Annotated in this window: 39 protein-coding genes (1 of these 39 running past the window's edge); 19 read left to right on the top strand and 20 right to left on the bottom strand. The window is 60.4% G+C overall.

The window, feature by feature from the left end; genetic code table 11:
• The 3 genes from AAGW23_RS20020 to AAGW23_RS20010 form a co-directional block, all read right to left on the bottom strand.
• Positions 1-1,599 carry the 5' portion of a methyl-accepting chemotaxis protein gene (locus AAGW23_RS20020; protein ID WP_342408036.1) on the bottom strand. It extends 369 nt beyond the left edge of the window, so 1,599 of the gene's 1,968 nt are visible here — the first part of the coding sequence; its start codon is at positions 1,597-1,599; its stop codon lies off the left edge, out of view.
• Between the two features lie 407 nt (positions 1,600-2,006).
• A complete protein-coding gene (locus AAGW23_RS20015) occupies positions 2,007-2,888 on the bottom strand; it encodes a DMT family transporter (protein ID WP_342408035.1) in 882 nt (293 codons plus the stop codon).
• Between the two features lie 187 nt (positions 2,889-3,075).
• Positions 3,076-3,792: an FMN-dependent NADH-azoreductase gene (locus AAGW23_RS20010; protein WP_342408034.1), complete on the bottom strand. Its 717-nt coding sequence runs from the start codon at positions 3,790-3,792 to the stop codon at positions 3,076-3,078.
• A gap of 117 nt (positions 3,793-3,909) precedes the next feature.
• Here AAGW23_RS20010 and AAGW23_RS20005 point away from each other — a divergent pair, with 117 nt between their 5' ends.
• Positions 3,910-4,815 (top strand): LysR substrate-binding domain-containing protein, encoded by a 906-nt coding sequence (locus tag AAGW23_RS20005; RefSeq protein ID WP_342408033.1) that lies wholly within the window; start codon positions 3,910-3,912, stop codon positions 4,813-4,815.
• A gap of 151 nt (positions 4,816-4,966) precedes the next feature.
• Here AAGW23_RS20005 and AAGW23_RS20000 read toward each other — a convergent pair whose 3' ends face one another.
• From AAGW23_RS20000 to AAGW23_RS19985, 4 genes are all read right to left on the bottom strand, one after another.
• The gene (locus tag AAGW23_RS20000) at positions 4,967-6,607 is read right to left on the bottom strand and encodes a BCCT family transporter (protein ID WP_342408032.1); all 1,641 of its coding nucleotides are present in this window, start codon (positions 6,605-6,607) and stop codon (positions 4,967-4,969) included.
• Between the two features lie 885 nt (positions 6,608-7,492).
• Positions 7,493-7,882: a hypothetical protein gene (locus tag AAGW23_RS19995; protein ID WP_342408031.1), complete on the bottom strand. Its 390-nt coding sequence runs from the start codon at positions 7,880-7,882 to the stop codon at positions 7,493-7,495.
• Positions 7,879-9,141 carry a hypothetical protein gene (locus AAGW23_RS19990; RefSeq protein WP_342408030.1) on the bottom strand — a complete coding sequence of 421 codons (1,263 nt, stop codon included), beginning with the start codon at positions 9,139-9,141 and terminating at the stop codon, positions 7,879-7,881. Before AAGW23_RS19990 ends, AAGW23_RS19995 begins: the two co-directional genes overlap by 4 nt.
• Positions 9,142-9,382: 241 nt before the next feature.
• A protein-coding gene (locus tag AAGW23_RS19985; RefSeq protein ID WP_342408029.1) for an IS3 family transposase occupies positions 9,383-10,608 on the bottom strand; the annotation gives its coding sequence in 2 pieces (ribosomal slippage) (positions 9,383-10,257 and positions 10,257-10,608; 1,227 coding nt in all).
• A gap of 753 nt (positions 10,609-11,361) precedes the next feature.
• On the opposite strand from AAGW23_RS19985, the gene AAGW23_RS19980 reads away from it, so the two are divergent.
• The 3 genes from AAGW23_RS19980 to AAGW23_RS19970 are packed head-to-tail and all read left to right on the top strand — an operon-like array spanning position 11,362 to position 17,361.
• The gene (locus AAGW23_RS19980) at positions 11,362-12,507 is read left to right on the top strand and encodes a DNA cytosine methyltransferase (protein WP_342408028.1); all 1,146 of its coding nucleotides are present in this window, start codon (positions 11,362-11,364) and stop codon (positions 12,505-12,507) included.
• The gene (locus AAGW23_RS19975) at positions 12,504-15,482 is read left to right on the top strand and encodes an ATP-binding protein (RefSeq protein WP_342408027.1); all 2,979 of its coding nucleotides are present in this window, start codon (positions 12,504-12,506) and stop codon (positions 15,480-15,482) included. The genes AAGW23_RS19980 and AAGW23_RS19975 overlap by 4 nt, the downstream gene beginning before the upstream one ends.
• Positions 15,469-17,361, top strand: a complete 1,893-nt coding sequence (locus AAGW23_RS19970; protein WP_342408026.1) for a response regulator receiver domain — start codon at positions 15,469-15,471, stop codon at positions 17,359-17,361. The genes AAGW23_RS19975 and AAGW23_RS19970 overlap by 14 nt, the downstream gene beginning before the upstream one ends.
• Positions 17,362-17,519: 158 nt before the next feature.
• Here the strand turns inward: AAGW23_RS19970 and AAGW23_RS19965 are convergent, their stop codons facing one another.
• Positions 17,520-18,773 (bottom strand): ribonucleotide-diphosphate reductase subunit beta, encoded by a 1,254-nt coding sequence (locus AAGW23_RS19965; RefSeq protein ID WP_342408025.1) that lies wholly within the window; start codon positions 18,771-18,773, stop codon positions 17,520-17,522.
• A gap of 326 nt (positions 18,774-19,099) precedes the next feature.
• Complete coding sequence (locus AAGW23_RS19960) at positions 19,100-21,994, bottom strand: ribonucleoside-diphosphate reductase subunit alpha (protein ID WP_342408024.1); 2,895 nt, start codon at positions 21,992-21,994, stop codon at positions 19,100-19,102.
• An 870-nt stretch (positions 21,995-22,864) separates the two neighbouring features.
• Between AAGW23_RS19960 and AAGW23_RS19955 the strand changes: the two genes are divergently transcribed.
• On the top strand, positions 22,865-23,587 hold the full coding sequence (locus tag AAGW23_RS19955) for a winged helix-turn-helix domain-containing protein (RefSeq protein WP_342408023.1): 723 nt from the start codon (positions 22,865-22,867) through the stop codon (positions 23,585-23,587).
• Complete coding sequence (locus AAGW23_RS19950; RefSeq protein WP_342408022.1) at positions 23,584-25,185, top strand: ATP-binding protein; 1,602 nt, start codon at positions 23,584-23,586, stop codon at positions 25,183-25,185. The genes AAGW23_RS19955 and AAGW23_RS19950 overlap by 4 nt, the downstream gene beginning before the upstream one ends.
• An 87-nt stretch (positions 25,186-25,272) precedes the next feature.
• Here the strand turns inward: AAGW23_RS19950 and AAGW23_RS19945 are convergent, their stop codons facing one another.
• Positions 25,273-25,986 (bottom strand): 4'-phosphopantetheinyl transferase family protein, encoded by a 714-nt coding sequence (locus tag AAGW23_RS19945; RefSeq protein WP_342408021.1) that lies wholly within the window; start codon positions 25,984-25,986, stop codon positions 25,273-25,275.
• Positions 25,987-26,158: 172 nt separating this feature from the next.
• Positions 26,159-27,061, bottom strand: a complete 903-nt coding sequence (locus tag AAGW23_RS19940; protein WP_342408020.1) for an HTH-type transcriptional regulator ArgP — start codon at positions 27,059-27,061, stop codon at positions 26,159-26,161.
• A gap of 122 nt (positions 27,062-27,183) precedes the next feature.
• Between AAGW23_RS19940 and AAGW23_RS19935 the strand changes: the two genes are divergently transcribed.
• Positions 27,184-27,810, top strand: a complete 627-nt coding sequence (locus tag AAGW23_RS19935; RefSeq protein WP_342408019.1) for a trimeric intracellular cation channel family protein — start codon at positions 27,184-27,186, stop codon at positions 27,808-27,810.
• A 126-nt stretch (positions 27,811-27,936) separates the two neighbouring features.
• Positions 27,937-30,690 (top strand): response regulator, encoded by a 2,754-nt coding sequence (locus tag AAGW23_RS19930; protein WP_342408018.1) that lies wholly within the window; start codon positions 27,937-27,939, stop codon positions 30,688-30,690.
• Between the two features lie 137 nt (positions 30,691-30,827).
• Here the strand turns inward: AAGW23_RS19930 and AAGW23_RS19925 are convergent, their stop codons facing one another.
• Positions 30,828-32,624, bottom strand: a complete 1,797-nt coding sequence (locus AAGW23_RS19925; protein WP_342408017.1) for a gamma-glutamyltransferase family protein — start codon at positions 32,622-32,624, stop codon at positions 30,828-30,830.
• Between the two features lie 427 nt (positions 32,625-33,051).
• Here AAGW23_RS19925 and cysM point away from each other — a divergent pair, with 427 nt between their 5' ends.
• The 6 genes from cysM (at position 33,052) to AAGW23_RS19895 (ending at position 40,109) form a co-directional block, all read left to right on the top strand.
• Complete coding sequence (gene cysM, locus AAGW23_RS19920) at positions 33,052-33,951, top strand: cysteine synthase CysM (protein ID WP_148926381.1); 900 nt, start codon at positions 33,052-33,054, stop codon at positions 33,949-33,951.
• Between the two features lie 33 nt (positions 33,952-33,984).
• Positions 33,985-35,340, top strand: coding sequence for a 23S rRNA (uracil(1939)-C(5))-methyltransferase RlmD (rlmD, locus tag AAGW23_RS19915; protein ID WP_342408016.1), 1,356 nt, complete (start codon positions 33,985-33,987; stop codon positions 35,338-35,340).
• 100 nt (positions 35,341-35,440) lie between these two features.
• Positions 35,441-37,684 carry a GTP diphosphokinase gene (gene relA / locus AAGW23_RS19910; protein WP_342408015.1) on the top strand — a complete coding sequence of 748 codons (2,244 nt, stop codon included), beginning with the start codon at positions 35,441-35,443 and terminating at the stop codon, positions 37,682-37,684.
• A 481-nt stretch (positions 37,685-38,165) separates the two neighbouring features.
• On the top strand, positions 38,166-38,996 hold the full coding sequence (mazG, locus tag AAGW23_RS19905; RefSeq protein WP_342408014.1) for a nucleoside triphosphate pyrophosphohydrolase: 831 nt from the start codon (positions 38,166-38,168) through the stop codon (positions 38,994-38,996).
• 108 nt (positions 38,997-39,104) lie between these two features.
• Entirely contained in the window at positions 39,105-39,644 is a 540-nt protein-coding gene (locus tag AAGW23_RS19900; protein ID WP_102836007.1) for a DUF2058 domain-containing protein, read from the top strand.
• Positions 39,645-39,953: 309 nt separating this feature from the next.
• Positions 39,954-40,109: a hypothetical protein gene (locus AAGW23_RS19895; RefSeq protein WP_167369788.1), complete on the top strand. Its 156-nt coding sequence runs from the start codon at positions 39,954-39,956 to the stop codon at positions 40,107-40,109.
• A 6-nt stretch (positions 40,110-40,115) separates the two neighbouring features.
• Here AAGW23_RS19895 and AAGW23_RS19890 read toward each other — a convergent pair whose 3' ends face one another.
• Positions 40,116-40,793: a phosphoribosyltransferase gene (locus AAGW23_RS19890; protein ID WP_342408013.1), complete on the bottom strand. Its 678-nt coding sequence runs from the start codon at positions 40,791-40,793 to the stop codon at positions 40,116-40,118.
• A 3-nt stretch (positions 40,794-40,796) separates the two neighbouring features.
• The gene (locus AAGW23_RS19885) at positions 40,797-42,128 is read right to left on the bottom strand and encodes an erythromycin esterase family protein (RefSeq protein WP_342408012.1); all 1,332 of its coding nucleotides are present in this window, start codon (positions 42,126-42,128) and stop codon (positions 40,797-40,799) included.
• A 184-nt stretch (positions 42,129-42,312) separates the two neighbouring features.
• Here AAGW23_RS19885 and AAGW23_RS19880 point away from each other — a divergent pair, with 184 nt between their 5' ends.
• Positions 42,313-42,546: a hypothetical protein gene (locus tag AAGW23_RS19880; RefSeq protein ID WP_342408011.1), complete on the top strand. Its 234-nt coding sequence runs from the start codon at positions 42,313-42,315 to the stop codon at positions 42,544-42,546.
• A gap of 6 nt (positions 42,547-42,552) precedes the next feature.
• Here the strand turns inward: AAGW23_RS19880 and pdeM are convergent, their stop codons facing one another.
• From pdeM to AAGW23_RS19850, 6 genes are all read right to left on the bottom strand, one after another.
• A complete protein-coding gene (pdeM, locus tag AAGW23_RS19875; protein WP_425540843.1) occupies positions 42,553-43,209 on the bottom strand; it encodes a ligase-associated DNA damage response endonuclease PdeM in 657 nt (218 codons plus the stop codon).
• 250 nt (positions 43,210-43,459) lie between these two features.
• Complete coding sequence (locus tag AAGW23_RS19870; RefSeq protein ID WP_342408010.1) at positions 43,460-46,078, bottom strand: ligase-associated DNA damage response DEXH box helicase; 2,619 nt, start codon at positions 46,076-46,078, stop codon at positions 43,460-43,462.
• Positions 46,075-46,236: a hypothetical protein gene (locus AAGW23_RS19865; protein WP_342408009.1), complete on the bottom strand. Its 162-nt coding sequence runs from the start codon at positions 46,234-46,236 to the stop codon at positions 46,075-46,077. The genes AAGW23_RS19870 and AAGW23_RS19865 overlap by 4 nt, the downstream gene beginning before the upstream one ends.
• A complete protein-coding gene (locus AAGW23_RS19860) occupies positions 46,233-47,942 on the bottom strand; it encodes an ATP-dependent DNA ligase (RefSeq protein ID WP_342408008.1) in 1,710 nt (569 codons plus the stop codon). The genes AAGW23_RS19865 and AAGW23_RS19860 overlap by 4 nt, the downstream gene beginning before the upstream one ends.
• A 184-nt stretch (positions 47,943-48,126) precedes the next feature.
• Positions 48,127-49,143, bottom strand: a complete 1,017-nt coding sequence (locus AAGW23_RS19855) for a ligase-associated DNA damage response exonuclease (RefSeq protein WP_342408007.1) — start codon at positions 49,141-49,143, stop codon at positions 48,127-48,129.
• Between the two features lie 158 nt (positions 49,144-49,301).
• Positions 49,302-49,856 (bottom strand): hypothetical protein, encoded by a 555-nt coding sequence (locus tag AAGW23_RS19850; protein WP_342408006.1) that lies wholly within the window; start codon positions 49,854-49,856, stop codon positions 49,302-49,304.
• A 249-nt stretch (positions 49,857-50,105) separates the two neighbouring features.
• On the opposite strand from AAGW23_RS19850, the gene AAGW23_RS19845 reads away from it, so the two are divergent.
• The 4 genes from AAGW23_RS19845 (at position 50,106) to mdoH (ending at position 57,636) form a co-directional block, all read left to right on the top strand.
• The gene (locus AAGW23_RS19845) at positions 50,106-50,645 is read left to right on the top strand and encodes a DUF3087 family protein (protein WP_342408005.1); all 540 of its coding nucleotides are present in this window, start codon (positions 50,106-50,108) and stop codon (positions 50,643-50,645) included.
• Positions 50,646-50,959: 314 nt separating this feature from the next.
• Positions 50,960-53,251 (top strand): beta-glucosidase BglX, encoded by a 2,292-nt coding sequence (bglX, locus tag AAGW23_RS19840; protein WP_342408004.1) that lies wholly within the window; start codon positions 50,960-50,962, stop codon positions 53,249-53,251.
• A gap of 289 nt (positions 53,252-53,540) precedes the next feature.
• Positions 53,541-55,058 carry a glucan biosynthesis protein G gene (locus tag AAGW23_RS19835; RefSeq protein ID WP_342408037.1) on the top strand — a complete coding sequence of 506 codons (1,518 nt, stop codon included), beginning with the start codon at positions 53,541-53,543 and terminating at the stop codon, positions 55,056-55,058.
• Positions 55,051-57,636: a glucans biosynthesis glucosyltransferase MdoH gene (gene mdoH / locus AAGW23_RS19830; RefSeq protein WP_342408003.1), complete on the top strand. Its 2,586-nt coding sequence runs from the start codon at positions 55,051-55,053 to the stop codon at positions 57,634-57,636. The genes AAGW23_RS19835 and mdoH overlap by 8 nt, the downstream gene beginning before the upstream one ends.
• Positions 57,637-57,671: the final 35 nt, after the last annotated feature.

Below are 57,671 nucleotides of genomic sequence, written 5' to 3'. Positions count from 1 at the left end.
TGTGCGCCTGGCCAGATTGCGCACCTCATCGGCCACCACGGCGAAGCCGCGTCCCTGTTCGCCGGCGCGCGCCGCTTCGATGGCCGCATTGAGCGCCAGCAGGTTGGTCTGTTCGGCGATCTGCTGGATGCTCGACAGGATGGTGTTGATGCTCACCGTTTCGCGTTCGAGCTCTCGGATTACCTTGCTCGAACCCAGAATGCTGGCGCCAAGATCGTTCACCCCTGCGGTACTGCGGGCGATCACCTCCTTGCCATTGCGCGTCGCGTCCAGACCCTGCGTGGAGACTTCCGCCGTCCTGACGCAGTTGTGCGCCACCTCGTTGGCCGCCGAGGCCATTTCGGTGACGGCGGTGACGATCTGCTCCACCGCACTCGACTGGCGCTGCAAACTGTCCGACATGGCGGTGGTGCGCTCGTTAGTCTGGCTCGAGACGCTGTCGATGCTGACGGCGTTGTCCTTGATGACGGTGATCATCGCCTGCGTCGACTCGATGAACTGGTTGAACCACTTGGCCAGTTCGCCGGTTTCGTCGCGGGCCAGTACAGGGAGGCGGTAGGTCAGGTCCCCTTCGCCTTGAGCGATCGTACGCAGCCCGTCCTTGACCAGGTTGATCGGGGTGACGATGCGGTTGGCGAATATCATCCCGGCAATACCGAACAGCACTACCAGCACCGCGCACACCGCCAGCGTTAACCAGGCCAGCCGGTGCGCGCCTGCCAGGATTTCGTCGACCTGCATGAAGCCGATGAACTTCCAGCCCAGGGTTGGTGACGTAAAGACGTTGGCCAGGTAGTCGACACCATCGATGGTGACTTTAATCAGGCCGTTCTCGGTACTCGCGATGCTCGCGGCGTAGTCCCCCGGCAGCTCGCTTAGCTTTTTGAAGTTGTTCTCGGGATGATGGCCGTCGACCAGCAATGTGCCGCTGTTCTCCACCAGCATGAAAAATCCGGTTTCACCGAAACGGGTTTTCTGAACCATGTCGGTCAACGCCTTGAGCGAGACGTCTGTCGCCACGACCCCGGCGAATTTGCCGGCCTGGTCCTTGAAGGCTTTGATCACCGAGACGTAAACAGCGTCGTCCGGTTCCCAGTAATAACCATCCAGACGCGTCAGTTGGAAATCGGCGTCCTTGCCCAGGGTGAACCAGGGGCGCCCACGTGGATCCCAGTCGCCGTAGTCTGCGGTGCCCGGCCACTCCACATAGCCACCCTGGACATCGCCCATGTAGACGTAGGCAAAGTTCGGGTTGTTGTTACCGATCCCGGAGAAATAATCGAAGATCTGTTTCTCGCGGCCCCCGTTGTCTGTGGCGGTGGCGCCAGGCTTACGGGGCGACCCGAAGTAGGTGGTCAGCTCGCCAGCGTCAGTGTCCCTGACGGCGGCAAAATCGGCCATGGCCGATACGGTATGGTTGACCGAATCGAATAGGGTCACAAAGGTGTTGTTTACCAGTTGGACGTCCAGGCTGCTGCTTTCCTGAAACTGGACCTTGGCCTCCTCGGTTACGTTACGGATGGTGAACAGGGCCACGACAAGAACAGGAACAAGCGTCGCGACCAGAAAACTTGCTATCAGTTTGTGTTTGATTTTCATCGTTCGACGGCCTCTGGCCAGTTCATCAAGACGTCCACGCCGACCTGCGTTTCGTTCTTCGGGAAGGCCCTTGCGCAATCCGGTGCGCTTCGCGGCCGCGCACGCCCGATTCCTTATCGAATCGATCGCTGGCGAGTCGCGGCCGGCAAGACGTTATCGGCACGGGTCTGTCAAGCCTTGAGGTGGCCCCCGAAATTTTCCGACCAATGCGCTCGATAGCGCAGGAATGCGGAGTACAGGGCTACCGGGTGTTTCGATGCGCGTCAGCCGTAGTGAGCCGACGCGCCGGGCTGTTCTTCCGGGGCGATGTCGGTCTGTGAAGGCTTCGTTCGCCACTGTTGCTCTCGAGCGATGGGCGACAACCGTCTAAACAGGACTCCCGTCGCACATAGCGTGTTGCTTCCTGTTCACTTGTCCGCCACCAGACAGGGTGGGCCATGCGGTGTGGGGCGCCGCCGCAGGCTCAGTGCGGCGTGAACCGTCAGTGTTGCGATGACCAGCGCGCCGCCATACAGCGTTGCGCTCGCCGGTTTCTCATTCAGGAAATGCCAGGCCCACAACGATCCCAGCACGCTTTCCAGTAAATAAAACAGTGCGACTTCGGCAGAGGGCAGGTATCGGGTGGCGTTATTGATCAGCAGCGTGGCCAGTGGCATCTGGACCACCCCCATGACCGCCAAGGCCCAGTAGCTCTTCGCATTCAGGTCGAACGGTTGAGCGTTGGGCCAGGCGATCAGCGCAGCCGCCAGGCCGCCAAGCGCGATAAGCGGCATCCGTTGAATAGCTGGGTGGCGGCGTAGCAGGGTGAGGTTGGCGCCCACCGCTGCCGAGGACAGCAGCGCATAACCGTTGCCGGCCAGGTCGGTCGGATTGAAGCCCCCGGCGAACACCACCACGATCCCCAACGCCGTCACCCCGATGGCCAGCCAGGTATGCAACGCCACCGCCTCGCCCAGGAAAAAACGTGTGAACAGCGCGGCGAACAGGGGCGCCGTGCTGAGCACGACCACCACATTGGCAACCGTGGTATGAAGAACCGCCAGTACGAAAAAAATCGAAATCAGCGCCAGTAGCAATGCCGAAATGCCGCAAACCACCGGTTGCGCCCTGAGGCTGGCTCGGCGAATGGCGGTCAACGAGAACGCTCCCAGCGCCAAAAACATCAACACGCCGCGCCAGAACACGATGCTCCAGCCATCAGCCTGCGCGAGGCGCACCAACAGGCCATCGAAGCTCAGGATCACGATGCCGCTGGTGACCAGAAGCAGGCCGCGCGCTGAATCGTTCAATCCTGGGTCCTCCGGTTAGGGCTGGCGGGCGCCTGACGTTGTCCGTGCGCCGCTTCACTTAAGCCGCGACCGGACGCTGCGGACATGATGACTCTGCCGTTCGCCAGGCACCTGTCCAGAAGCGTCCCGTGGCACGCCAGTTCGCGACTTCGCAGGTCGTGATGCGTCGCTACAGCCGCCCCGGACCTCAGGCCATCAGCCTTGGCTGGCTCTGGCCCGCAGGCGCGAGGGGAAATTCCGTTTGCAGATCGGCTACCAGAGCATCCACTTCACGGTGCGCCTGCTCAACCGAGGCCGCCAGCACCTCGCCCCCGGTTTCCTGTCCTTCAATCGCGATCTGATGGATGCGGGTGATGCCAATGAAATTGAGCACCGTCACAAGGTTCGGCTCCAGGTGGTTCATGTGCGCCATCTCGCCACCGGGGCCGAAGCCAATGCCGCCCCGTGCAGTGAGGATCACCGCATGCCGTGGGCGGTCCGCCAGCAGCGGGACGTACGGATCGGGTAGCTTGGTCTCGTCCAGCGCAATGGTTCGCCCGGGACGTATGATCTGGTCGACCCACGCCTTGAGCGCGGCGGGCATGCCGAAGTTGTAAAACGGCGTCCCGATGATCAGCACATCCGCCGCGATCAGCTCCTCGACAAGCCGGTCGCTCTCGGCCAATGTCTTCTTCATCCATGCTTCACGACGATCTTCAGACGTGAAGGAGGAGGCGATCCAGTCATGGCTGATGAAAGAGGGCGGGTTCTGGCCGATGTCCCGGTAGGTCACGCGGTCCTGCGAGCGATGGGCGCGCCATTGGCTGACGAAGCGGTGGCTGAGATGACGGCTGTGGGAACCGTGCTCATCCGTGCCGGCAAAACCGGGGCGGGCGCTGGCGTCGAGGTGCAGAAGGTGTGTCATGGTGGGTCTCCTGTGTGACTGAATTCATCTGTCATTCGCGGTAGACCCAGACTAGGTTGAGCCTTTGTGGGCGACAAACGACCATTTCTTCCAGTTACAGATGAGGAATACTCAGCCATGGCGCATCGCTGGTTACCTTCGCTTTCCGCCTTGCGTGCCTTCGAAGCGGCTGCCCGCCATGAGAGCGCCAAGCAGGCGGCCGAGGAGTTGAACGTCACCGCCACGGCCATCAGCCACCAGGTTCGCTCTTTGGAAGAAGCCCTCGGCGTGGCGCTGTTCCTGCGCAAACCCAGGCAGCTGGAACTCACCGCCCAAGGGCGCGAACTGCAACAGACGCTGGAGACCGCGTTCGACAGCATCAGCGCCACGGTCGACCGCCTCAGCGCCGGGCCCTGCCGACAGGCGATCACCCTCAGCACCACACCGGCCATCGCCGTGCGCTGGCTGGTGCCCTGGGTCTGCCTGCTGCGCGAATCCCATCCGGATATCGACCTGCGTTTCCATACCTCACACGAGCCCGTGGCGCTGGACGGCATCACGGCGGATATGGCCATCCGCTACGGCGACGGTCGCTGGCCCGGGCTGGTGGCCGAGAAACTGATCGACAACACATTCGTCCCGGTCTGCAGCCCATTGCTCGGCCTGCGTGATCCCGCCGACCTGCCCAACCACCCGCTGATCCACTTCCACGCGCGCGGCGCTAGCTCCGCTCCGATTCACTGGGCGGCATGGCAGAAGCTCGCCAAGGTGCCGGGGCTGGATGTCAGCGCCGGGCTGGTCTTCTCCGACGAAACCCACGCCATCTCCGCCGCCATCGGTGCCCAAGGCGTGGCGCTGATGAGTCGGCAGTTGGTTGAGGATGAAGTGAGGGCAGGGCGGTTGATGCAGCCGTTTGGGCCGGAGATAGCGGGCAAGCCGTTTCATCTGGTTTATCCGGAGAGCCGCCGGGATGATCCAACCGTTCTTGCGGTGAGGGAGTGGGTGATGAAGGTGCCGGGTGGGTTGTGTGAGGTTGGGCGCTGATACCGGCAAAGCCGAGCCACGCTACCCGAGGCTCGACCGTAGGGTGGAATACGGCGAAGCCTTTTCCACGCGTATCTTCCAGGCTACGTGCTAGTTGCCCACCTTCCACCTCGCTGACGGGCAACGAGGTGGAGGAAGACGCGGCGCGGTGTTATCGCGCCTTCACAACCGTTGGGCGCGGTACCCTGAGCTCGCTCCGCAGGCCGATGACAATGCTGACGCACATCAGCAGCAGCACTAAGGTGAATGGGAAGCCGGTTGTCACCACCATGGACTGCAAGGCCTTGAGACCGCCGCCCAACAGCAGGGCGATGGCAACAAGGCCTTCGAAAATGCACCAGAACACGCGCTGAGGGATGGGGCCGTCGTCCTTGCCTCCGGATGTGATGGTGTCGATGACCAGCGAGCCGCTGTCCGATGAGGTGATGAAGAACACCGCCACCAGAACGATGCCCAACAGGGACATCGCCTGAGTGAATGGCATCACGTCGAACATGGCGAACAGTTTGACCTCCAGCGCCGCATCCGCCACGGCGCGATAGCCGTCATTGATGTACTGGTCGAACGCGACGCCGGAAAAGATCGACATCCAGAGAATGCAGACGGCTGACGGGACGATCAGCACGCAAATCATGAACTCGCGCACCGTACGGCCGCGGCTGACCCGGGCAATGAACATCCCCACGAAGGGCGACCACGATACCCACCATGCCCAGTAGAACGAGGACCAGCCTTGTGCGTAGTTCTCGTCTTCACGGCCGAAGGGCTGCGACAGCGCCGGCAGATAGGCGAAATAGCTGACCACCGAGTCCGCGACCCGCTCCACGATAGCGCCAGTTGGGCCAAATACGCACACGGCGATCAGCAGTACGAACGCCATGATCATATTGATCTCAGAAGCCTTCTTGACGCCCCCTTCGAGCCCACGCAGGACAGAAACGGTCGCGATGCCCGTAATCAGCGTGATCAACACAATCTTTGTCGTGGCAGACACAGGTACGCCGTAAAGGAAGAACAGCCCAGCATTGATTTGTTCGGCGCCAAGCCCAAGCGAGGTCGCAAGCCCGAACAGGGTCGCAAGCACCGCCAGTATGTCGATGGTATGGCCGACCCAGCCCCATACCCGCTCTTTGAAGATGGGATAGAACGTGGACCTAATCGCCAGCGGCAGGCCTTTGTTGAAGGCAAAGAGCGCCAGCGCTAGCCCGACGACAGCATAGATCGCCCACGCCTGGAGCCCCCAGTGATAAAGCGTGGCGGCCAGCCCGAGCCTGGCTGAACCCTCGACATCACCGGGCAACCCCCCGAGCGGTGCCCAGCTGTCAGGGCTCCCGGCATCCGGCGCGACGGAGCTTACAAAGTGCGTCATCGGCTCACCGACGCTCCAGAACAGCAGCCCGATGCCCATTCCCGCCGCAAACAGCATGCAGAGCCATGCCAACAGCGAAAAGTCCGGTTTCGAATCAGGCCCACCGAGCCTGACCTTGCCATAGGGCGAGAGCGCAATAGCGACGGCGAATACCAGAAAGACGTTGGAGGCCAGGATGAAAAGCCAGTCGAAGCGGACCGTTACCCAGCTCATCGCGGCGGTGAATATGCTGGTCGCGAATTCCGGGAACGCCAGCGTGAAGATGACGAATACAATCGTCATCAGCCCTGAGATAGCGAAAACAGGGTTATGGATGTCGACCTCTATGGGGCCGATGGTCGTGACCAAATTGTCTTGACCAATCTGGTAGTCGGTATCAATCAGGTTCCCGCCTGCCGCCGGGCTTTCACTGCTATCGGCCATGCTTTACCTCCACTGATGATCACAGCTGTCCATGCGCGCTTCCTATCCCTCGGGTTGCCTCTTACTGCTGCGGCCCGGATTGACGAGGCGGCGACTGTCGAGACCAAAGGATAGTCACGATTCTGGCGATTCGTGGTTTCGCCTGCTTCGCCAAGCGTTCAGTAGTGCTTCTGGTCATGTCACGCTGCAAGCAAATTTAACAGTGCGGCAAGCAACGGCGCCGTGCTAGCACGACCACGATATTGGCGGTCGTGGTATGTATGACTGCCATCACGAAGAAGATCGAAGTAAATGCCAACAGCAGCGCCGAGCCCGCGCGCGTTGCGCCTTGACGCTCGCGCGGCTTTTGGCGGACAGCGAAAACACCCCTAGCGCTAGGGAGATGAATAGACCCCGCCAGAGCAGGATGCTCCAGCCACCCGTCTGTGCCAGACGCACCAACAGACCATCGAAGCTGAGTACGACGATGCCGCTCGTTACGAGCAACAAACCGCGCGCTGAATCTCAAATCCTCGGCGGGTCTTGAGAGGCATGTCATGTAGGCTAGGCTCAGCATAATAAAAGCCCGCGCCAGACGCTTTCCCGATGATGGCCTTCGAACTATCCCGGAGCCTGCCCAGAAATGGCCGGGGTGCTGCGGTTCGCGACGTTAATGGCTGCGTCTCTGGTCGGTGTGGCACGGGCAGCAATGGAGGGCTAGGAAAATAGATCTGTCCCGCTTTCTTTCTTGGATTACATTCATAAGCAAGCGGCGCAGTGTGGGGTACTGGGGGCACCTTGAAAAATAAGTCGTCAGAGGTGAAGTGAGGGAGCTATTCGACGCCTTGGTTCCGCCCTATTGGGCGGGTCCCTTTTGGCCTATCGCCCGGATGGCCGGCCCCGCCATCAATTTCCAGTGAGCTTTAGCAGGCCAACCGCCAGACACAGCCATGCCATGCCGACACATGCCAGCTTGGTCGATAGGGTCATAAGGCGGCGCAGCGATGGGGGGAAGTTGCTAACGTCACCGGCATCAAGCACTCCTTTTTGAATATTGAAATCAGAAAGCAATAAGGCCCCGCTTAGTGACCCGACCAGATAGAAACGGGAAGTAAAGTTCCTTGTTCCCAAAATGTGCTGCTGCTTAGCCCACGTACTGTTTGGAAGAGCTGACAGCATGATGTTGAAGTGGCGACTACAGGCGATGTAGACACCAATCGCTACGCCAGATAAGCCAATAACGAAGGGTGTCAGCATAAAAGCGAATCCCCACCACGAATTCCAAAAGTCAGTCATGGTTTAGTTTGCTCATACAGAAACTCTCCCATCCACTCCCCACCATCGCCACCAATTGATCCCCCAGCAACCGAAGTGCCGCCAACCATAACCAAGCCACAAATCACCCCGCCGATACCTGCGGAACCCAGGCCGATTGCTGCACAGATGGCCGGTGCGGCGGCGCTTCCAACCCAGACGCCGACAGAGCCACCACCCAGCGCCCCAGCAAAATTACCCGTCTCGGTAAATCGAATCTTCTGACAAGCCTGGGTTTCGCCAGCTTGACAAACCTCTTGAACTTTCAAGACGGAGGCCGTGCCGCCCAGGGCAATACCTATGTAGGTGCCGTTCTTGAGGTACTTCGCCGCCTTGGCAATTTCATTCATGTGGGTCGCGTATCCGGGAATCTGGCCCGGTGCACCACCCTTGCTCCAATGGTGCACCACGCTACGGGTGGAAATACCGAGATCCTGGCGCAGGGTTGGGTAGTTGCCCAGTCCCAGTTGCTTGCCAAGAAAGGTCGCCTTCAGCTGATTGTCGAGTTGGCGGTACAGCTGTTGGCGGGACGTGAAGAATTGCTGGCTGCGTAGATGACCATGCGCTGCGAACTCGCGCTGATGAAGGTATTCGATATCGCGCAGCGTGTTCTCGATTTGCTTCAAGCCGTTCCCGAGCACGTCAGTGCCGAGCCCCAGCGACGCGCTTGCGCCACCGACCATCAAAGCGATTTCGGCTTGATGGTCAGCCATGAAATTGGCTTCGCTCTCGCTCAATGGTTCCAGAGCTATGCGCACCTTCGCTGCTGCTGCCATCAGGTCAGCTTCTTCGCGTGAGCAAGCGGCTGGATTGATCAGGTTGCCGAGGACAAACATTTCACCGGCTTTGAAGCCCTTCGCAAAGGTCGGATTCAGCGCCTTGATGCGATTGACCAGGTGCTTGTGCGGCGCGTCGGCGAACAGCCTGGCAAGCACCTGCTCGCCGGACATGCTGCGCGGAACTCTGTAGAACCCGGGCGGAAGGGCCTCAGGAAGCTTGAGCATATCGGGTGGGGGCCAGTCCGAAAGTGCTGGACTGGTTTCGACCTTTTGCTCCCAGGCGGCAAAGGAGGCGCCGCCGTTGCCTGGCTTGATCTTCGGCAACTCGGCCTGTCGGCCCCAGCCATGATCAGGCAGCCAACTTGAATCGCGGCTGCCGGTGCTGTCAGGCTTCCAGCCGGTGTCCAGATCCCAGCCCTGATCGAACGGGTAGGTTGCGTCTTTGAGGGTGTCCGTCCCCATGAAATCTTCCCTGTGCTGTTGAACCGGGCCGCAGTCTATCTGTTTGACGGCCCCGGCTAACCAGCCCTTGTTCACGAACTTGGGCTGGGGACTGTCAGGGGGCTGTTAGATTCGAATCGCCGCCTGCCAGCATCACTAACGTTTCATTCGCACAGCTTCGAATATGCAAGCTCCGAGTGAACGTCCAGCGGAAAATGAGCGGGTAGGGGGTGTCTAGTCCTGAAATAGGTTTACACCTGTTTCATCCAAATGCCCGGTGCATCGCATCGGGCGTTTGATATCTCAAAGACAGGTGCGGACGCTCGCGGTTATAGATCGCTACCGATTCACTCACCATCTTCTTCGCCTGTGCTAAATCCTGTGGTCTTTGAAGCAAAAGCTCTGTCTTCAATATCCCGTTGACCCGCTCTGCCAGGGCGTTTTGATAACAGTCATAGCCCTCCGTCATCGAACACCTGATGTCATGTTTCGCATGCAACGCCTGGTACATTCCCGAACAGTACTGGCTGCCTCTGTCCGAGTGATGGATCAGCGGCTGAGCGGTTTGACGTTGGCTTACTGCTCGACGCAGCGCCTGAGCTACCGCCTCGGTGTGCAGGCTTTCATGGACGTGATAGCCCACGATCTTTCGCGAAAACGCGTCGGTTACAAGGCTCAGATAAGCCACACCTTCTTGGGTGGGCAGATAGGTAATGTCAGCCACCCAGACTTGCTCCGGGCCGCTTGGAACCACCTGATCAGGACCCGACTTGAGTAGGTTCGGATGCCGCCGAAAGCGATGATGGCTGTCAGTTGTCTTGTGGTACGCCCGCTTGCGGGTCACCAATAAACGTCTCTCGCGCAGAATTGAAAACAAACGGTCTCGACCTACTTTCAGCGCATGCTGTGGTTGGCAATGCAGCAAATAATGTAGCTTGCGCGTCCCCATGCGGGGTTGCCGCAGGCGTTTTTGCGCAACGAAATCAACAACTTTCTGATCCAGAGCTAGACGAGCAATATCAGCGCGATTTCGCTTGTAGTAAGCCTGTCGGCTTATCCCCATGAACCGGCAAGCCCCGCTGATGCTTAGGTTTTGGACTCGTTTTTGCGAGAGGACTTGCCGGGATGCTTTTTTACGACAGACAGACCGTAATCGGTTTGCAAGACATCCACGACAGCTTCGAAAAACTGTGCCTTCTGATTCGACAGAGCGAGCTGCTCTTCAAGCTCTTTGATGCGCTGCTCTGGCGTCAATGGGCGGTTTTGCTCAGACATGGATCCCATCCTCGGCGAGCCAAGATATGCGCCTGGATTCCAGTTCTGCCGACCGTGCTTGCGTAACCACGTCAGAACGGTCGTCTTGCCTTGAATCCCGTAACGCTCCTGAGCCTCTTTGTAGCTCAGCTCGCCTTTTTCGACCTGATCGACGACCGATAATTTAAAGGTCATCGTGTAGTCCCGCTGGCTACGCCTTTTTGCTGTTTCCATCGCATCCTCCTGAAAAGCAGATCAGAAGGTGTAAACCCTATTCAGGACAGGACAGGGTCAGAAAATAAATCTGTCCCCTTCTTCGCTCCTAACACACCGTCACTGCATCGACATTGCAGGAGGAGGGTGGAAAACGGCTAAGCGTTTTCCACGCGTTCTCGACCTCTGCACTCAGCACAGTCACACATCCGCCCAGACCATTGGCGCTTCGACGATGCCGGAGCGCAGGGTGGAAAAATGCGAAGTCATTTCAACGCGTCACTTCTGAGAATGGCCAGAAAGCATCGCCCCTTCATCCCGCCCAGCTTCAGCAGATAGCCTCGTTTTACCGTTTGCTCTGGTAATCTTCAGCGGGCCATGGTTTACCGGTTGAATGCTGGCGCGTCAGAGGCTGAGTACGCACCAATTGGTGACCGATCAGCCCCGTACGCACCTGAAAATGCTCGGCGACGAAATATCAGCGACCAATTACTTCGCCCGATTTCCTCATATAACTGCTACCTAGCAAGCCTGAATACCGCCGACGGCGCGATCATTTGAGGGACGACACGATTTGCCAGCAGTGGCTATGGGAGGTCTGGGCTTTCTTGCAATAGGCACACACGTTAGACTCTAAACACCTAGGGTGGATAGAAATGTGGATCATGGAAGTTCACACATAGGCTACGGTAGCATCTATCAATAGCCATTTCAGCTTTTTAAAGATGTGTATTGTAAACGGCAGGCTTCCCATTAGCTGAGCGCATTATATAAATGGTTAATAAAGATTCTCAAAATTTGCCAGTCGTTGTCGATTTGTTTGCTGGGGCTGGCGGTTTTTCGCTCGCCGCTATTCAGGCGGGTTGCTCGGTCGCGATCGCCATCGAAAATGATCCCCATGCGGTCACAACATATAAGGCGAATCTTCGAAAATACGCAGGTGGGAAATTTACAAAGATCCTTGAAAAAAGCATATTGGACTATGTTCCTGACGAAGTTTGCTCCGAATATCTACCAAATCTTAGATGTGATCTTCTTTTAGGCGGCCCGCCTTGCCAGGGTTTTTCGACGCATCGAATTTTGAACGCCGGTGTCAATGATCCGAGAAACGAGCTTGTACTTGCGTATTTCGGATTTGTGAAAGCCCTTCGTCCGAGAGTTTTTTTGATGGAGAACGTGCCGGGCATTCTATGGGAGCGGCACCGCGAATTCTTGGACGAGTTTTATGCGCAAGGCGCTGAGGCTGGATACCATATATTCAAACCAGTTGTTCTGGATGCCAGAGATTTCGGTGTCCCTCAGCGAAGGAAACGTGTCTTCATTTTGGGAGTTAGAGATAGCAAGGATGCACAAGTTATAATGTGGCCCCCACAGGCGACGCACGCCGCGCCGGGGAAGACTCTACCAGGCCGAACATTATGGAAATCGTGTATTGATGTGTTCGAGCCTTCCTTAGAAGGCGACGAAAACGATATACATATGAATCATGGTCCTGAGTTAGTCAACGCTTTTCGTAATACCCCTTTAAATGGTGGTAGCCGTAAAGATTCCGGCCGTATTCTTCCATGCCATGCGACACATAATGGCCATAAAGATGTGTATGGGCGGATCAACCCCACCGAACCAGCACCTACCATGACCACCGCGTGTATTAATCCTTCAAAAGGACGGTTTGTGCATCCGACAGAGCACCACGGCATTACTTTGAGACAAGCCGCCAGAATTCAAACGTTCCCTGATGATTTTGTGTTTTACGGGGGAATTATGGCGGCTGGCAGGCAAATTGGTAATGCGGTGCCAGTTACGCTTGGAAGATATCTAATACAGCACATTAAAAAATCATTATTTGATAAAGCAGTCGATATACCGGAGCCGCATGCCATCGTTAAAACCGAAAAGTTAGAGTGTGAACCCGCATGATTAAGACGATTGCGTTCCGTACCCAGGCCAGGACGGTCGATCATCTTGGACGTGAGCAAATTGCAGATTGTCCGACGGCAATTTCTGAGTTGTGGAAGAATGCATACGATGCGTATGCGAGAAATGTAAGCTTACACATATTTGATGATTTGGAACCGGTGGCTGCTGTTTTAGACGATGGGCACGGAATGAGCTATGACGAATTCATCGGTCGGTGGCTCGTGGTCGGAACAAGCTCAAAGTACGATGCAAGCACTTCTAGTGAAGACGATCGGGAAGGGCTGCCGCGGCGTACTAAACAAGGACAAAAGGGAATCGGCCGGTTATCCTCAGCAAATCTTGGGCCGCTCCTCCTAGTGGTTAGTAAAAGAAAAGACACTGATTTTGTCTGCGCTTTATTAGATTGGAGAATGTTCGAGAATCCATATCTAATTCTGTCCGATATCGAAGTTCCTGTAACGCGTTTTTCCGACAAAAATGAACTATTCCACCTCGTTCCAGAGTTGTTTCAGCGGCTAATGGCAAACTTGACAGGTAGTCCTACAGATCCTGAGCGTTCCAGTCGACTGAAACTAGCGTGGGAAACCTATGACCGAGCTGTCCTTGAAGCTGATCCCAAAGCAAAAGAACCTTCAAAGGAAATAGCAGCAACCATTATCAGCGCCCGCTTCGAACAGCGGCACTTAGCTCCTTGGCTGGTTTGGAACGGTGAAAAAGATAATGGTACGGCACTGATTGTTTCGGGTATTAATTTTGACCTTCGGGCTCAGCTCCCATCCATGGAGCTGGATTCTAATGTAAGGAATATTAGAAAGGAATTCTTCAGCACATTATCAGCGTTCACCGACCCTTACGTCGGCAGCGATGCAAGTGAATACAATGCTTACGATCCTGAATTTTCTTACGAAGTAAAAGTTTGGTCCTCCTCAGTTCCGACAGCGATCGTGGAAGATAAAAGAGTTGCTGTAAATCGCGCGCTCACCGAAGACATGGAGCACGTGCTGTCAGGTAATGTGGATGCACAAGGAGTGTTTCGAGGTCAAGTTAAGGCGTTCGGCGAATGGAGAAAATATGGCGCGGAATATGAAATCCATCCTCCGAAAGATCTGACTATTCCAAAAGGACCTACAACTTTCATTGGCCCATTTAGCATTCATTTAGCTACATTTGAACAACTTAGAAAGAATTCGACGCTTTCTGATGCGGATTTTAATCGGTTTGATCAGCTTGCGGCGCAACATAGTGGCTTTCTGATATTCCGTAACGGATTGCGTGTGTTGCCGTACGGGCGTGAAGCAAACGATTTTTTTGAAATTGAGAGGCAGAGAAGCGTCAATGCAGGACGAGAGTATTGGAACGCGAGACGCATGTTTGGCCGCATTGCGATATCAAGGGAGTTGAATCCAAATCTGCGGGACAAGGCAGGTCGGGAGGGCTTTATAGATAATCGCGCTGCGAAAGTGCTGCGTGAAATTGTGAAGAATATCCTTCGACGAGCGGCTTATGAATATTTTGGCAGTAGTTCCGACCTTCGTAAGGAGCTTCTTCCTGACATTCAAGAACAAAATGATAAAGATAAAGCTGAACAAGCACGAAAGGAGCTGAGCAAGAAGAATGCACAAAAATTCCGCTCACGGCTTAGTAAGAGTCTGCCTAGGCTTGAAGCTCTTTTTGAGGAAACTAGCGATATTGTAACGTCTATCCAGGTTTTGGATGAAAATGGAGTTATGGACCTCCAAACGCTCATTGATGGGCTAAGTAGCAGGTTGGCAGATCTGAGGGTCGTTGGCGCACCGGCAAAGCTTGGCGGAGCTGAGCAAGACTATCGTACCTTTCGAGCAATGTATTCCGAAATGCTCGACCGTCTCCGTAGCATGGAGACAATAAGAGCGGTAGCGCTTGAACGAATCAAGCCCGCGAAGCCTGAAGACCTAGTCCAGAAGCAGCTCAGTAGCTATGCTAGCCAACTGCAAAGTCGTTTGAGATCCTGGCGTAAGTCTATCGAGGCATTGCAAGTAGCTGAGACGAGCCGGGTATCTTCACTATTTAATGACCGCAATAAAGCGTTTCATTATCAGGCGATGCCGCTTGTTGAGCAGGTGCGCGATGGGCGACTAGGTTTGGATGAGGCATTAGAGCGTTTGAAGACTCTTCACGTCCAGTTGGACGCAGAAAATGAAGAGACGTTTCAGTCGTACTTAGATGCTTTAGAACTCATGAGTGAGAATATTAATATCGAGCTTATTGCTCGGCAGGGAACAGCAGACAATATTGTTCTGCGTGACGATCTAAATCGCTTGAATCAAGTGGCTCAACTTGGGATAACGGTTGAGATTTTGGGTCATGAGTTAGATGCTAACGAGCGGATGGTAAGACAAGGTATCAAGCAAATAGTCGAAAAAGCGGGCGATATAGAGGGGACGGATCTCGTGGTGCAGGGGTTCGAAGCGATAAGTCAGCAGCTTGAATTTCTTTCTCCGCTCAGAGTTTCCGGTAGTAGAACACGCCGCCCAATCGCTGGCAAAGAAATTGAAGATTATTTGGTCAGTTTTTTTGATACAGTAGCGCGCGGTCGAAACATTAAAATACACGCGTCGGATGGGTTCAGAGCCTTCTCGCTGTATGAGCAGCCTTCCCGCTTATATCCTGTATTTGTCAATCTAGTTAACAATAGCATTTATTGGTTGGTTAGCTCGCAGACTCCTGATCCGCAAATATATTTGTCGGTTAAGGAGGGTCAGGTAATTATATCGGACAATGGCCCCGGGATTAATCCTGTCGATCAGGATAGTCTTTTTAAGATGTTTTTTACGCGTAAGTCTAGCGGTGGTAGAGGTATCGGGCTTTACCTCTGCAGGGTTAATCTTATGGCTGGCGGACATTCGATTAAATACGCCTCAGAGCTTAAGTTCAGGCCGTTAAGTGGCGCAAACTTCGTTATTGATTTCAAAGGAGCTGACTTTGGTCGAGGTTAATACATTCAAAGGCTTGGTTTGCGAAGCCTTTATTGCGCCCCTTCGCTCAGTGCTGATAGTTGATGACCAGTATCCGACTTGGGAAGAGATCTTTAATTCAAGGCTATCTGCTAATAATTCTTCTGTAGATATAGCAGAAGCTTCTGGACGAAAAAGCTGGCATCAGTCGTCTACCTCTGCTGAGGTTATTGGTTTGATTAAAGAGTTTCGCTCGAGAAAGCCAGGCTTTATCATTGATATCCACGACGGGGTCGCAGATAGTAGCACGAGCAAAACGGCTGGCAGTGAAACTCCAAAACAACTCGCAGACCATTTGCACCAGTCCGACTTGTTGGTATTAGATTACAATCTAGAAGGTGCGCAAGCGGGTACAGGGGGCGACACCGCTCGTAAAATCTTATCTTCTGTACTTGCGAACCATCATTTCAATCTGGTGGTGATTCACACGAGTGACGACCTTGAAGAGGCTATGCATCAATGTCTTCTTTCATTGATGGGTACGTGCGCGTCCCAATATGATGAGAAACTCGTAACAGAGATAGCTGACTTAGAACAGATCATTGCTGACCAAGAAGATGCTGGAGAATTTAGTCGGTCCGATGTCTCGCAAGCGCTTGATTTGGCCGCGTATATCGGGGCAAGGCATCCTGATCTAGGCTTAAATAAAGCCGTTGGAAAGTTTATGCAGGGAGCTGGTCCATTTTCTGAGTTAAACCAATTAGCGGCTAATCTGGAACTGACACGGCCACAAATGAAGACGTTCTTCTACTGGGCAATACGTGAATTCGAGGAGATTCACATACGTCAATTCACGGAACTGCCGCCGGATGGGTTGTATTGGCGCATTTCTGACGGTTGTAAATGGCTCCGTACTTCACGCGGTTTTGTTTGCTTTGTAAAAAAGGGCCCTGAGAATCTTTTGGCTGAGCTTGAGGCTGCGCTTGTGGACTGGAAGCCCACTCCTTCCAGACTGCTTTCCGCTAAGTATCGAGACGCTATAAGCAGGATGGGGGCTGAGGTTGAAGACGCAGCTTTAAAACAGAAGCATGCCTTTGCCAAATTCTATGAAACGATCAAAAGTCCAGGAAGCGATCGGCTCGTTGATGAGCAAATGGCCGTCCTTCGCCACTATAGATTGAGAGATCATGTTTCTCGTCAATCTGAGATGCTTTCGTTTTTAGTGGAAGAACAAGTCGCCGACTACGGCAAGCGAATCTACGAAACCGATATGGCTTCTGGATTCACCTTTCATGCTCATTACGGTGTAGACCTTTCCGATAATGCCGAAAAACAGAGAGCTGTTAGCGAGTACAATCGTTACGTATGCTGTCTTCCTTCAAGGGGAAGTGATTCGGTTAATAATGGTTTTGAGCAACTGGATAGCGGGCACATCTTCAAGCTGGATGATAGCTGGTGGGTATGCGCGACTCCTGCTTGCGATTTGCAACCTGGGCAAAGCACTATAGCATTTAGTCAGGGCGCTGATTCCAGTCTCCGGCCTTTTACTGCAATTAGACTTCTTCCGGAAAAAAATTTAAGCGCGCTGACTGATCGCCATATCAACAGCGGGTCTTATTGCTATGTTGAACATGAAGGGCAAATACTCGCTCTCGGCCTTCTGTCGGCAAAAGCTGACTCCAATAATCCTGCTGTTCAAAAAGTGGATTGGCGTGCGTTTGTTGCAAAGGATGGGGGAGTGATTAAGAAAGGAAAACTCTCTTTATTAGAGCTGAGGTTAGAAGTCGATGATATGAAAATCAGGAGTGATCAGAAGGAAGCAAGCGTTATTGCGAAGCTACGGTACGAATATGCGCTTAATTATATTCAGCGCGTTGGAGTTAGCGTAAGTAGAATCGGCCTTGGGTATGTCTCGTCGTGATATTCGCTAAGGCTTCGATCAGTTGTGATCTATATCATTGTTCCTTCAGCTGAAGTTCGATTGCTTCAAAAAAGGAAAGCTAACATATAGCTCATCTCAAACATTGTGCGCTGGGCGCCGTGAAGCCGGCTAGGTATCTAGCCGGCTTGTCTATTTGATCAATCCCAGCTCAGCGCCCCACCCGTCTGATACTCAATAACCCGCGTCTCAAAGAAGTTCTTCTCCTTCTTCAAATCCATGATCTCGCTCATCCACGGGAACGGATTGGTAGTACCCGGATATTCCTCTTTAAGGCCAATCTGCGTCAGGCGACGGTTGGCGATGAACTTGAGGTAGTCCTCCATCATCGAGGCGTTCATGCCTAGGACGCCACGGGGCATGGTGTCGCGGGCGTATTCGATTTCGAGCTGCGTACCCTGGAGGATCATCTGGGTCGCTTCGTCTTTCATGGCGGCGTCCCACAGGTGTGGGTTTTCGATCTTGATCTGGTTGATCACGTCGATGCCGAAGTTCAGGTGCATGGACTCGTCGCGCAGGATGTATTGGAACTGCTCGGCGGTGCCGGTCATCTTGTTGCGGCGGCCCATGGAAAGGATTTGGGTGAAGCCGCAGTAGAAGAAGATGCCTTCCAGTACGCAGTAGTAGGCGATGAGGTTGCGCAGGAACTCTTTATCCGTCTCGACGGTGCCGGTCTGGAAGGTCGGGTCGGAGATGGAGCGGGTGTACTTGAGGCCCCAGGAGGCCTTCTTCGCGACGCTCGGGATCTCGTGGTACATGTTGAAGATCTCGCCTTCATCCATGCCCAGCGATTCGATGCAGTACTGGTAGGCGTGGGTGTGGATCGCCTCTTCGAAGGCCTGGCGCAGGATGTACTGGCGGCATTCGGGGTTGGTGATCAGGCGGTACACGGCCAGCACGAGGTTGTTGGCGACCAGGCTGTCGGCGGTGGAGAAGAAGCCGAGGTTGCGCTTGACGATGCGTCGCTCGTCCTCGGAGAGGCCGTCCGGGCTCTTCCACAGGGCGATGTCGGCGTTCATGTTCACTTCCTGCGGCATCCAGTGGTTGGCGCAACCATCCAGATACTTCTGCCAGGCCCAGTCGTACTTGAAAGGTACGAGCTGGTTGAGGTCGGCGCGGGCGTTGATCATCTGCTTGTCGCCGACGTGAACGCGGGCGGATTCGCCTTCGAGTTCGTCCAGGCCTTCCTGGATGTCTAGGTCGTCCAGGGCCTTCTTGGCGCGGGCGACGGCAGCGGAGTCGTCAGAAGCAACGGCACGGGCTTCTTCGACGGAGCCGGCGGCGTCCTTGTCGAGCTTGGCCGGTGCGTCGTTTGCGGCGGCAGCGGTTTGCGGGGCTGCCGCGGGCGCGGCGGTGGTGGTGTCTTCTTCGTCGAATTCGTCCCAGCTCAGCATGGCGGTTTTTCCTGATTGGGGACCGGCGCGGCCGGTCGGGAATGTTTTGGGCTTTTGGTTTGCACGCAAAAGCACGAAATCTGTTGTGTATTTAGGTGGCCGAGTGGTCGCTCATGGTGGATGCAAATAGCGGCATCCACCCTACGAGCTGCGTTGCCTCGGACTAGCGCTTATCAGCGGCAGCTCGGTGTGAGCGCGAAGCTGAGCGAGGCAGCGCTAGGCGTCTGCCAGGCCGGAGCCCCTGAGCGTACAGCTGTACGTGATGGGGGCCGGCCTGGCGGACAACAACGCGCGGTCCGTTCAGATTCGTGCGTCAGCCAAACTCCTTATTGGCAGGCTTCGCAGTCTGGTTCATCAATCGCACACGCCTTTGGCACCGGTGCCGGGCCGGCTGCCATTTCTGGCGCGGGCGCAGCCTTGGCCGGAGCGGCGCTGGCGCCGCCGTTGCCACCGCTGGACACGGCGTTGAGCTTGCCGGTGTTGACGGTGGACTTCTCGGTGCTAGTCGCGGCCAGGGCACGGAGGTAGTAGGTGGTTTTCAGGCCACGGTACCAGGCCATGCGGTAGGTCACGTCCAGCTTCTTGCCGCTGGCGCCGGCGATGTAGAGGTTCAGCGACTGGGCCTGGTCGATCCATTTCTGGCGGCGGCTGGCGGCGTCGACGATCCACTTGGTTTCCACTTCGAAGGCGGTCGCGTAGAGGTCTTTCAACTCCTGCGGGATGCGCTCGATCTGCTGTACCGAACCGTCGTAGTACTTGAGGTCGTTGATCATGACCGCATCCCACAGGCCGCGCGCCTTGAGGTCGCGAACCAGGTAGGGGTTGATCACGGTGAATTCGCCCGAGAGGTTCGATTTCACGTACAGGTTCTGGTAGGTCGGCTCGATGGACTGCGACACGCCGGTGATGTTGGCGATGGTCGCGGTCGGCGCGATGGCCATGATGTTCGAGTTGCGGATGCCGTTCTTGACGCGGGCACGGACCGGCGCCCAGTCCAGGGACTCGGTCAGGTCGACGTCGATGTACTTCTGGCCACGCGCTTCGATGAGGATCTGCTGCGAATCCAGCGGCAGGATGCCCTGGCTCCACAGCGAACCCTGGAAGGTTTCGTAGGCGCCGCGCTCGTCGGCCAGGTCACAGGAAGCCTGGATGGCGAAGTAGCTGACCGCTTCCATGGATTTGTCGGCGAAGTCGATGGCTGCGTCGGAACCGTACGGGATGTGCTGCAGATACAGCGCGTCCTGGAAGCCCATGATGCCCAGGCCCACCGGGCGGTGCTTGAAGTTGGAGTTCTTCGCCTGCGGCACGGAGTAGTAGTTGATGTCGATGACGTTATCGAGCATCCGCACGGCGGTGCGCACGGTGCGCTCCAGCTTGGCAGTGTCGAGCTTGCCGTCGACGATGTGGCGCGGCAGGTTGATCGAGCCCAGGTTGCAGACGGCGATCTCGTCCTTGTTGGTGTTCAGCGTGATCTCGGTGCAGAGGTTGGAGCTGTGCACCACGCCGACGTGCTGCTGCGGGCTGCGCAGGTTGCACGGGTCCTTGAAGGTCAGCCATGGGTGGCCGGTTTCGAACAGCATGGAGAGCATCTTGCGCCACAGGTCTTTGGCCTGCAGGGTCTTGTAGTTCTTGATCTTGCCGTATTCGATCAGGGCTTCGTAGTACTCGTAGCGTTCCTCGAAGGCCTTGCCGGTGAGGTCGTGCAGGTCGGGTACTTCGCTCGGCGAGAACAGGGTCCACTTGCCGTCGTCGAAGACGCGCTTCATGAACAGGTCCGGAATCCAGTTGGCGGTGTTCATGTCGTGGGTCCGGCGACGGTCGTCACCGGTGTTCTTGCGCAGCTCGAGGAATTCCTCGATGTCCAGGTGCCAGGTTTCCAGGTAGGCGCAGACCGCGCCCTTGCGCTTGCCGCCCTGGTTGACCGCGACGGCGGTGTCGTTGACCACTTTCAGGAAGGGCACGACGCCCTGGGATTTGCCGTTGGTGCCCTTGATGTAGGCGCCCAGTGCACGCACCGGGGTCCAGTCGTTGCCCAGGCCGCCGGCGAACTTGGAGAGCAGGGCGTTATCGCGGATGGCATCGTAGATGCCGCCCAGGTCGTCCGGCACGGTGGTCAGGTAGCACGAGGACAGCTGCGGACGCAGGGTGCCAGCGTTGAACAGGGTCGGCGTGGAGGCCATGTAGTCGAAGGACGACAGCAGGTTGTAGAACTCGATGGCACGGGCTTCGCGGTTTTCTTCCTCGATGGCCAGGCCCATGGCGACACGCATGAAGAAGATCTGCGGCAGCTCGAAACGCACGCCATCCTTGTGGATGAAGTAGCGGTCGTAAAGGGTCTGCAGACCGAGGTAGGTGAACTGCTGGTCCTGCTCGTGGTTGATCGCCGCGCCCAGCTTGGCCAGGTCGTATTCCTTCAGGCGCGGGTCGAGCAGCTCGAACTGCACGCCTTTTTCCACGTAGGCGGGCAGGGCCTTGGCGTAGAGGTCAGCCATTTCATGATGGGTGGCGGCTTCGGCGACTTCGAGGAAGCTCAGGGCTTCAGCGCGCAGGGTGTCCATCAGCAGGCGAGCGGTGACGTAGGAGTAGTTCGGCTCACGCTCGACCAGGGTACGGGCGGTCATCACCAGGGCGGTGTTGACGTCGGTCTGCTCGACACCGTCGTAGAGGTTCTTCAGGGTTTCTTTCTGGATCAGCGCGCCATCGACTTCCTCGAGGCCTTCGCAGGCTTCGGTGATGATGGTGTTCAGGCGGCCCAGGTCCAGCGGCGACAGGCTGCCGTCGGCACGCTTGATGCGGATGCTCGGATGGGCTTCGACCGGTGCGTCTACGGCGCCGCGCTTGCGCTCCTGGCTGCGCGATTCGCGGTAGATCACGTAGTCGCGGGCGACTTTCTGCTCGCCGGAACGCATCAGGGCCAGTTCGACCTGGTCCTGGATTTCTTCGATGTGAATGGTGCCGCCGGAAGGCATGCGACGCTTGAAGGTGGCGGTGACCTGTTCGGTCAGGCGCGCGACAGTGTCATGGATGCGCGATGAGGCGGAGGCGCTGTTGCCTTCCACTGCGAGAAACGCCTTGGTGATGGCGACGGTGATCTTGTCATCGGTATAGGGGACGACTGTACCGTTGCGCTTGATCACGCGCAGCTGGCCTGGGGCGGTGGCGGCCAGGTCCAGCGTGCTGTTGTCGGCGTGCGGGTTCTCGCGAGTGGACTCGTTCTGCATGGGGTCTCCGGATTCTCTCTGTCTCGGTAGCACGTTAGGTGTCAGGCCTGCTTTGTGGGCGGCCTTGATCGGGTCTTGCGTGTCTCGTACTGCATGAACCATGCCCCGGCGAACCGGCTCATGGGTGAATCAAAACTGGAACGATCCGGCACCTGGGGTGGTTAATCGTGTGTGCCGAAGCATAGTCAGGCGTTGTGAAGATCACAACCTCAAAACACAACATGTAGTGTGACGCGCTTGGCGCATGCGCTACTGCTGGACTTGAGCAAAATCAACGTTGGGCTGTGCAGGATCGCGGTCTGTGGCGATGATCTAGGGCGCCCGTGGGGGCGCGAGCCGGGTAAAAATCAGAGCGAATTTATTTTGCTTGCTTTTTTCGGCGTTTGTGTCTGTTTGGCCGTAGACACCCAGCATATGGGGTAAAAGGCGCTCGGAGTGACACGATAGTGGGGGTTCAGGCGCAGTGCAAGGCGCCCGAAATGAACAACCTGTGGATAACATGTGGGTGAGCTGTGCGCGATAAGGGCGCAGCCCGCACCGTTTCCGGGGTGTAAAGGCTTCGGATGAAATGCGGGCTCAATCCAGGCTTTCAGACGCTCGGGGGCGCCTGAGGCAAAACACTATATGTGGTGTTTTGTCAAAGGCGGTTTTAGCGCGGTTTTCGCTCAGCGAGACGGTGATTTGACGGAACGGGCTGCACTGATGGCTTTTTGCTTGGCATAGGGCCGGCGCGGAGCAGTGGTGGTTCTGCGAAACGGGCATCAAGGGCGTCGCTTGGACCGGCCATCCAGGCCGATCCGTCGTGGAGGTGCTGCCATCTGGCGGTGCCCTGGCGCTACAATGCCGGCCGGTGTATCGGGAGGGCGCGTGGTGGATCAAGAGTCTTGGAACATCCTGATTGTCGAAGATGACCAGCGGTTGGCCGAACTGACCCGCGAGTATCTTGAAGGCAATGGCATGCAGGTCTCGATTGAGGCGGACGGCGCCCAGGCGGCCGAACGCATCATCAACGAGCGACCCGATCTGGTGGTGCTCGACCTGATGCTGCCCGGCGAAGACGGACTGTCGATCTGCCGCAAGGTGCGTGATCGCTATGACGGGCCGATCCTGATGCTGACCGCGCGTGCCGACGACCTCGATCAGGTGCTGGGCCTGGAGATCGGTGCCGACGACTATGTGTGCAAACCGGTGCGGCCGCGGTTGCTGCTGGCCCGCATTCGCGCCTTGCTGCGGCGACGGGAAGGGGCAGAGGTGGCGGCACCTGCAGGCGGCAAGCGCGTCCAGTACGGCCCGCTGGTGGTCGACAATGCGCTGCGCGAGGCCTGGTTGCGCGGTGAGGGCATCGAGCTGACCGGTGCGGAATTCGACCTGCTGTGGCTGCTGACCTCCAATCCGGGGCGGATCATGTCCCGCGAACAGATCTTCTCTGAATTGCGCGGTATCGAGTACGACGGCCAGGACCGCTCCATCGATGTGCGTATTTCGCGCATCCGCCCCAAGATCGGTGATGACCCCGACCACCCGCGCCTGATCAAGACGGTGCGTGGTAAGGGCTACCTGTTCGTTTCCGAAGCGGCTGAAGCGCTGCAGTGAATTCGATCTTCCTGCGCATCTATGGCGGCATGCTCGCCGTACTGGTGCTGGTTGGACTGCTGGGCGTGGGTGGACTGCATCTGCTCAACCAGGTACGGGCCGATCAGCATCGAGAAGCGCTGGCAGCCGGTACCTTTCGCCTGATGGCGCACAACATGAGCAGCATGACGCCCATCGAACGGCGTCAGGCGGCGAACCTCTGGGGGCGGCTGCTGGGTATTCCGTTGCGGGTGCGAACCCTGGAAGACATTCGGCTGGAAAGCGGGCTGGAGACACGACTGCTGCGCGGTCAGGTCTTGGTGGAGCAGATCCGCCCCGGCAGCGTGACGATCTATTCGCTGGTCAGCGCCGACGACCGGCTGGCCCTGACTGGCGAGGTCGAGCAACTCAGCGAACAGCTGGCGCGCGCGACCATCTATCTGTTGATCGACGAGCTGATCCGCTATCCGGAAGCCGAACAACCCCGGCGGCTGGCGGAACTGAAGGCGGCGCGTGGTTTCGGCTATCCACTGGAGTTGCTGACCCGTGACAGCGCCAGCCTCGACGACGATCAACGGCGCCGGCTGGATGAAGGCGACACGGTGATGGCGCTGGTCAACGGCGGAGAGGCCATCCGGGTGTTCGCCGCGATTGCCGGAACTCCCTGGATCATGTCGCTGGGGCCGCTGCGTCAGCTCAATCCCTATCCGCCCGAACTGCTGATTTTGATCGGTGTGCTGGGTCTGTCGCTGATCGGGCTGACTGTGTATCTGCTGGTGCGCCAGCTGGAACGTCGGCTGCGGAGCGTCGAGCGCGCCGCCACGCGCATCGCCAACGGCCAGCTCGAAGCGCGCGTGCCGGATGCCGGAACCGATTCGGTCGGGCGATTGGCCAAGGCCTTCAATGGCATGGCCACTCATCTGCAGCGCTTGCTGGCGGTGCAGCGGGAAATGGTCAGCGCCGTGGCCCATGAGTTGCGAACGCCGGTCGCGCGGTTGCGTTTCGGCCTGGAGATGGCCGGCTCGGCGCAGACAGCGCAAGCACGCAATCGCTATCTCGAAGATATGGATGGCGATATCGACGACCTGGATCGTCTGGTGGACGAGATGCTGGTCTATACGCGCCTCGAACGGGGTTCGCCGGAGCTGACGTTCCAGGCGGTGGATCTGGGCGCGCTGGTCGATCAGGTCATCGGTGAGCTGGCGCCATTGCGCCCAGCGGTGCGGGTCGAGCGCGGGCCCTGTAAGCCGACCGTCGACGGCGGCAGCGTGGTCGATGCCGAGCCGCATTACCTGCGCCGCGCCTTGAGCAATCTGATCAGCAACGCCATGCGCCACGCCGAAACGCGGGTTCAGGTCAGCTTCGTCATCGATGGCGAGCGGGCGCAGCTGGTGGTCGATGATGACGGGCCGGGGGTGCCCGAGGAAGCGTGGGAGAAGGTCTTTGCCCCCTTCCTGCGTCTGGATGACAGCCGCACCCGTGCCTCTGGCGGGCATGGTCTGGGCCTGTCCATCGTCCGGCGAATTACCTACTGGCACGGCGGCCGTTCGCAGGTTGGGCACAGCGAGCTGGGCGGCGCGCGCTTTACCCTGGTCTGGCCGCGCAAGCGGGTGAAGTAGACGCTGGGATCGGTGCACTGCAGCTATTGAGCGGTTGTTGTCTGAAAGGTTGTTGTCCGCGAGAGCCTCGCGCCGGGCTGCGATGATTCAGGCCGGAATGCTCACCAGGCTCAGCAGGTAGTCATCGAACTGCACGAACTGGCCTTCCAGTTCAGCGCCAGCCGTCCATTCTTCCGATAAATCATTGAGCAGACGCAGGCGGGCGTAACCGCTGCTGTCGTGGTGGATCAGCTCGGCTTCCTGGAAGTAGAAGCGCTTGTTCACCAGCGGATACAGCGCCTTGAACAAGCTTTCCTTGATGGAAAAGGTCAGGGTGACGCGCAGGGCGCGCTGGGTCTCGTCGAGTGCGGCGTAACCTTCCAGCTCGAGCGGCGTGAGGATTTCAGCGACCAGGCGGTCGGCCCGTATGGTGGGAATCTGCTTCTCGACATCCAGACCGAGACCGCGCCATTGCTCGCGACGCGCCACCACGGTCGCCACCCAGCCAGCGCCATGGGTGATGGAGCCGACCACCCCGGCAGGCCAGTTGGGCGAGCGGTCCTCGTTCACGGCCGGGATGCACGGCACGCCCGTCACCCTGCGCAAGGCCTCGTGAGCACAGAGGCGACCGGCGAGAAACTCGGTCTGGCGCTTGCTCACGGCGCTCATGCCCGGCACGCCGCAGCGGGTGAAGTCCTCAGGGTCGAGCAGGGCGGGGTCGAAGCGGGTGCTAATCAGCTGCACGCCAGGCAAGGCGAGCGGCAGCGGCCAGTGATCGCTCAAAAACGAGCAGCAGGCCGGGTGATAAAGAATGGAAGTCATGGGCGTTAGTGTGCCTCAGTGCCGTCGTTTGCGCAGTTCCGGTGATACGCCTCGCTGGGCATGGGACTCTTCGCGAGCAAGCTCGCTCCTACAACAAACGTACGGTCGCAACAATGGGCAGCGTAGGAGCGAGCTTGCTCGCGAACCAGAACCGCGGGCGGGCCATGTTTCATCAGGCCCCCTCAGGTCGCGCAAGGATATTCGGCGCCGCTTCGATGATCTGGCGGGAGAGGCTTTCCATGCGCGGCGACTGCACCTTCCAAGTGTGCCAGTACAGCGAGATGTCCAGCGGCGCGTCTGCGGCCAGGTCGACCACGATGCCGTCGGCCAATGCATCCTGCAGCAACGGCTGCGGCACCATGCCATAGCCCAGCCCGTAGCGGATCGCATTGAAGCGAGGCTCGGCGCCGGGCACATAGTGGCAAGGGTAGGCGCCCTCGGGCAGGCCCAGCCGGCGAAGCAGGAACGAAGAGGTGAGGCGGTCCTTGTTGGTGTAGGCGACCACCGGCGCCTTGCGCGCGGCATTGCGGTTCAGGCCGTTGGGAAAGTACTGCTGCCGAAAGGCGGCGGACGCTACCAGGCGATAGCGCATGCTTCCCAGCGGGCTGGCCGTGCAGCCGCGCATGGGCTTGGGTTCGGTGCTGATGCAACCGATTGCCAGGCCGGTTTCCAGCAGGCTGTAGGTGTGGTCCTGGTCCTCGACCGTCAGATCGAGCAGCACGCGTTCCTTGATCAGCACGTCGGCCAGCGCCGGAAAGAACCAGGTGCCCAGGCTGTCGGCATTGAGAGCGGCGACCACCACCAGCGGCGCGTCGCTGCGTTCGGCCAGGTCGGCCATCAGGTCGGCTTCAAGCAAGGTGGCCCGCTTGAGGTACTGCAGCAGCCGCTGGCCTATTTCGGTAGGGCGACAGGGGCGGCTGCGCACCACCAGAGCATTGCCCAAGGCGCTTTCCAGCGCTCGCACCCGCTGCGAAATCGCAGGCGGCGTCAGATGCAACCGCAGGGCAGCTTGCTCAAAACTGCCGGTTTTGATGACCGCACGGAAGGCTTCAGTCTGTTTGGGATCAAGATTCAAGCCCTGCGTCCTCAGATTAAATAAATGTTTGTATAGCCTAATTTTGCTAAGTCACATCGATTGAATGGCAGTGTGCCCCATAATGGCGCCGTTTTCCCGCCTGCCTGTTCTGGAGTTCCGCTGTGACGCTGTTGCATATCATCTATCTGATTGCCATTACGGCCGAAGCCATGTCCGGCGCCATCATGGGCATGCGCCGCGGCATGGACCTGTTCGGTATCTGCATGCTCGGCACGGTGACGGCGCTGGGCGGCGGCACGGCGCGCGATGTGCTGCTGGGGCATTACCCGATCGGCTGGATCGCCCATCCCGAGTACCTTGGTTTCACCGTGGGCGCGGCCATCGTCACCGCCCTGGTCGCGCGGCACATGCATCACCTGCGGCAGGTGTTTCTGCTGGTCGACGGCCTGGGCCTGGTGGCCTTTACCGTGATCGGTTGCGGCGTGGCGATGGATATGGGCGCTCACCTTTCGATCGTCGTGCTGGCGGGGGTCATCACCGGCGTGTTTGGCGGACTGCTGCGCGACATTCTCTGCAACCGGGTGCCGATGGTGTTGCGACGCGAGCTCTATGCCACGGTGGCACTGTTTACCGGCGTGCTCTACGTGACGCTGCTCTGGCTCGGGATCGACACGTCCATCGCCTCGCTGGCCACGCTCTGTGCGGGCTTCCTGTTCCGGGTGCTGGCAATGACCTTCCAGTGGCAGCTGCCGCACTTCCAGGAGCGCGACATCCGCGGACTGGACTGAGCCCGCTACAGCCAGGCGCCCAATCAAGACGCGCCTGGTTCTGCCTGACGTGCATTTGTCTTGCAACGCAGATTCCCGCCCTTCGAGCCGCTACACTAGCGCACTGGCCACCAGGGGAATGGAACCGTGCTGAGAGACCTAGGAATAAAGAGTCGGGTGCTGGTGTTGATCTTGTTGCCCAGCACAGTGCTAGCCGTAGCGCTTGGCATCTATTTCACCTGGATGCAGCTGTCGGAGATGCGCCATCAGCTCGATGCGCGCGGCCAGCTGATCGCCGAACAACTGGCGCCGCTGGCGGCCCCGGCCATGGCGCAGGGCTACGGCAAGCGGTTGCAGCGCATTCTCAATCAGGTGCTGGATCAGCCTGACGTGCGTGCGGTCTCCATCCTCGATGCCGAGCGCAATCTGCAAGCCCATGCCGGGCCGAACATGATCACCCCGTCGCCGCCAACCGATCCCGAGGCGCTGACTCAGGTCAGCAGCGTCGACACCACGCGCATCCTCCTGCCGGTGCTTGGCAAGCATCTGAATCTCGCCGAAGACAATCCCGACAACGACCTCCGCCTGATTGGCTGGCTGGAGTTGGAGCTGTCGCACCAGGGCACGCTGCTGCGCGGTTACCGCAGCCTGTTCGCCAGCCTGTTGCTGATTGGTGCAGGGCTGATCATCACTGCGCTGCTGGCGCTGCGCATGAGTACGGCAATCAGCAAGCCGCTGCACCGGGTCAAGGTGGCCGTGGCGCAGCTCAAGGACGGTCACCTGGAGACTCGTTTGCCAGCGCTCGGCAGCCATGAAATGGACGAAGTGGCGGCAGGCATCAACCGTATGGCCGAGGCCTTGCTGGCCGCTCGTGAAGAATTGCAGCAGAGCATCGACCAGGCCACCGAAGACGTGCAGCAGAACCTCGAGACAATCGAGATCCAGAACATCGAGCTGGACCTGGCACGCAAGGAAGCGCTGGAGGCCAGCCGGATCAAGTCCGAGTTCCTGGCCAACATGAGCCACGAGATCCGCACGCCACTCAATGGCATCCTCGGCTTTACCCACCTGCTGCAGAAAAGCGACCTGACGCCACGCCAGCAGGACTACTTATCGACCATCGAAAAATCCGCTGACAGCCTGCTCGGGATCATCAACGAGATCCTCGACTTCTCGAAGATCGAGGCCGGCAAGCTGGTCCTCGACAACATCCCGTTCAATTTGCGCGACCTGATCGAGGACACCCTGACCATCCTCGGCCCGGCGGCGCACCAGAAGCACTTGGAGCTGGTCAGCCTGGTCTACCGCGACACGCCGCTATCCCTGGTCGGCGACCCGCTGCGGCTTAAGCAGGTGCTGACCAATCTGGTCAGCAATGCCATCAAGTTCACCAATGAAGGCACCGTCATCGTCCGGGCGATGGTCGAAGACGAGCGCTCTGACCGCGCTCAGCTGCGCATCAGCGTGCAGGACACCGGCATCGGTCTGACTGATCAGGACCTGCGTGCGCTGTTCCAGGCGTTCAGCCAGGCGGACAATTCTCTGTCGCGCCAACCGGGCGGTACGGGGCTCGGGCTGGTGATTTCCAAGCGACTGATCGAGCAGATGGGCGGCGAAATCGGGGTGGACAGCATTCCGGAAGAGGGCTCCGAATTCTGGATCAGTCTGAGCCTGCCCAAGGCGCGTGACGACATCGAGGACCTTCCGCGGGCGGCACTGCTCGGACGCAAGGTCGGCTTGCTCGAGCAGCATCCGCTAACGCGCCAGGCCTTGCAGCACCAGCTGGAAAGCTGCGGCATGGAGGTGCTGCCGTTCGACAGCCTGGATCAGTTGCAGTCGGCGGTGTTCGAAGCGCATACCAGCGACACACCGATCGAGGTGGCCGTGCTCGGTGTGACCCATCGAGAAATCGCACCGCAACAGCTGTGCCTGAGGCTTTGGGAGTTCGAAGGGTTGGGTTGCAAATGCATCGTGCTCTGCCCGACCATTGAACAGGCGCAGTATCACGAAGCGTTGCCCGAGTCGCACACCCATGCCCAGCTGCAGAGCAAGCCGGCCTGTACCCGCAAGCTGCAGCGGGTGCTGCTCGATCTGCTGCGGCCGCCACAGGCGATGATCGAGAGCATCGCCGTGTCGGAAACCCGACCGCCACGGGTACTGTGCGTCGATGACAACCCGGCCAATCTGCTGCTGCTGGAAACCCTGCTGACCGACATGGGCGGCGAAGTCGTGGCGGTGAGCAGCGGTGGGGAAGCATTGGAGGTGGTCAAGCATAAGTCTTTCGATCTGGTGTTCATGGACGTGCAGATGCCGGGCATGGACGGGCGCCAGACCACCGAGGCGATTCGTCGCTGGGAAGGTGACAGTGCGCAGCCACCGATGCCGATCGTCGCGCTCACGGCCCACGCGCTGTCCAACGAAAAACGCTCGCTACTGCAAAGTGGGCTCGACGATTACCTGACCAAGCCGATCAGCGAGCGCCAGCTGGCTCAGGTGATCCTGAAGTGGACCGGCCTGCCGCTGGCTCGCAGCTTTGTTGCAGCGCCCCCTGACACGGCGACGCCGGAAAACAACCTCAAGGTGCTCGATGCGGAAGAGGGGTTGCGCCTGGCCGCCGGCAAAGCCGATCTCGCAGCGGACATGCTGAGCATGTTGTTGGCTTCGCTGGAGGATGATCGTCAGGTGATCCGCGAAACGCGCCTGGCGAATGATCGGCAGGGAACCATCGATCGGGTGCACCGCTTGCACGGTGCCACCCGCTACTGCGGTGTGCCGCAATTGCGCGCGGCCTGTGAGCGCAGCGAAACCCTGCTGAAACAGAACCACCCCAGTGCGGCGCAAGCGCTGGATGAGCTAGACAGCGCCATCGAGCGACTGGAGAACGAAGCGCGCGTGGTTTAGTGCAAACGTCGTCCTGAATGCAGTGCCCGGAGGTGGGGCTTCCGGCACTGACGTTCACACGCATTCTGATATGAGCGGCGTACCCTGCGGCGGATGCAAGCCGCAGGGTTGCCTGAAGGCTTGCTGTAGCCGAGGCGTTACTCGCCCATCACCACACCTTCGCGGCGCGGGTCGGCGCCGCCGAACCAGCCGCTGTCGGTGCGTTGGATAGCTTGAAGTCCGCTGGTCATTTCCGTCTCGTTGACCTCGTGGCCACGCGCTTTCAGCCCCTGTACAGTGCTGGCCGGGAAGCGTCCTGCTTCAAGCACTGTGGGGCCGTTGAAGCTGCCGAAGTTGGGCAGGTCGATGGCGCGTTGGGCATCGAGCCCCCAGTCGTACATGCCCAGCAGCGTCTTCGCCGTGAAGTGGATGATCGCCGCGCCGCCCGGCGAGCCGAGGCTCGCCAGGAACTGTTCACCCGTGACGTCGAACACCAGCGTCGGACTCATGCTTGAACGGGGACGCTTGTTCGGTTCGACTCGATTGGCCACTTGCCGACCCATCGCGTCGTAGGGTTCAAAGGCAAAGTCCGTCAGCTCGTTATTCAGCAGATAGCCCCCGGCGAGGCCGGTGCCGCCATCGTTGAGCAGGCGCGAGCCGAAGGCCTGCTCGATGGTGGTGGTCATCGCCAGTGCATTGCCCTCGGCGTCGACGATGCTGATATGGCTGGTGCCGTATTCCGGCTGTGCCGCCTGCGGGGCGAACGAGACAGGCATCTCGCCGGGTTCTCCCGCTTCGGCGGTGCCCATGCTGCGCGGACCAATCAGCGCGGCGCGCTGTTTGATGTAGCTCGGTGCAAGCATGCTGTTCCAGGTGCGGCCGGGTACCGGCACGAAATCCGGGTCAGCCAGGTACTTGGCGCGGTCTGCATAGGCCAGGCGTGCGGCCTCGGTGTAGCGGTGCAGGAATTCGACAGAAGGCACCCCCTGATCGAGAGGCTGAACCGGCGGCAGCTGTTCCAGCATGCCGAGGATCTGCATCTGGGTGATGTGGCCCGATGACGGTGGCGGGAAGCCGCAAACCTGATAGCGCTTCTGCCAGAGGGTGCAAATGGCGTCGCGCTGGCGCGGTTGATAGCCTTCCAGGTCGTTCAGACTGATGCGGCCTGGGTTGGTCGGATGAGTGTTTACCTGCAGGACCAGCGAGCGGGCATTGGTCCCTGTATAGAACGCCTGGCTGCCGCGCTCGGCGATGTCCTTGAGCAACGCGGCGAGGGCCGGATTGCGCAAGCGATGGCCGACCGGCAGAGGCTCGCCATCGTTCTGGTAGTAGAACGCCGCCGCACGCGGGTCGTTGCGCAACGCCGGGTCGCTGGCCAGCAGGCCATGCAGGCGTGGGCTGATCTCGAAACCGTCTTCGGCGAGTTCGATGGCCGGCTTGAACAAGGCGCTCCAGGGCAACTTGCCGTACTGGTCGTGAGCGCGTTCGAGCATCCTGACCACACCGGGCACACCCACCGACCGGCCGCCCACCACGGCGTCGAGAAACGCCATCGGCTTGCCGTCAGCCGTCAGGAAGAGTCGCTCGTCCACCGCGGCCGGCGCGGTTTCGCGCCCATCCAGCGCTGCGATGTTTTCGCCATCCCAATGCAACAGAAAAGCACCGCCACCCAGGCCGCTGGATTGCGGCTCGACCAGGCTCAACACCATCTGTACCGCCACGGCTGCATCCATCGCGCTGCCGCCAGCTCTAAGAATCTCGTAGCCGGCTTCGGTTGCCAGCGGGTTGGCTGCGGCCACGGCGAAACGCTGAAAGGCCCAGCCGGGTTTGGCCGAGTAGCCACTGGACGCCTCCGGGGCGGGCGGGATTTCGCTGGACGGGCGGTCCGGTTGAGTACAGGCGGTGAGGCTCAACAATAGTATCGAGGGAACCAGGGCGGCTCGTCCGACGTGCATGGGATGTTCCTTGTCTGAGGCGGAAGGAAATATGTAACTGATTACAGGCCTGGCAGGCTGTTCAAAAACGTTGGCGAGGCAGGCAAGACAAGGCAAAAGGAGCCGAAGATGCGGAGTTTAGTTGTTCCAAATGAGCATTCTGAGCGGCTTTTAACGATGTATTGCCAACGCAGGTAGTTTTTGAACAACCTGCTTGATCACTGACCCCAGTTAACCAAGCTTGATCGCTGCGGTTGGCAAGATCTTCGTACGTCCAATATGCTGAGCCGTTCGTCTGCCTGCTTCGCCGAATGGGAAGGGCATGGGGCGCATCAGCAGCCATTTGGCGATGCCCACCTGACCGAAGCAAGGGTATTGCGGTCTGCCCGTGGCCGATGGTTGCCGGTATCATGTGCGCCTCTCAAAGGCTGTGCGGTCCATCGAAGCCATGACAATTCAGTACCCGACCATCGCCGATTGCGTCGGCAACACCCCTCTGGTTCGCCTGCAGCGTCTGCCCGGTGAAACCAGCAACACCATCCTGGTCAAGCTCGAAGGCAACAACCCCGCTGGCTCGGTCAAGGACCGTCCCGCGCTGTCAATGATTGCCCGGGCAGAAGCGCGCGGCGATATCAAGCCCGGCGACACCCTGATCGAAGCCACTTCCGGCAATACCGGCATCGCCCTGGCCATGGCCGCGGCGATCAAGGGCTACAAGTTCATCCTGATCATGCCGGACAACTCGAGCGCCGAGCGCAAGGCCGCGATGACTGCTTACGGCGCCGAGCTGATTCTGGTGAGCAAGGAAGAGGGCATGGAAGGTGCTCGCGATCTGGCGGTCAAGATGGCCGCGGAAGGGCGCGGCAAGGTGCTCGATCAGTTCGCCAATGGCGACAATCCTGAGGCCCACTTCACCAGTACCGGACCGGAGCTGTGGCAGCAGACCCAGGGCACTATCACCCACTTCGTCAGTTCGATGGGCACCACCGGCACCATCATGGGTGTGTCGCGCTACCTCAAGCAGCAAAACCCCGAGATCCAGATCGTCGGCCTGCAACCCATGGAGGGCGCCGCGATTCCGGGCATCCGGCGCTGGCCACAGGAATACCTGCCGAAGATCTATCAGGCCGAGCGCGTCGACCGCATCGTCGACATGGCTCAAGACGAGGCCGAGCACGTCATGCGGCAGCTGGCGCGCGAAGAAGGTATCTTCTGCGGCGTGTCGTCAGGTGGTTCCGTGGCAGCGGCGCTGCGGCTGTCCAAGGAAGTTGAAAACGCGGTCATCGTGGCGATCATCTGTGACCGTGGCGACCGCTACCTGTCGACGGGCGTGTATGACCAGCCCTGATCGCGACATGACGCTGCAAGGCGGAACCTGCTGATGGCCAAGCGCAGTGGCGGTTTACGCTTCCAGCCCAGTGGTGGCGAGAAGAAGCCGCAGATTCCCACCGGCAAGAAGCAGCGGCTGAGCATCCAGCGGCTCGCCAACGATGGCCGCGGCATTGCCTTTCTCGACAACCGCACCTGGTTCGTCGAAGGCGCTTTGCCCGAAGAAGAGGTCGAGGCGCGCGTGCTGAATGCGCGCAGCCAGATTGTCGACGCCCGCACCGAGCGGGTGATGGTCGCCAGCGCCCAGCGGCGTACCGAGCCTTGCTCACATGCTCGGGTATGCGGAGGCTGCACTCTGCAGCACCTGAGCGCAGCCGATCAGCTTGAATTGAAGCAACGGAGCCTGGCCGAGCAATTGTCCCGCGTGGCTTCTATCGAGCCGCAGCAATGGGCGGCTCCGCTCAGCGGGCCCGAATTTGGCTATCGCAGGCGCGCAAGGCTCGCCGTGCGCTGGGACAACAAGGCACGACGCCTGGACGTCGGCTTCCGCGCCAGCGCTAGCCAGGACATCATCGCGATCCGCGAATGCCCCGTGCTGGTACAGCCCTTGCAAACGCTGTTGCCGGCGCTGTTAGCCGTGTTGCATGAATTGGACAAGCCGCAGGCGATCGGTCACCTGGAGTTGTTCAGCGGGACTAGCGAAGCGGTGCTGGTGCGCCACACCGCGGCGCTGGCAGCGGAGGATCTGCAACGCCTCGCCGAGTTCGCCAAGGCGCAGAACGTCCAGCTCTGGCTGCAAGGCGAGGATGCGCCGCAGCCGCTGGAGCCCGCGTACAGGCTGGGCTACCGCTTGCCGGCGTGGGATCTGGAGTTGTCCTGGCGACCCGGCGACTTCGTTCAGGTCAATGCGCCGGTGAACGAGGCAATGGTGGCGCAGGCGCTGGATTGGCTGGCACCGGAAGAGGGCGAGCGGGTGCTCGATCTGTTCTGCGGGTTGGGTAACTTCAGCTTGCCGCTGGCGCGTAAAGGTGCACAGGTGGTGGCAATCGAAGGCGTTGGCGAGATGGTGGAGCGCGCCTGCACCAATGCGGAGCAAAACGGTCTTCACGGTGCGCACTTTTATCAGGCGGATCTGTCGAAGCCGCTTATTGATGCGCAGTGGGCCAAAGATGGCTTCACAGCGGTCCTGCTCGATCCGCCGCGTGACGGTGCCTTGGAAATAGTGCGGCAGATGACGACTTTAGGCGCACGGCGCGTTGTCTATGTTTCGTGCAATCCTGCAACGCTGGCGCGTGATGCTGCCGAGTTGATCGGCCAGGGCTATCAGCTAAAGCGGGCCGGCGTGCTGGATATGTTTCCGCAGACGGCGCACGTCGAGGCCATGGCTCTTTTCGAGCGGCCAGCGTAAGTCAGTTTCTTTTGACAGGCGATCGGCCTGTGGTTCAACCGACCGGCTCTTAGAAAGCCGGCGTATTCGACGCAGATGATGCGTAGAGGGAAGGTATTAGATGGTCCAGGTCAGAGCGCTTCAGCCGATCAACACCGACGGCAGCATCAACCTCGATGGCTGGCTCGATCACGTGCTGGGGATGGACCCCGCACTCGACCGCGACGCTCTCAAACAGGCCTGCGAGTTCGCCCGAACGGCGGAGCAGCAGGCCAACGCGGCACAGAACCTGTGGAGCGAAGGCACCTCCAGTTACCAGACCGGGCTGGAAATCGCCGAAATTCTCGCCGACCTCAAACTCGACCAGGACAGCCTGGTGGCGGCGGTGATCTACCGCGGCGTGCGCGAATGCAAGATCCAGCTGGCCGAGGTGCATCAGCACTTCGGCCCGGTGGTTGCCAAGTTGATCGAGGGCGTGCTGCGCATGGCCGCGATCAGCGACAGCCTCAACCCGCGCGAGTCGCTGGTGCTGGGCACACAAACCCAAGTGGAAAACCTGCGCAAGATGCTGGTGGCGATGGTCGACGACGTGCGCGTCGCGCTGATCAAGCTGGCCGAGCGAACCTGCGCCATCCGCGCGGTCAAGAATGCCGATGACGACAAACGTCATCGCGTCGCGCGGGAAGTATTCGATATATACGCGCCGCTGGCGCATCGGTTAGGCATCGGTCACATCAAATGGGAACTGGAGGACCTGTCCTTCCGCTACCTCGAACCCGAGCAGTACAAACAAATCGCTCAGTTGCTGCACGAGCGACGGTTGGATCGCGAGCAGTACATCCAGAACGTCGTCCAGCAGCTGAAGGACGAACTGACCGCCACCGGGATACACCCCGAAATCGACGGGCGTGCCAAGCACATCTATTCGATCTGGCGAAAGATGCAGAAGAAAGGCCTGCAATTCAGCCAGATCTACGACGTTCGCGCCGTGCGCGTGCTGGTACCCGAGGTCCGCGACTGCTACACCGCGCTGGGTATCGTGCACACACTGTGGCGGCACATCCCCAAGGAATTCGACGACTACATCGCCAACCCCAAGGAAAACGGCTACCGCTCGCTGCACACCGCTGTGCTCGGTCCGGAGGGCAAGGTTTTGGAGGTGCAGATCCGCACCCAGGCCATGCACGAGGAAGCCGAGTTGGGCGTCTGCGCGCACTGGCGTTACAAGGGCACCGACGTCAAGAGCACCTCGAACCACTACGAGGAGAAGATCTCATGGCTGCGTCAGGTGCTCGAATGGCACGAAGAGCTGGGTGACATTGGCGGCTTGGCCGATCAGCTGCGCGTGGATATCGAGCCGGACCGCGTTTACGTGTTCACCCCGGACGGCCATGCCATCGATCTGCCCAAGGGCGCCACGCCGCTGGACTTCGCCTACCGCGTGCACACCGAAATTGGTCACAACTGCCGCGGTGCCAAGATCAACGGGCGCATCGTACCGCTCAACTACAGCCTGCAGACCGGTGAGCAGGTCGAGATCATCACCAGCAAACAGGGCTCCCCGAGCCGCGACTGGCTGAACCCGAACCTGGGGTACATCACCACCTCGCGCTCGCGGGCGAAGATCGTTCATTGGTTCAAGCTGCAGGCCCGCGACCAGAACGTGGCGGCCGGCAAGGCGCTGCTGGAGCGCGAACTCGGACGGCTCGATCTGCCGCCGGTGGACTTCGACAAACTGGCCGAAAAAGCCAACCTGAAGACCGCCGAAGACATGTTTGCCGCGCTGGGGGCAGGCGATCTGCGTCTGGCCCAGCTGGTCAATCATGCTCAGCAGCTGGTTGAGCCCGATACCCATGATGATGACCAGCTCGAGCTGATCCCCATACGCCCCAGCACCAAGCCTGGCAAGCGCGGCGACGTGCAGATCCAGGGTGTCGGCAATCTGCTCACGCAAATGGCAGGCTGCTGCCAGCCACTGCCGGGCGATCCGATTGTCGGCTACATCACCCTCGGTCGCGGCGTCAGCATTCATCGCCAGGATTGCGCCTCGGTGCTGCAGCTGGCCGGGCGCGAGCCGGAGCGGATCATCCAGGTCAGCTGGGGGCCGATCCCCGAGAAAACCTATCCTGCCGATATCAGCATAAAGGCCTATGACCGCTCCGGCCTGCTTCGCGACGTCTCGCAAATCCTGCTCAACGAGCGGATCAACGTACTCGCGGTGAATACCCGTTCGAACAAGGAAGACAGCACGGCGCAGATGACACTGACCATCGAGATCCCAGGGCTGGATGCGCTGGGACGCTTGCTCAGCCGGATATCGCAGCTGCCCAATATTATCGAGGCGAAGCGCCAGCGTACCTCCTGACCTGCTCCGAGCTGCTGCGCTCGATCTGGCGTTGTTGAAGTCCAGCCGAAAAATGCTCATTGGCAAAAGCCAACTCCGCTTTTTCGGTTGGGCTTCGCCTAGCCAGCTCTTCGCTCGCGACGCTCGGGGCCGGACGCATGAACGAGGTGGGTCGGAGGCAACAGCCAACTGCGCTTTTTCAGAAAGCTTGCGCCTTGTCTGGCCTTCGCTCGCGACGGTCAGGTTGATGTACCGAGCTGCTGCGCTCGATCTGGCGTTGTTGAAGCCCAACCGAAAAATGCTCATTGGCAACAGCCAACTCCGCTTTTTCGGTTGAGCTTCGCCTAGCCAGCGCTTTGCTTGCGACGCTCGGAGCGGACGCACCTTTGAAGAATCACGATGGACCGGAGGGTGGATGTCGCTGTTTACATCCACCATGATGACGCGGCGGTGGATGGGTGAAGCGTCATCCACCCTGCGCACGTTTGTACCGAGGATTCCCATGTACCAACTCAACGATCTGCTGCACCTGATGGCACGGCTGCGTGATCCGCAGCACGGTTGCCCGTGGGATCTGCAGCAGGACTACGCCAGCATCGTGCCGCATACCCTGGAAGAGGCCTACGAGGTGGCGGATGCCATCGAGAGCGGCGACTTCGAACATCTGCCCGGTGAGCTGGGTGACCTGCTGTTCCAGGTGGTCTATTACAGCCAGCTGGCGAAGGAGGAGGGCCGCTTCGAGTTTGACGCGGTGGTCGACGGTATCACCCGCAAGCTGTTGCGCCGGCATCCGCATGTGTTTCCCGACGGCGATCTGTACGGCTCGCCCGAGCTGCCGCGCCTCGATGAGGCAGCCATCAAGGTGCGGTGGGAGGAGATCAAGGCCGAGGAGCGCGCCGAGAAGGCCGCTGCGCCGGAGCAATTGTCACTGCTCGACGATGTGCCCAGCGCATTGCCCGCACTGAGCCGCGCGGCCAAGTTGCAGAAGCGAACCGCTCAGGTTGGCTTCGACTGGCCGGATGCTCTGCCCGTGGTGGACAAGGTGCGTGAGGAGCTCGACGAAGTGCTCGAAGCCATGAGCGAAAACGACCCCGATGCCATTGCCGAGGAAATCGGCGACCTGCTGTTCGTCACGGTGAATCTGGCGCGGCACCTGAAGGTCGATCCGGAAAACGCCTTGCGTGCAGCCAACCAAAAATTCGAGCGTCGCTTCCGCTTTATCGAACAAGCCTTGCGGGAAAGCAGTCGGCCCATCGAAGATTGCGACCTGGAGACGCTCGACGCGCTATGGGGCGAGGCCAAAAAAGCCGAAAAGACACCGACCTGCGGTTGATAGCCGGAGCCTAATCGTGGAAGTTGTCTGTGCCACGAAACCGCTTGGTGAATCACGGTTGATCCACCCTTACGTCTAATTTGAACTTACGACGAGACGACCCGACACATGAGTCTTTCCCTTCGCGATCAGCTGCTCAAAGCCGGGCTGGTCAATGAAAAGCAGGCCAAACAGGCCGGCAAGCAACAGCAGAAACAGCAGCGTCTGGTGAAGAAAGGCCAGGCCGAACAGGACACCTCGCAGCGTGATGCGGCGCTGAAGGCTCATGCCGAAAAGCTGGCCCGCGACCAGGAGCTGAACCGTCAGCAGCAGGAAAAAGCCGAGCAGAAAGCCCGCACAGCGCAAGTCAAGCAGCTGATCGAAGGCAGCCGGCTGCCCAAGCTGACCACCGAGGATTACTACAACTTCGTCGATGACAAGAAGGTCAAGCGGCTGTCAGTGAACAAGCTGATGCGCGACAAGCTCTCCAGCGGTTCGCTGGCCATTGTCCGCCATGGCGGTGGTTACGAAGTAATCCCGCGGGAGGCGGCACTGAAGATCCAGGAGCGTGACCCGCGCCGCATCGTGCAGCTCAACGTCCAGACCGAAGCGCCGGACGCCGATGATCCCTACGCCGCCTACCAGATTCCTGATGATCTGATGTGGTAAGAGCCCATCGATCCTTGGTGTGGCCTAAGGCGTAATGTGAAGGCGGGCGACCTGTGCGCTGCCGTGAGAGGCACTATCCGTGGTTGGTGCGTTCTGCGCACCACGACCACTGCATGGCCGCCTCTGTAGGAGCCAGCTTGCTGGCGAATACGTGATCGCCACGAGCTAGCGCTTTTAGCGACTGCGCTTGCGGATGTAGCAGTTAGAGGCGTTCCCGAGCCCCTCCGACGGAAGGACGGATTTATGCCCGTCTGACAGCCTCTACTGCTACAGCCCAACCGGGCTTTCGGTTACAGCAGGAGGACTCAAATGGAAACCACACGTTATTCGGACGAGATCGATACGCTCAGCTGGCAAGCCCAGGGGGTACCAGGCGACCCCGAAGAGCCTGGCGTGCCGGATTTGCCCAGTGAGCCCGGCGAACCGACGATCCCGGATCAGCCGCCGCCAGATCCGGTAGCCTGACAGCCGCTACAACCCGGGCTGGCCAGACGCTCGTGCGAGCAGGTCGACGACCTGCTCGTCGCTGGTCTGCTCGAAGTTGCGGTAATGGCAGCCGACGCCAATGAACGGTTCGGGCATTGCCAGGCAGATCAGCTCGTCCACGTCCGCTCTGAGCATCTCGATTACATCCCGTGGACCCACCGGCACAGCCAGTACCACGCGGCTGGGTTTCGACTGCTTCAATCCCTTCAGCGTCGCCCGAACCGTGGCGCCGGTAGCGATGCCATCGTCGATGACGATGACGCAACGATCAGCGATCACCGGGGCGGCACGTTCACCACAATAGCGATGGCGTCGTCGTTCCAGTTCGCTCAGTTGGCGCTGCATCTCCTCTTCGAACCAGTACGGAGGCGGCGCAATCTGGTTGAACAGTTCCTGATTGATCACCCACTTCGGTTCGGCCCCGTCGATCACCGCGCCCAGCGCCAGTTCCTCGTTGCCGGGCGCGCCAATCTTGCGTACCAGCACCAGATCCAGTGGCGCGCCGAGACGCTGCGCCACTTCGAAGGCCACCGGAACCCCGCCGCGCGGCAGGGCAAGCACCAGCGGTTGCGCTTCTGCCAGGTGATGCAGGGCTTCTGCCAGCTCGTGGCCGGCATGGGTACGATCGCGAAACAGTTGGGATTCGGGCATGTAGGCGCGCATGGCTCACTCTCCGAATGGGTAGGTATCCGGAACACTCTGGTCGTCGATCTGCTGCGGGCCGATCGGCTGGACCGCATTGGTCTGTTCGAACCAGAGCAGGGCATCGAACTGTTCTGAAAGTATGGCCTGAAAATAATGACTCTGACGTTCAGTGGCCGGACGGTAGATCACGCCGATTGCGCGCTCCAGACGGGGACGCGCCAGCGCCTCGCGCAGCGGTGTGTCATCGCGCCAGCTGGTCAGCGAGGCAGGCAACCCGGCGCGCAGAAACAATTGCTCCCAGCTGTCCGGGCGCGACGGGCGAACCTGCTGAATCTGCATGGGTTCGTCCCAGTTGTCGGCGGCGGCCACCAGGCCGCGATCGGTGCCCATGCCCAGCAGCACCGCATCTCGCCCGAATGCGGTGCGGCAGAGTTCGCCGATATTGAATTCGCCGCCCCAGCCCATGGAGGTCGAAGCGGCATTGCCGATGTGCGAGTTGTGCGCCCAGACCACCGCCTTGGCGCTATCGCCGCGATGCGCCAATAGCGCCTGCAGGGTGTCGAACATATGCCGGTCGCGCAGGTTCCAGGACTCAGCAGAGCCCTGGTACATGGCGCGGTAGTACTGCTCCGCAGCGAGCACGACGCGGGCATTCTGCTCGGCATTGAAAAAGCTGCAGCCGTCTTTTTTCATGTACTCGAGCCGCTGGTCGAGCAAGGCGCGCAACTGTTCGACTACCGCGGCCTCGCAGGACGGTTCGCCGCGCATCACGTTGTGTCCGTAGACCGCCGGTTCGTCGTGCCATGGACTGAGGCAGCCATATCGACGCCGCGCGGTCGCGGCAGCGTCCGGGTCGACCCGGTCGAGATAGCCGAGCACCTCCTGAATCGAAGCGCCCAGGCTGTAGACGTCCAGCCCGCGAAACTCGACTCGACGCTCGGCAGGCTGGCCGTCGTTGTGGTTGCGCAGCCAACGGGCGAAGTCGGCGACTTCCTGGTTGCGCCACATCCAGGTCGGAAAGCGCTTGAAGCCTTCCTCGACCCAGGCCGGAGGCTGCTGCTGGCGAACGTAGCGGTCGATCTTCGCCGCATCCGGCCAGTCGGCTTCGGCCGCGACGATGGTAAAGCCGTGGCGCTCGATCAATCGGCGGGTGATGGCTGCTCGGGCCCGGTAGAACTCCGAAGTGCCGTGGCTGGCTTCACCGATCAACACCACCCGCGCATCTGCAAACTGGTCGAAGGCATCGGCAAACGCCGGGTCGTCAATGCCGGGCAATACGGTTGCGCTGCGGCGCAACAGCTCGACCAGCTGCTCCTCGGTCGTTTCTTTAGGTCGTGGGCGCGATTGACTCATGGCCTCGTCTCCTGTTCGCCTTTTTAGGATGACCTACGCTGTATAGCCCCGTTCAGACCGTCCGGCGGCTGATTCAACAAGCACAAGCGGCAGAACTGAATGCGAGGGACTAGTCTCTAAACAAAGCGACGCCAATCTCGGCGAGCGAGTTTCCGCTGAAGGCGCTAAGACACGAGGGGCACCTATGACGACCTGGATCATCGCTTACAGCAAAGACGGCAATACCTCCATTCTGCGGACCGAGTCCGATCGCCAGCCGGATATAGACGAGGCAGTAGCGCTGGTAACCCGAAAGGCCGAGCAGGACTATGCCGGTGAGGAGGATGCCTACGAGGTGGATCCGGACGTAGAGCAGACGCCCGCCACCCGCCTGGCCCAGCGCTTCGGCATCACCGTAACCGGTATATCCCAGGCCTGATTGGCTTCAGGCCACCGGCCACACACCATCATCCCCAGCCACGAACAGGCGCCGGCCCGGGTCGGCGCCCACCTCCATCATTCCGGTAAAGCTGCCGAACGCCGGCAGCAGGCTGAGGCGTGCGCCTATGCAGAAGCAAGGCAGGCGCAACGACTGCCGGCCGCGCCCGTGCAGACGGAATGCAGGGTGAAGATGACCGGCGAGGACATGGTGAGTGGCGTGCGGCTCCGGCTCGTGCTGCAGTGCAAACGGGCCGAGCAGCAGGGGTTCGGGGACGACTGTCATCTCCAGACTCGCCGGTGGATCGCCTGCGCGGCGGTCGTGATTGCCGCGAATCAAGGTGATTGCCAGGCCGGGATGCGTCGCGCGCCATGCCTGCAGCTGGCTCAGCGTGGCAGGCGTTTGCGATTCCGGTGCATGGAGGAAGTCGCCCAGAAAGATCAGCTGTTTGCAGCGGTAACGCGCCAGCAGCGCGTCGAGTCGTTGCAGGTTGGCCTGGGTGGTGCCGTGGGGCACCGGCTGGCCCAGACGTCGGTAGGCGGCGGCTTTGCCGATATGAATATCGGCAATCAACAACGCCTGCTGTTGCGGCCAGTAGATGGCCTTGTCGGCCAGCAACCAGAGTTCGGTCTGTTCGAGTTCGATGGAGAGGTGCGAGGTCATGCGCGGAGTCTATCGTGCGTGCGGGGTCGTTCCCACTGAGCGGCTGGATGTGGAGTGCGTTCGCGTGGTTGCAGGTACTGCCATCTCATCCGGTGACGCTGCGAAGACCCTATTGTCAGTTGAGAGCTCTTCAGTAGGAGCGAGCTTGCTCGCGAAGCTTAGGCTTCGTCCGTACGACGCACCAGGGTGCCGAACCTGCAGGTCGGCTGGTTGATGCAGACAAGGGGCTGTTGAACGCGAGGTGCAGCATTCACAAGCGGGATGATTTCGCCTTTTTCACCCTCGGCGTTCCGTCCTTGGTCGCGCGCGGTTTGCGCTTCGCGCTGGTCTCCCGCTCAACGGCAATGCTGGCGCCTGCTTCCGGCTGATAGCCGCCGGGACCAGCCGCCTTGTCCAGTTCGGCGACCATCCGGCGAATGCGATCGGCAAGCTTTTCCGAAGTCAGGCTTTCGCGGAAGCGCTCGACCATCAAGGGGAAGGCGAGGGGCGTCGTGCGTTTCACGACATGCACGTCCAGCTTGCGCTGCTGCAAGCGGCTCAAGGTCTGTTCCAGCCGTTCGACCTCCAGCTCCTGGCGCAGCACCTCTTCCTCTGCCTGGGTCAGCAGCAGGTTGGCCGGGTCGTATTGGCGGAATACGTCGAAAAACAGACCGCTGGAGGCCTGCAGCTGTCGCGCGCTTTTTTGCGCACCGGGGTAGCCGGAAAAGACCAGCCCGGCGATGCGTGCGATCTCCCGAAAGCGCCGGCGGGCCAGCTCGCCCGCATTGAGGCTGGCCAGGACATCATGCAGCAGGTCGTCCTGACTGAACAGCGCGGGCGTCAGCCACTGCAGCCAGTCCACCTCGGTTGCCGAGAGCAGTTCGAAGCCGTAGTCGTTCACGGCGATGGAAAAGGTCAGCGGCTGGCGCTGGGCCATCCGCCAGGCCAGCAGGCTGGCCAGCCCCAGATGCACGTGTCGACCGGCGAAGGGATAGAGAAACAGGTGCCAGCCCTCGCGAGACTTCATCACTTCGGCCAGCAACGTGGTTTCGGTGGGTAGTGCCGACCAGTCCAGCTGCACGCGCAGCAGCGGCTCGACCAGCTGCATTTCGGCACTCTCGAACCGACCGCGCGAAGCGGCGCCGAGTTGCTCGACCACCGCATCGGCCAGTTCGCTGGAGAGCGGCATGCGCCCGCCGTTCCAGCGCGGCACAGCGGCTTTCTTGCCGGTGGCGCGGCTGACGTAGGCGGTCATGTTCTCGACTCGCACGAGCTCCAGCAGCCGGCCGCCGAAGAGGAAGTTGTCGCCCGGGCGCAAGCGGGCAATAAAGCCTTCCTCGATGGTGCCCAGTGACCGGCCGCTGCCACCCTTGGCCCAGAACTTCACCGTCAGGCTGGCGTCGCTGACGATGGTGCCGATGCTCATGCGATGGCGAAGCGCGACGCGGCGGCTGGGGACTTTCCAAAGCCCGGTCTCGTCCGGCTCGACGCGCTGATAGTCCGGGTAGGCCGTCAACGAATGCCCGCCATGACGCACGAAGGCCAGCGCCCATTGCCAGTGGTCTTCTGTGAGTTCGCGATAGGACCAGGCTTGGCGCACTTCGGCGAACAATTCGTCCGGCCGAAAGCCTCCGCCGAGGGCCATGCTGACGAGGTGTTGCACCAGCACATCGAGAGGGCGGTGCGGGGCGCTTCGAGCTTCAATGCGGCGTTCGGCAATGGCGACCTGGGCGGCTGCAGCTTCGACCACTTCGACGCTGTGCGTTGGCACCAGGGTGACCCGCGACGTCCGGCCGGGTGCGTGACCGGAGCGACCGGCGCGTTGCATCAAGCGCGCCACACCCTTCGGCGATCCGATCTGCAGCACCCGCTCGACGGGCAGGAAGTCGACCCCGAGATCGAGACTCGAGGTACAGACGACCGCCTTCAGCGCGCCTTGCTTGAGGCCCAGCTCGACCCAGTCGCGCACCTCGCGCGCCAGCGAGCCGTGATGCAGGGCGATCAGTCCCGCCCAGTCTGGACGCGCCTCGAGAAGCGCCTGATACCAGATCTCGGATTGGGAACGGGTGTTGGTGAACACCAGCGTAGTGGCAGCCGAATCGATCTGCTCGACCACCTGCGGCAGCATGCGCAGCCCGAGATGGCCGGCCCAGGGAAAACGCTCGATGCTCGGCGGCAACAGCGTGTCGACGCGCAGGTCCTTGTCGACCTTGCCTTGAACCAGCTTGCCGGTACCTGGGTGCAGTAGCACGTCCAGCGCGTGAGGCTGATTGCCCAGCGTCGCTGACAGCCCCCAGACGATCAGCTTCGGCATCCACTGACGCAGGCGGGCCAACCCCAATTGCAGCTGGACGCCACGCTTGTTGCCCAGCAGTTCATGCCATTCGTCCACCACCAGCATGCGCAGGCCGGCAAAGGCCTGGCGGGCGTCGGCACGGGTCAGCAGCAGGGTGAGGCTTTCCGGCGTGGTGACCAGCGCGCTGGGCAATCTCCGACCCTGGCGCGCCCGCTCGGCGCCGCTGGTATCGCCGGTGCGCAGGCCAATGCTCCAGTTGAGGCCGAGATCATCCAGCGGAACCTGCAAGGCGCGGGCCGTGTCGGCGGCCAGGGCACGCATGGGGGTGATCCAGAGGACGGTGAGGGGCGCGGGTTTGTCCGATGAACTGGTGCGCGCCTGCGGTTTTGCTGCGCAAGTATGTGCCTCTGGCGAAGCGAAACGATTGAGCGCGCCAAGCCAGACGGCGTACGTTTTGCCGGACCCCGTCGTGGCATGGAGCAGGCCGGATTCGCCCTCGTCGATCGCTTGCCAGACCTGTTGCTGAAAAGGAAACGGCTGCCAATCGCGAGTGGCGAACCAGTGTTCGGCAAGCGAAGCGGGCCGCGCACTCATACCTCGTCCTCCGCTCGACTCATGCGAGCGCCTAGCTTCGGCTCTTCGTAGGAGCGAGCTTGCGCGCGAACCTCGGATTCCGCAGGATTGCTGATCGCCAGCAAGCTGGTTTCTACCTGGTCGTCATACTTCTGCCTGACTTCTCCAGGCCGCTTCATCCGAGCAATTCCTTCAGCGTCTCCAGCGTATCGGCCTCATCCACCGGCTTGTCGAGGCGCCAGCGCAGCATGCGCGGGAAGCGTACGGCGATGCCGCTCTTGTGGCGGCTGCTGGCGGCGATGCCTTCGAAGCCGAGTTCGAACACCAGCGTCGGGGTCACGCTACGCACGGGGCCGAATTTTTCCACGGTGGTCTTGCGCACGATGGCGTCGACCTTACGCATTTCCTCGTCGGTCAGCCCGGAATACGCCTTGGCGAAGGGCACCAGCTTGCGCTCGGGGTCGCCCGGCTCACCGTCCCAGACGGCAAAGGTGTAGTCAGTATAGAGGCTGGCGCGGCGTCCATGGCCGCGCTGGGCATAGATCAGCACGGCGTCGACTGAGTACGGATCGATCTTCCATTTCCACCAGACACCGACATCCTTGGTCCGGCCGACGCCGTACTGCGCGGCGCGCGCCTTGATCATCATGCCTTCCACGCCCAGCTGGCGGGAGGCTTCGCGCTGGCGGGCGAGGTCCTGCCAATCCACTCCGCAAACCAGCGGCGAGAGCATCAGCCGCGGGTTGGGGCAGTCGCCGACCACCGTTTCGAGCTGCTGCCGGCGGTCACGATGCTCGCGTTGCCGCCAGTCGTCGCCCTGCCATTCCAGCAGGTCATAGGCCAGTACCGCGACCGGGGCGTCCTGCAGGACCTTGGCAGTCAGGTTCTTGCGGCCGATTCGTTGTTGCAACAGGGCGAAGGGTTGTACGCCGAAGCGCTGGGTTGCTTCGTCGCCATCGCCTTGCGGTTGTCCGAACAGCGCGTCCGTCGGTTCGCCGGGTGCATGCTTCCAGACCAGGATCTCACCGTCGATCACCGTGCCGTCCGGCAGGCAGCCGGCCAGTTCGCATAGTTCCGGGAAACGCTCGCTGACCAGCTCTTCACCGCGCGACCAGACCCAGATCTGGCCGTCGCGCTTGACCAGTTGGGCGCGGATGCCGTCCCACTTCCATTCGATGAACCAGTTTTCCGGTGCGCCGAGCAGGGTGTCGAATTCCTCCACCGACGCCTGCAATGGGTGGGCAAGAAAGAACGGGTAGGGCTGACCGCCGCGCTGAGCGTGTTCGTGTTCGGATTCGTCGGCGATCAGCGCGCGGTAGCCCTTGGCGCTGGGGCGATGCGACAGATCGGTGTAACCCACCAGCCGCTGCGCCACGCGCTTGGGGTCGAGGTCGGCCAGCGAGGCCAGCGCGCGGGTCACCAGCAGCTTCGACACGCCGACGCGAAAGGCGCCGGTGATCAGCTTGATGCAGACCATCAGGCTCAGTCGATCCAGCTGTGCCCACAGCGCCGGTAACCGCTCGGCCAACTCTGCTGGCGGCAGGCCGCGCAAAGGCAGGAGCTTATCCTGCATCCACACGGCCAGCCCGTCCTCAGAGCTGTATTCGGCCTCGGGCATCAGCAGCGAGATGGTTTCGGCCATGTCGCCCACCGCCTGGTAGCTCTCCTCGAACAACCATTCCGGCAGCGCCGAGGCCTGCATGGCTGTCTCGCGCAGCACCTTGGCTGGCACCAACTGACGCGGTCGGCCGCCGGCCAGGAAGTACACGGCCCAGGCGGCGTCGGCTGGGTCGGCGTCACGAAAGTAGTCACGCATCGCGGCGAGCTTGGCGTTGCTCGAGGTGGTGGCGTCGAGGCGGCTGTAGAGGGTGGCGAAGGCTTTCATATGGGCCTTCCGTCCCGGCGTGGTGCGGCCGTTTCGCGAGCAAGATCGCTCCTGCCAAGGTGGCATCGCGTATGGCGCGGCGGACTTTTGTGTAGGAGCCAGCTTGCTGGCCAATGGGGGCACGTTAAGCGTTCTGGATCGCGAGTGAGCGCGCTCCCGTACGAGCGTGAGCGGTGACCGCGCGTCATTCGGCCTCCTGGGTCGTGGCGTCATCCTCGTCGCCGTATTCGGTCTCGAACGCCTGTGCATCGAGGCCGCGTATTTCGCGCAGGTAACGCACCAGCACCGGCACTGAGCCGTGGGTGACCATCACCCGCTCGGCACCGGTCTGCTCGATGGCCCAGAGCAGGCCGGGCCAGTCGGCGTGGTCCGAGAGCACGAACCCGCGATCGACCCCGCGCCGACGACGGGTGCCGCGCAGCATCATCCAGCCACTGGCAAAGGCGTCGGCATAGTCACCGAAGCGACGCATCCAGGTACTGCCGCCTGCTGAGGGCGGCGCCAGGATGAGGGCGTGTTTCAGGCGCGGATCGCCCTTTTTCAGGTCGCCGGCGTAAACGGTTGGCGGCAGGTAAACACCGCCTTCGCGGTAGACCTTGTTCAGCGGCTCCACCGCACCGTGGACCACGATCGTGCCGATGCTTTCGTCGAGCCCGTGCAGAATCCGCTGCGCCTTGCCGAAGGCGTAGCAAAACAGGACGCTGGCACGCCCGGCGGCGGCGTTCGCTCGCCACCAGTCGTTGATGTCACGAAACACCTGAGCCTGTGACGGCCACTTGTAGATCGGCAGGCCAAAGGTCGATTCGGTGATGAAGGTGTGGCAGCGCACCGGTTCGAAGGGCGCGCAGGTGCCATCCGGCTCGACCTTGTAGTCGCCCGAGGCGACCCAGACCTCGCCTCTGTATTCCAGCCGTACCTGAGCGGAGCCAAGCACATGGCCGGCAGGGTGAAAGCTGAGCCTTACGCCGTGATGCTCGACGGATTCGCCATAGGCCAGCGTCTGCAATGGCATGTCGGCCGCAATGCGCGAACGAAGGATGCCTTCGCTGTCGCGAGAGGCCAGGTAGTGGCCCATGCCCCAGCGTGCATGATCGCCGTGGGCATGGGTGATAACGGCGCGATCAACCGGCCGCCAGGGGTCGATGTAGAAATCACCGGGCGGGCAGTAGAGGCCTTCGGGGCGGGCAACAACAAGGTCCATGAATGAGCGGCACTTTGCGGGCTTGTAGGGTTGGAGCCCGGGTCGGCGTTGGGAGTTCGCCCGCAAGGTCGTGTCGGTGATCTAGAACCCACCGTAAAGCGCCGAGAGGTCGCCTCTGGGCAGGTCGGTGGAGTGAAAGCCATCCTGCGGGACGGGGATCAGTCCACCAGCTTCAGGTGAGAGATATCCGGCACCGGCGCATCGCTGGCGCGGCGCCGTTCACCCATGTCGCTGCCCACCGGGGCCAGGCTGAACTGGGAAAGATCCAGGGGCGGGGCCTTGGGTTCGGGTTGTGCGTCCTGCAGGTCCACGCCGACCGGCGCGATGCCGAAGTCCGGCGCCTCGACGTCGACGAACGCAGCCATGTACTCGTCCCGCGGTGCCACCTTCAAGGGTTGAGGCGATGCAGGCGCAGCAGAAGCCTGCTGTACTGGCGCGGGCTCTTCCGCCGGCGGCGGCGCCAGTTCGATTTCCTCGACTTCAACCGGCATCGGGCGAACCTCGGCGATGGCGCCGGCACGCGCCATGGCCTGCCGATACTTCTCGACACTGGCATGGTCAAGGTCCTGCTTGATCACAATTCGCCGACCGGAAAACAGCACGGCGATGCGCTGGGCATCGGCCTGAAACAGGCGAGTCAGGTTGGCCTCGACCTGCTCCAGCTTGGCGCCGGGAGCGAGTTCGCCGGAAAACGATATTTCATAGCGGCTCATGAGGAGGTCCTTTTGGCTGCCGAAGGTGGGATGCGCTGATCATAGAGCCTGGTACGGGCGCTTGAAAGCCGGGGGGCGCTGCGCTGTCTGTGCTGCGACGGCGTTGGCATGCCGAGCCGTGAGTCCAGTGAGTGCGCTTTGACGGCCAAAACAAAGGCTGTCCCGCATCAGTTGCTCAATGACTGGCTGGGTGATAATGCGCCCCCTGTTGGCACTCTCTCACCTGCTTAGCCCAAGGATCGCGAACTCATGGTGGTATTCGAAATCAAGTCGCTCAGCCCGGAAACCTACCGGCAACAGACGCGACGCAGCACGCTGATTGTCGCCGTGACCTTTGCAGTGCTGGCGATGGGGCTAGCGGCTCTGGCTGTCGCGCTGTTCGGCGAGACGGGGGCAGATAATCTGAAGTGGAACGTGACAGGGGTCGCTGCTGGTTTGCTCGCAACGGCCGCACTGGTGCGTTTTGTCTATCTGCAGCAGCCCTGGATGTCCTGCTCGGCCTATGGCTGGAATCTCAAGCGCAGCCTGATGAGTGTCACCAATGTCATGCACCATGTCACGGCGGGCGTGGCGGCGGATGATCCCGAGGCGATCAAGCTGCTGCGCTTCTATCACCTGGGGCTAACGCAGATGCATCAGCTCGATGGCAACAGCGCCTCGCTCAGCGAAGTAACGGGTGAAATCAATCAGCATCGCGAACGGATGGAAGCACGCGGGATGGATACCGATCAGAGCCGCTTGGATGACGCCTGGCTGGTCGCCGTAAAGCGTTTCCCCGCCGGAAAGTAATCCGGTAAAGCACTTGGCCGATGGAGTGGGCCGATGCTGCCCATTCCAGCCACGCTTGCCGACTTCGTTCGGGTAGCGCATCCCCGCCGGCTCGAGCAACTGGGCGCCACAGTGTGCTGGCCACAGGCCCGGAGGAGCGGTTCGCGCGCCTGTATTCCATAGGCTAGTAACGGTACGTTGCAACGGCTGCGCCGGCGTTGCATAGCACTGGTTGTCGGCCATAGGAAAACCCATACTCGGCAACGCTTGTGCCGGCATTGCCGGAATCAGATGGTTCGTCTCATTAGCCTCTCAGGCTCAGGAATCTCCCAATAATGAAAAGGCTGTATCTGCTCGGTCTGATGGCCGGTCTTTCGCTGCAATCAGTCGCCGCCGAGCCCCGTTCCCCGGTGCTGGATGACAAGCCGGCCTTCATCGCCAGCCTGATCGAAAAGATGACGCTGGAAGAAAAAGTCGGCCAATTGCGGCTGATCAGCATTGGCGGCGACATGCCGCGCGAGCGCATTCTCGATGAGCTGGCGGCCGGCCATATTGGCGGCACCTTCAACACGGTGACCCGTCATGACAACCGGCCGATGCAGGAAGCCGCGTTGCGCAGCCGGATGAAGATTCCGATCTTCTTTGCCTATGACGTCATTCATGGCCACCGGACGATCTTTCCCATCGGCCTGGGCCTCGCTTCGAGCTGGGATCTTGACACCATCGCCACCAGTGGCCGCGTGCAGGCGGTCGAAGCCAGCGCCGACGGCCTGGACATGACCTTTGCCCCGATGGTGGATATCTCCCGCGATCCGCGTTGGGGGCGGACCTCCGAAGGGTTTGGCGAAGACCCCTATCTGGTCTCGGAAATCGCCCGCATCATGGTGCAGGCTTATCAGGGCGAGTCGCCCACAGCAGCGGATAGCGTGACCGCGAGCGTCAAGCATTTCGCCCTGTACGGTGCAGTCGAGGGCGGGCGCGACTACAACGTCGTGGATATGAGCCCGATGCGCATGCATCAGGACTACCTGCCGCCTTACCAAGCCGCTATCGATGCCGGAGCGGGTGGGGTGATGGTTGCGCTGAACTCCATCAATGGTGTGCCGGCCAGCGCCAACACCTGGCTGCTGCAGGATTTATTGCGGCGTGACTGGGGCTTTGACGGCGTCGCCCTCAGCGACCACGGGGCGATCAGCGAGCTGATGCGGCATGGCGTTGCAAAGGATGGCCGCGAGGCCGCGAAGCTGGCAATCAAGGCCGGCATCGACATGAGCATGGCCGACGTCCTGTATCGCGCAGAGCTGCCGGGGCTGGTAGCGTCGGGTGAGGTCGGGATCGGTGAGATCGACACGGCTGTGCGCGAGGTGCTTGGCGCCAAGTACGACATGGGGCTGTTTCATGATCCGTTCCGGCGCATCGGGTCGGCAGAGGACGATCCGGCAGACGTCAACGCGGAAAGCCGTTTGCATCGCGAAGCCGCCAGAGCGGTAGCGCGCGAATCAATCGTGCTGCTTGAAAACAAGAAGCAGACCTTGCCGCTGCAAAAGCGCGGAACCATCGCGCTGGTGGGTCCGCTGGCCGATTCGCCGGTCGACATGATGGGCAGCTGGTCCGCTGCGGGCGTTGCCAAACAGTCGGTAACCGTGCGCCAGGGTTTGCTTGACGCGGTCGGTGACCAAGCCGTTGTGCATCATGCCCTCGGCGCCAATATCACAGACGACCCACACATGGTCGAGTACCTGAACTTCCTCAACTGGGACAAACCCGAGGTGGTGCAGGACCCGCGTTCGCCGGACCTCCTGATTGCCGAAGCGGTCGCGCTTGCTGAAAAGGCTGACGTGATCGTTGCGGCAGTGGGTGAATCGCGCGGTATGTCTCACGAAGCGTCGAGCCGCACCAGCCTGCAGATTCCCGAAAGCCAGCAGGCGCTTCTGAGGGCCCTCAAGAAAACCGGCAAGCCACTGGTGCTGGTGCTGATGAACGGCCGCCCGCTGGACCTCAACTGGGCAAAGGCCAATGCCGATGCGGTTGTGGAAACCTGGTTCAGCGGAACCGAAGGGGGGCATGCCATCGCTGACGTGCTGTTCGGTGATCAGAACCCGGCCGGCAAGCTGCCGATCTCCTTTCCACGCTCGGTGGGACAGATCCCGACCTACTACAACCACCTTCGCGTCGGTCGGCCCTATGTTGAGGGCAAGCCGGGCAACTACACCTCGCAATATTTTGAGGAGCCCAATGGGCCGCTGTACCCCTTCGGTTATGGCCTGAGCTACACCGACTTCGAGCTGTCCGAGGTGCGCTTGTCCAGTCCGACGATGAACCGCAGCGGCGAGCTGGAAGCCAGCGTGACGCTGAAGAACATCGGGTCGCGTGAGGGCGCGACAGTCGTGCAGTTGTACATTCGGGACGAGGTGGCATCGGTGATTCGGCCGGTCAAGGAACTCAAAGGTTTTCGCAAGGTGTTCCTTAAAGCCGGTGAGACGCGGGAAGTCCGCTTCAAACTCACTGAAGAAGACCTGCAATTCGTCAACGCGCAGCTCGATCGGGTAGCCGAGCCCGGCGTGTTCGAGGTGCAGATCGGGCTGGATTCAGCTGCAGTCAAGCGGGGGCAATTCACTCTTCTGTAAGACGTTCAGCTAAGCGCCGGCCGCCTGGCCTTCAGCCCGCTCTGGCTGGGGGCTGAGCTCTGTTGAGCAATCTGAAAAAAGACCTCTCGGAGCAGCTATCCGGCGCCCATACGGCGTGGGATGATTTGCCGCTTTGCTTGGCTTTCCAGTGAATCATTTGCCACTGAGGAAGACCAACGACAGCAAGCCGGGCCGCTACGCGGTCAGCGGTAATCGTGATTGCTCAGGAGGCGATGTGTCACGTACCTATCATTTCAAATCAGGGGCTCGCTCAAGTCGGGCGCTGGGAATGACGTTGAGTCTGTGTTTGGGACTGTTTGCCAGCAACAGCTGGGCGTTCAGTCTTGATGATGTGGCGGCCAAGGCTGAAAAGCTGGCGGCCGAAGACTATACGGCGCCGCAGAGCAATCTGCCGCCGGTGTTTCGCAACATGGCCTTTGCCGATTATCAGCAATTGCGTTTCCGTGGCGAGAAAGCGCTATGGCACGACGCACCGACGCCCTTCGAAGTGCAGTTTTATCACCAGGGCATGCACTTCAACGTGCCGGTGAAGATCAATGAAATCTCCGCAAAAGGCGTCGAAAAGGTCCGCTATAACCCTGACATGTTCGAGTTCGGCAAGGTCGAGATTGAGCCTGCTGCGTTGGAAAATCTGGGTTTTGCCGGTTTCAAGGTGCTCTATCCGCTGAACAAGGCGGATAAGGCCGACGAGCTGATGACGCTGCTCGGTGCCAGCTATTTCCGGGTGATCGGCAAGGATCAGGTATACGGCCTGTCTGCGCGCGGTCTGGCTATCGACACGGCACTGCCAAGCGGAGAGGAGTTCCCTCGCTTCCGTGAGTTCTGGATCGAACGCCCCGAAGCGGATCGCCGCAATCTGGTGATCTATGCACTGCTCGATTCGCCCCGTGCCACGGGCGCCTATCGGATGGTAGTCACGCCGGGCAAGGACAGCACGGTCGATGTCAAAGCGCGTGTCTATCTGCGCGAGCCAGTAGAGAAGCTTGGCATCGGTGCGCTCACCAGCATGTACCTGTTCGGCGCCAATCAGCCCAGCGAACTGCTCAACTACCGGCCGCAGCTGCACGACTCCGAGGGGCTGGCGATTCACACCGGCGCTGACGAGTGGATTTGGCGGCCGCTAAACAATCCCAAGCGTCTGGCGATCAGCAGTTACGCGGTCGAGAACCCGCGCGGCTTCGGTCTGCTCCAGCGCACCCGCGATTTCAACCGCTACGAGGATCTGGACGACCGCTACGAGCTGCGCCCAAGCGGTTGGGTCGAGCCCAAGGGCGATTGGGGTAAGGGGCGGGTGGAGCTGATCGAGATTCCAACGCCTGACGAAACCAACGACAACATCGTCGCGTTCTGGGTGCCGGAGCAGCAACCCGAGCCCGGCGAACCGCTGGACTTCGAGTACCGTCTGCACTTCACCATGGACGAACCGGCGCTGCATGATCCGAAGCTCTCCTGGGTTAGCCAGACGCGCCTGTCGGCTGGTGATGTCAAACAATCCAACCTCATCCGCCAGCCTGACGGCAGCACCGCGCTGATCGTCGATTTCGTTGGCCCCAATCTGGCCGAACTGCCGGAGGATGCGCCGGTCACCACGCGGGTCAGCATCGGCGAGAACGCCGAATTGGTGGAAAACAACCTGCGGCACAACCCGGTCACCGATGGCTGGCGCCTGACCTTGCGTCTCAAAGTGCGCGATCCCAAGCGACCCGTTGAGCTGCGCGCAGCCCTGGTGGAAGGCGAGAAGACGCTTTCCGAAACCTGGAGCTACCAGATTCCGACCAATGAATAGTCCTGTGGACCCGGCGATTACCGGGCGCTACATCAGCCAGCTGCCCCTCGATGACCCGCAGCGCCAAGCCCTGATCCAGAACATGGAGCAGGGCGAGGGTGGGCTGGCGGAGATTCATCGGGCGTTGGGTCAAGCCGTACCGACGCCTGGCGACAGCGATCCGCGCGGAGGCGCTCTGCTGGGCTCGGTCGCTGCTCGGCTGAAACTTGGCTGGGGCGAAACCCTGGAGCGTGCCAAGGCCCTCACCCTTGATCATCAGGGACGCACCTGCATCGAGTCGACCCCGCCGATCGTGCGTACACGCATGGTGCCGGAACCCTGGCATACCAACGTGTTGCGACTCAGCTGGTGGCGTTTTCTGCGCAAGAAGAACCGCACGGTGGAGCTGCCTCCTGCACAGTCCGTTGATCGCTCGGGTTGGCGCAAGGTGGCAGGCGTCCGGCGCGCCACATTGCTGGTGCTCATGCTGGTGCAGACGGTGATAGCCACCTGGCACATGAAATCGGTGCTGCCGTACCAGGGCTGGGCGCTGATCGATCTGCAGGAGGTGTTCCAGCAGCCGCTGCAGGAGTCGGCGCGGCAAATCCTTCCGTATGTGGTGCAGACAAGCATTCTGCTGCTGTTCGCGCTGTTGTTCTGCTGGGTGTCGGTAGGCTTCTGGACGGCGCTAATGGGCTTCTTTCAGCTGCTCAAGGGGCACGACCAATACAACATCTCGGCAACAACCCTGGGCGATGAGCCGATCCCGTGCGAGGCACGCACAGCGCTGGTGATGCCAATTGCCAACGAAGACGTGCCGCGGGTGTTCGCCGGACTGCGCGCGACGTTCGAGTCGCTCAAGGCGACGGGACAGCTGGAGCACTTCGATATTTTCGTGCTCAGTGACAGCAACGATCCCGATACTTGCGTCGCCGAGCAGAAGGCCTGGCTGGAGGTCTGTGGGGACGTCGACGGCTTCGGCCATATCTTCTACCGGCGGCGGCGTCGCCGTGTGAAGCGCAAGAGTGGCAACATTGATGACTTCTGCCGTCGCTGGGGCAGCAGCTATCGCTACATGGTGGTGCTCGACGCCGACAGCGTCATGAGCGGCGAGTGCCTGACCAGCCTGGTGCGGCTGATGGAAGCCAATCCCGGCGCAGGCATCATCCAGACGGCGCCGAAGGCATCGGGCATGGATACGCTGTATGCGCGCATGCAGCAGTTCGCCACGCGCGTCTATGGCCCGCTGTTCACGGCCGGGCTAAATTTCTGGCAGTTGGGCGAGTCCCACTACTGGGGTCACAACGCAATCATCCGGGTCAAACCCTTCATCGAGCATTGCGCCCTGGCACCCTTGCCCGGCAAGGGCTCGTTCGCTGGCGACATCCTCTCCCACGACTTTGTCGAGGCGGCGCTGATGCGGCGTGCCGGCTGGGGCGTGTGGATTGCCTATGATTTGCCGGGAAGTTATGAGGAACTGCCACCGAACCTGCTCGACGAACTCAAGCGCGACCGTCGCTGGTGCCACGGCAACCTGATGAATTTCCGGCTGTTCCTGGTCAAGGGCATGCACACGGTGCACCGCTTCGTGTTCCTGACGGGGGTGATGTCCTATCTGTCTGCGCCGTTGTGGTTCGTCTTTCTGGCGCTGTCGACCGGGCTGCTGGCGATTCACACGCTGATGGTGCCGGAGTACTTCCTGCAGCCGAATCAGCTGTATCCGCTGTGGCCGCAATGGCACCCGCAGGAGGCCATTGCGCTGTTCTCGGCGACGCTGACGCTGTTGTTCCTGCCGAAGCTGCTCAGCGTATTGCTGATCTGCATTCAGGGCGCTCACGAGTACGGTGGGCGTGCTCGCCTGTTGCTGTCGATGCTGCTGGAAAGCCTGTTTTCCATGCTGGCCGCGCCGGTGCGCATGTTGTTCCACACGGTATTCGTCAGCGCCGCGTTTCTCGGCTGGTCGGTGCAGTGGAACTCACCGCAACGCGCCGATAATGCGACACCCTGGAGCGAAGCCTTGCGCCGGCACGGTCCGCAGATGCTGCTGGGCGTACTCTGGATGGCGCTGGTGGGCTGGCTAGACCCAGCCTTCCTCTGGTGGTTGGCGCCGATTGTGGTTTCGCTGATCCTTTCGGCGCCGGTATCGGTGATCACCAGCCGCACGGGCCTGGGGCAGGCCGCTTTTCGCCGCAAGTTGTTCCTCATCCCCGAGGAATTCCAGCCGCCGCAGGAACTGGCATCGACCGACCGCTACACGCGGGAGAACCAGGCCAATGCCCTGACTAAAGGCTTTATCGCGGCGACTGTCGATCCGATCTACAACGCACTGGTGTGCGGCATGGCGCGGGCGCGGCATGCCAAGGTGGTTGCAGGGGCTGAGTTGCTGCGTGAACAACGTATGCAGCAGATCCTAGATGCGGGGCCGAACGGGGCTGCCGAAGCGGCGCGTTGGCGCTTGCTTAACGATCCGGACGGTATGGCGCAGCTGCATTCGCGGGTCTGGCAGGATCAGCGCTATCAGGCGTGGCGCGACGCCTATCGTCCGTCAGACTTCGCTGATGCGTCGAGCAGCGAAACAGTCGTGGCATCCCAGGGCTAAACCGAAGAGGCTCCGCGGGGGGGGGGCCCCGCCCC

This window comes from Stutzerimonas chloritidismutans (assembly GCF_038562055.1).
In the GTDB taxonomy this organism is placed as follows: domain Bacteria; phylum Pseudomonadota; class Gammaproteobacteria; order Pseudomonadales; family Pseudomonadaceae; genus Stutzerimonas; species Stutzerimonas chloritidismutans_A.
This window is presented reverse-complemented; position numbering and strand designations above follow the sequence as displayed.

Excerpts from the sequence above, each read along its gene's own strand:
- AAGW23_RS20010 (WP_342408034.1), bottom strand. The coding sequence starts at position 3,792 with ATGACACACCTTCTGCACCTCGACGCCAGCGCCCGCCCCGGTTTTGCC.
- AAGW23_RS20005 (WP_342408033.1), top strand. The coding sequence starts at position 3,910 with ATGGCGCATCGCTGGTTACCTTCGCTTTCCGCCTTGCGTGCCTTCGAA.
- AAGW23_RS20000 (WP_342408032.1), bottom strand. The coding sequence starts at position 6,607 with ATGGCCGATAGCAGTGAAAGCCCGGCGGCAGGCGGGAACCTGATTGAT.
- AAGW23_RS19995 (WP_342408031.1), bottom strand. The coding sequence starts at position 7,882 with ATGACTGACTTTTGGAATTCGTGGTGGGGATTCGCTTTTATGCTGACA.
- AAGW23_RS19990 (WP_342408030.1), bottom strand. The coding sequence starts at position 9,141 with ATGGGGACGGACACCCTCAAAGACGCAACCTACCCGTTCGATCAGGGC.
- AAGW23_RS19980 (WP_342408028.1), top strand. The coding sequence starts at position 11,362 with ATGGTTAATAAAGATTCTCAAAATTTGCCAGTCGTTGTCGATTTGTTT.
- AAGW23_RS19975 (WP_342408027.1), top strand. The coding sequence starts at position 12,504 with ATGATTAAGACGATTGCGTTCCGTACCCAGGCCAGGACGGTCGATCAT.
- AAGW23_RS19965 (WP_342408025.1), bottom strand. The coding sequence starts at position 18,773 with ATGCTGAGCTGGGACGAATTCGACGAAGAAGACACCACCACCGCCGCG.
- AAGW23_RS19960 (WP_342408024.1), bottom strand. The coding sequence starts at position 21,994 with ATGCAGAACGAGTCCACTCGCGAGAACCCGCACGCCGACAACAGCACG.
- AAGW23_RS19945 (WP_342408021.1), bottom strand. The coding sequence starts at position 25,986 with ATGACTTCCATTCTTTATCACCCGGCCTGCTGCTCGTTTTTGAGCGAT.
- AAGW23_RS19925 (WP_342408017.1), bottom strand. The coding sequence starts at position 32,624 with ATGCACGTCGGACGAGCCGCCCTGGTTCCCTCGATACTATTGTTGAGC.
- cysM (WP_148926381.1), top strand. The coding sequence starts at position 33,052 with ATGACAATTCAGTACCCGACCATCGCCGATTGCGTCGGCAACACCCCT.
- rlmD (WP_342408016.1), top strand. The coding sequence starts at position 33,985 with ATGGCCAAGCGCAGTGGCGGTTTACGCTTCCAGCCCAGTGGTGGCGAG.
- relA (WP_342408015.1), top strand. The coding sequence starts at position 35,441 with ATGGTCCAGGTCAGAGCGCTTCAGCCGATCAACACCGACGGCAGCATC.
- mazG (WP_342408014.1), top strand. The coding sequence starts at position 38,166 with ATGTACCAACTCAACGATCTGCTGCACCTGATGGCACGGCTGCGTGAT.
- AAGW23_RS19900 (WP_102836007.1), top strand. The coding sequence starts at position 39,105 with ATGAGTCTTTCCCTTCGCGATCAGCTGCTCAAAGCCGGGCTGGTCAAT.
- AAGW23_RS19895 (WP_167369788.1), top strand. The coding sequence starts at position 39,954 with ATGGAAACCACACGTTATTCGGACGAGATCGATACGCTCAGCTGGCAA.
- AAGW23_RS19890 (WP_342408013.1), bottom strand. The coding sequence starts at position 40,793 with ATGCGCGCCTACATGCCCGAATCCCAACTGTTTCGCGATCGTACCCAT.
- AAGW23_RS19885 (WP_342408012.1), bottom strand. The coding sequence starts at position 42,128 with ATGAGTCAATCGCGCCCACGACCTAAAGAAACGACCGAGGAGCAGCTG.
- AAGW23_RS19880 (WP_342408011.1), top strand. The coding sequence starts at position 42,313 with ATGACGACCTGGATCATCGCTTACAGCAAAGACGGCAATACCTCCATT.
- pdeM (WP_425540843.1), bottom strand. The coding sequence starts at position 43,209 with ATGACCTCGCACCTCTCCATCGAACTCGAACAGACCGAACTCTGGTTG.
- AAGW23_RS19870 (WP_342408010.1), bottom strand. The coding sequence starts at position 46,078 with ATGAGTGCGCGGCCCGCTTCGCTTGCCGAACACTGGTTCGCCACTCGC.
- AAGW23_RS19865 (WP_342408009.1), bottom strand. The coding sequence starts at position 46,236 with ATGAAGCGGCCTGGAGAAGTCAGGCAGAAGTATGACGACCAGGTAGAA.
- AAGW23_RS19860 (WP_342408008.1), bottom strand. The coding sequence starts at position 47,942 with ATGAAAGCCTTCGCCACCCTCTACAGCCGCCTCGACGCCACCACCTCG.
- AAGW23_RS19855 (WP_342408007.1), bottom strand. The coding sequence starts at position 49,143 with ATGGACCTTGTTGTTGCCCGCCCCGAAGGCCTCTACTGCCCGCCCGGT.
- AAGW23_RS19850 (WP_342408006.1), bottom strand. The coding sequence starts at position 49,856 with ATGAGCCGCTATGAAATATCGTTTTCCGGCGAACTCGCTCCCGGCGCC.
- AAGW23_RS19845 (WP_342408005.1), top strand. The coding sequence starts at position 50,106 with ATGGTGGTATTCGAAATCAAGTCGCTCAGCCCGGAAACCTACCGGCAA.
- bglX (WP_342408004.1), top strand. The coding sequence starts at position 50,960 with ATGAAAAGGCTGTATCTGCTCGGTCTGATGGCCGGTCTTTCGCTGCAA.
- AAGW23_RS19835 (WP_342408037.1), top strand. The coding sequence starts at position 53,541 with ATGACGTTGAGTCTGTGTTTGGGACTGTTTGCCAGCAACAGCTGGGCG.
- mdoH (WP_342408003.1), top strand. The coding sequence starts at position 55,051 with ATGAATAGTCCTGTGGACCCGGCGATTACCGGGCGCTACATCAGCCAG.